General features: G+C 42.8%; 40 protein-coding genes, 1 pseudogene, 1 CRISPR repeat array and 1 riboswitch (2 of these 43 only partly in view). Of the genes and pseudogenes, 16 read left to right on the top strand and 25 right to left on the bottom strand.

Going from position 1 to position 57,671, the window contains the following annotated elements; all coding sequences use genetic code 11:
* A protein-coding gene (gene speA / locus NEE14_RS02180) for a biosynthetic arginine decarboxylase (RefSeq protein WP_251967635.1) crosses the window boundary here: on the top strand, positions 1–1,746 show its 3' portion. 147 nt of this gene lie to the left of the window's left edge; only the last 1,746 of its 1,893 coding nucleotides appear in the window; its start codon lies beyond the left edge, outside the window; it ends in the stop codon at positions 1,744–1,746.
* A 107-nt stretch (positions 1,747–1,853) separates the two neighbouring features.
* On the opposite strand, the gene NEE14_RS02175 is transcribed toward speA, so the two are convergent.
* From NEE14_RS02175 to NEE14_RS02160, 4 genes are read right to left on the bottom strand one after another with little or no spacing between them, the layout of a single operon-like run.
* A complete protein-coding gene (locus NEE14_RS02175) occupies positions 1,854–2,432 on the bottom strand; it encodes a LutC/YkgG family protein (RefSeq protein ID WP_251967636.1) in 579 nt (192 codons plus the stop codon).
* Positions 2,429–3,796, bottom strand: coding sequence for a lactate utilization protein B (locus NEE14_RS02170; protein ID WP_251967637.1), 1,368 nt, complete (start codon positions 3,794–3,796; stop codon positions 2,429–2,431). The genes NEE14_RS02175 and NEE14_RS02170 overlap by 4 nt, the downstream gene beginning before the upstream one ends.
* On the bottom strand, positions 3,793–4,533 hold the full coding sequence (locus NEE14_RS02165) for a (Fe-S)-binding protein (RefSeq protein ID WP_251967638.1): 741 nt from the start codon (positions 4,531–4,533) through the stop codon (positions 3,793–3,795). The genes NEE14_RS02170 and NEE14_RS02165 overlap by 4 nt, the downstream gene beginning before the upstream one ends.
* Positions 4,534–4,556: 23 nt before the next feature.
* A complete protein-coding gene (locus NEE14_RS02160; protein ID WP_251967639.1) occupies positions 4,557–5,135 on the bottom strand; it encodes a Crp/Fnr family transcriptional regulator in 579 nt (192 codons plus the stop codon).
* Positions 5,136–5,340: 205 nt separating this feature from the next.
* Between NEE14_RS02160 and NEE14_RS02155 the strand changes: the two genes are divergently transcribed.
* From NEE14_RS02155 to NEE14_RS02125, 7 genes are all read left to right on the top strand, one after another.
* Positions 5,341–8,556 carry a S41 family peptidase gene (locus tag NEE14_RS02155; protein ID WP_251967640.1) on the top strand — a complete coding sequence of 1,072 codons (3,216 nt, stop codon included), beginning with the start codon at positions 5,341–5,343 and terminating at the stop codon, positions 8,554–8,556.
* Positions 8,557–8,872: 316 nt separating this feature from the next.
* Positions 8,873–9,370, top strand: coding sequence for a hypothetical protein (locus NEE14_RS02150; protein WP_251967641.1), 498 nt, complete (start codon positions 8,873–8,875; stop codon positions 9,368–9,370).
* 104 nt (positions 9,371–9,474) lie between these two features.
* Positions 9,475–11,130: an AMP-binding protein gene (locus tag NEE14_RS02145; RefSeq protein WP_251967642.1), complete on the top strand. Its 1,656-nt coding sequence runs from the start codon at positions 9,475–9,477 to the stop codon at positions 11,128–11,130.
* 93 nt (positions 11,131–11,223) lie between these two features.
* Positions 11,224–14,052: an FAD-binding and (Fe-S)-binding domain-containing protein gene (locus tag NEE14_RS02140; protein ID WP_251967643.1), complete on the top strand. Its 2,829-nt coding sequence runs from the start codon at positions 11,224–11,226 to the stop codon at positions 14,050–14,052.
* Positions 14,053–14,361: 309 nt separating this feature from the next.
* The gene (locus tag NEE14_RS02135) at positions 14,362–15,714 is read left to right on the top strand and encodes an MATE family efflux transporter (protein WP_251967644.1); all 1,353 of its coding nucleotides are present in this window, start codon (positions 14,362–14,364) and stop codon (positions 15,712–15,714) included.
* A gap of 57 nt (positions 15,715–15,771) precedes the next feature.
* The gene (locus NEE14_RS02130; protein ID WP_251967645.1) at positions 15,772–17,958 is read left to right on the top strand and encodes a family 20 glycosylhydrolase; all 2,187 of its coding nucleotides are present in this window, start codon (positions 15,772–15,774) and stop codon (positions 17,956–17,958) included.
* A 40-nt stretch (positions 17,959–17,998) separates the two neighbouring features.
* On the top strand, positions 17,999–20,245 hold the full coding sequence (locus tag NEE14_RS02125) for a GH92 family glycosyl hydrolase (protein ID WP_251967646.1): 2,247 nt from the start codon (positions 17,999–18,001) through the stop codon (positions 20,243–20,245).
* A 142-nt stretch (positions 20,246–20,387) separates the two neighbouring features.
* Here the strand turns inward: NEE14_RS02125 and NEE14_RS02120 are convergent, their stop codons facing one another.
* Entirely contained in the window at positions 20,388–20,786 is a 399-nt protein-coding gene (locus NEE14_RS02120; protein WP_251967647.1) for a DUF6249 domain-containing protein, read from the bottom strand.
* A 412-nt stretch (positions 20,787–21,198) separates the two neighbouring features.
* Between NEE14_RS02120 and NEE14_RS02115 the strand changes: the two genes are divergently transcribed.
* From NEE14_RS02115 to NEE14_RS02105, 3 genes are read left to right on the top strand one after another with little or no spacing between them, the layout of a single operon-like run.
* Positions 21,199–21,777 carry an RNA polymerase sigma factor gene (locus NEE14_RS02115; RefSeq protein ID WP_251967648.1) on the top strand — a complete coding sequence of 193 codons (579 nt, stop codon included), beginning with the start codon at positions 21,199–21,201 and terminating at the stop codon, positions 21,775–21,777.
* Between the two features lie 6 nt (positions 21,778–21,783).
* Positions 21,784–22,152 carry a hypothetical protein gene (locus tag NEE14_RS02110; protein ID WP_251967649.1) on the top strand — a complete coding sequence of 123 codons (369 nt, stop codon included), beginning with the start codon at positions 21,784–21,786 and terminating at the stop codon, positions 22,150–22,152.
* Positions 22,153–22,197: 45 nt separating this feature from the next.
* Positions 22,198–23,547 carry a dihydroorotase gene (locus NEE14_RS02105; protein WP_251967650.1) on the top strand — a complete coding sequence of 450 codons (1,350 nt, stop codon included), beginning with the start codon at positions 22,198–22,200 and terminating at the stop codon, positions 23,545–23,547.
* 183 nt (positions 23,548–23,730) lie between these two features.
* Here the strand turns inward: NEE14_RS02105 and NEE14_RS02100 are convergent, their stop codons facing one another.
* Both NEE14_RS02100 and NEE14_RS02095 read right to left on the bottom strand, forming a co-directional pair.
* The gene (locus NEE14_RS02100) at positions 23,731–24,270 is read right to left on the bottom strand and encodes a hypothetical protein (protein WP_251967651.1); all 540 of its coding nucleotides are present in this window, start codon (positions 24,268–24,270) and stop codon (positions 23,731–23,733) included.
* Positions 24,271–24,327: 57 nt separating this feature from the next.
* The gene (locus tag NEE14_RS02095; RefSeq protein WP_251967652.1) at positions 24,328–25,605 is read right to left on the bottom strand and encodes a hypothetical protein; all 1,278 of its coding nucleotides are present in this window, start codon (positions 25,603–25,605) and stop codon (positions 24,328–24,330) included.
* Positions 25,606–25,792: 187 nt separating this feature from the next.
* Here NEE14_RS02095 and NEE14_RS02090 point away from each other — a divergent pair, with 187 nt between their 5' ends.
* The 4 genes from NEE14_RS02090 to NEE14_RS02075 all read left to right on the top strand — a co-directional run bounded on the left by NEE14_RS02090 (position 25,793) and on the right by NEE14_RS02075 (position 33,068).
* On the top strand, positions 25,793–28,771 hold the full coding sequence (locus tag NEE14_RS02090) for a sensor histidine kinase (protein WP_251967653.1): 2,979 nt from the start codon (positions 25,793–25,795) through the stop codon (positions 28,769–28,771).
* A gap of 10 nt (positions 28,772–28,781) precedes the next feature.
* Complete coding sequence (locus NEE14_RS02085) at positions 28,782–29,513, top strand: LytR/AlgR family response regulator transcription factor (RefSeq protein ID WP_251967654.1); 732 nt, start codon at positions 28,782–28,784, stop codon at positions 29,511–29,513.
* 275 nt (positions 29,514–29,788) lie between these two features.
* Positions 29,789–32,158: a trans-4-hydroxy-L-proline dehydratase gene (gene hypD / locus NEE14_RS02080; protein WP_251967692.1), complete on the top strand. Its 2,370-nt coding sequence runs from the start codon at positions 29,789–29,791 to the stop codon at positions 32,156–32,158.
* Between the two features lies 1 nt (position 32,159).
* Positions 32,160–33,068 carry a glycyl-radical enzyme activating protein gene (locus tag NEE14_RS02075; protein WP_251967655.1) on the top strand — a complete coding sequence of 303 codons (909 nt, stop codon included), beginning with the start codon at positions 32,160–32,162 and terminating at the stop codon, positions 33,066–33,068.
* Positions 33,069–33,147: 79 nt separating this feature from the next.
* Here NEE14_RS02075 and purT read toward each other — a convergent pair whose 3' ends face one another.
* From purT to NEE14_RS02030, 9 genes are all read right to left on the bottom strand, one after another.
* Complete coding sequence (purT, locus tag NEE14_RS02070) at positions 33,148–34,329, bottom strand: formate-dependent phosphoribosylglycinamide formyltransferase (RefSeq protein WP_251967656.1); 1,182 nt, start codon at positions 34,327–34,329, stop codon at positions 33,148–33,150.
* A gap of 11 nt (positions 34,330–34,340) precedes the next feature.
* Complete coding sequence (locus NEE14_RS02065) at positions 34,341–35,654, bottom strand: Na+/H+ antiporter NhaC family protein (RefSeq protein ID WP_251967657.1); 1,314 nt, start codon at positions 35,652–35,654, stop codon at positions 34,341–34,343.
* A 13-nt stretch (positions 35,655–35,667) separates the two neighbouring features.
* Complete coding sequence (locus NEE14_RS02060) at positions 35,668–38,247, bottom strand: DUF5686 and carboxypeptidase-like regulatory domain-containing protein (RefSeq protein ID WP_251967658.1); 2,580 nt, start codon at positions 38,245–38,247, stop codon at positions 35,668–35,670.
* Positions 38,248–38,378: 131 nt separating this feature from the next.
* Positions 38,379–38,858: a GAF domain-containing protein gene (locus NEE14_RS02055; protein ID WP_251967659.1), complete on the bottom strand. Its 480-nt coding sequence runs from the start codon at positions 38,856–38,858 to the stop codon at positions 38,379–38,381.
* Between the two features lie 678 nt (positions 38,859–39,536).
* Positions 39,537–40,208: a lipoyl(octanoyl) transferase LipB gene (gene lipB / locus NEE14_RS02050; RefSeq protein ID WP_251967660.1), complete on the bottom strand. Its 672-nt coding sequence runs from the start codon at positions 40,206–40,208 to the stop codon at positions 39,537–39,539.
* A complete protein-coding gene (gene mtgA, locus NEE14_RS02045) occupies positions 40,172–40,942 on the bottom strand; it encodes a monofunctional biosynthetic peptidoglycan transglycosylase (RefSeq protein ID WP_251967661.1) in 771 nt (256 codons plus the stop codon). The genes lipB and mtgA overlap by 37 nt, the downstream gene beginning before the upstream one ends.
* A 58-nt stretch (positions 40,943–41,000) precedes the next feature.
* Positions 41,001–42,014: an ABC transporter ATP-binding protein gene (locus tag NEE14_RS02040; RefSeq protein WP_251967693.1), complete on the bottom strand. Its 1,014-nt coding sequence runs from the start codon at positions 42,012–42,014 to the stop codon at positions 41,001–41,003.
* A complete protein-coding gene (locus NEE14_RS02035; RefSeq protein WP_251967662.1) occupies positions 42,007–43,044 on the bottom strand; it encodes an iron ABC transporter permease in 1,038 nt (345 codons plus the stop codon). Before NEE14_RS02035 ends, NEE14_RS02040 begins: the two co-directional genes overlap by 8 nt.
* A gap of 4 nt (positions 43,045–43,048) precedes the next feature.
* Complete coding sequence (locus NEE14_RS02030; protein WP_422394691.1) at positions 43,049–44,224, bottom strand: ABC transporter substrate-binding protein; 1,176 nt, start codon at positions 44,222–44,224, stop codon at positions 43,049–43,051.
* 58 nt (positions 44,225–44,282) lie between these two features.
* Positions 44,283–44,488, bottom strand: a riboswitch (cobalamin riboswitch).
* Positions 44,489–44,565: 77 nt separating this feature from the next.
* On the opposite strand from NEE14_RS02030, the gene cobI reads away from it, so the two are divergent.
* The gene (cobI, locus tag NEE14_RS02025; protein ID WP_251967664.1) at positions 44,566–45,267 is read left to right on the top strand and encodes a precorrin-2 C(20)-methyltransferase; all 702 of its coding nucleotides are present in this window, start codon (positions 44,566–44,568) and stop codon (positions 45,265–45,267) included.
* Positions 45,268–45,355: 88 nt separating this feature from the next.
* On the opposite strand, the gene carB is transcribed toward cobI, so the two are convergent.
* From carB to cas5c, 9 genes and pseudogenes are all read right to left on the bottom strand, one after another.
* On the bottom strand, positions 45,356–48,577 hold the full coding sequence (carB, locus tag NEE14_RS02020) for a carbamoyl-phosphate synthase (glutamine-hydrolyzing) large subunit (RefSeq protein ID WP_251967665.1): 3,222 nt from the start codon (positions 48,575–48,577) through the stop codon (positions 45,356–45,358).
* 38 nt (positions 48,578–48,615) lie between these two features.
* A complete protein-coding gene (gene carA / locus NEE14_RS02015) occupies positions 48,616–49,713 on the bottom strand; it encodes a glutamine-hydrolyzing carbamoyl-phosphate synthase small subunit (RefSeq protein WP_251967666.1) in 1,098 nt (365 codons plus the stop codon).
* Between the two features lie 16 nt (positions 49,714–49,729).
* On the bottom strand, positions 49,730–51,613 hold the full coding sequence (locus NEE14_RS02010; protein ID WP_251967667.1) for an amidophosphoribosyltransferase: 1,884 nt from the start codon (positions 51,611–51,613) through the stop codon (positions 49,730–49,732).
* 188 nt (positions 51,614–51,801) lie between these two features.
* Positions 51,802–52,884: direct repeats of the CRISPR family, unit length 32 nt; unit sequence GTTTCAATCCACGCACTCACGAAGAGTGCGAC.
* Between the two features lie 168 nt (positions 52,885–53,052).
* Entirely contained in the window at positions 53,053–53,343 is a 291-nt protein-coding gene (cas2, locus tag NEE14_RS02005; protein WP_251967668.1) for a CRISPR-associated endonuclease Cas2, read from the bottom strand.
* Between the two features lie 9 nt (positions 53,344–53,352).
* Complete coding sequence (gene cas1c, locus NEE14_RS02000) at positions 53,353–54,375, bottom strand: type I-C CRISPR-associated endonuclease Cas1c (RefSeq protein WP_251967669.1); 1,023 nt, start codon at positions 54,373–54,375, stop codon at positions 53,353–53,355.
* A complete protein-coding gene (cas4, locus tag NEE14_RS01995) occupies positions 54,372–55,037 on the bottom strand; it encodes a CRISPR-associated protein Cas4 (protein ID WP_251967670.1) in 666 nt (221 codons plus the stop codon). The genes cas1c and cas4 overlap by 4 nt, the downstream gene beginning before the upstream one ends.
* Positions 55,038–55,045: 8 nt before the next feature.
* Positions 55,046–55,930: pseudogene (cas7c, locus tag NEE14_RS01990) on the bottom strand (type I-C CRISPR-associated protein Cas7/Csd2).
* 26 nt (positions 55,931–55,956) lie between these two features.
* Positions 55,957–57,669 (bottom strand): type I-C CRISPR-associated protein Cas8c/Csd1, encoded by a 1,713-nt coding sequence (gene cas8c / locus NEE14_RS01985; RefSeq protein ID WP_251967671.1) that lies wholly within the window; start codon positions 57,667–57,669, stop codon positions 55,957–55,959.
* Positions 57,666–57,671 carry the 3' portion of a type I-C CRISPR-associated protein Cas5c gene (gene cas5c / locus NEE14_RS01980; protein ID WP_251967672.1) on the bottom strand. The gene runs 675 nt beyond the window's last position, so the window shows 6 of its 681 coding nt (coding positions 676–681); its start codon lies beyond the right edge, outside the window; it ends in the stop codon at positions 57,666–57,668. Before cas5c ends, cas8c begins: the two co-directional genes overlap by 4 nt.

Genomic DNA, 57,671 nt, shown 5'->3' with positions numbered 1-57,671 from the left:
GAGCTGCAAATTCAAGATGTGGCGGCACCTGTTTTACTCCGTTTCCCGGATATTCTCAACAATCGTATTGAGAAAATATCCAGTTGTTTTGACAAAGCTGCAAAAGAGTACGGGTTTACAGCTAAAAATTACATCATTTATCCTATTAAGGTAAATCAAATGCGCCCCGTTGTTGAAGAGATTGTGAGTCATGGCAATAAATTCAATATCGGACTGGAGGCCGGATCTAAACCGGAACTGCATGCTGTTCTGTCTATCGATATAGACAGCGACGCTATGATTATATGCAATGGCTACAAAGATGAAAGCTATATAGAATTAGCTTTACTCGCTCAAAAGATGGGAAGACGTATCTTCCTGGTTGTAGAAAAAATGATGGAGCTGAAAACCATTGCCACATTGGCCAAGCGCATGAATGTGATGCCTAACATAGGTATCCGAATTAAACTGGCCAGCTCAGGCAGCGGAAAATGGGAAGAGTCTGGAGGTGATGTCAGTAAATTTGGATTGAATTCCAGCGAGCTTTTAGAAGCATTAGAATTGTTAGAGCAAAACGGACTGAAAGATTGCCTGAAATTAATCCACTTCCATATAGGTAGTCAGGTAACAAATATACGAAGAATAAAAACAGCTCTCCGTGAAGCTACTCAGTTTTATGTACAGCTGAAACAGATGGGATTCAATATCCAATTTGTTGATATCGGAGGTGGCCTTGGCGTTGACTACGATGGCACCCGTTCTGCCCTGAGTGGGAATAGCATGAATTATTCCATTCAAGAATATGTAAATGATGCAGTGTCTGCTTTGGCTGACGTTTGCAAGAAATTCGGATTGGAACAACCTAATATCATCACTGAATCCGGGCGATCATTAACAGCCCATCACTCCGTATTGATTATTGAAGCATTGGCCAGTACAAGTCTGCCTGCATGTGATGAAAATGAAGAGTTGCAGCCAGATGCCCATGAATTAGTACGCGAACTCTATAATTTATGGGATACACTCAACCAGCCACGACTGATAGAGACATGGCATGATACCCTTCAATGCCGGGAAGAAGCACTCGAGTTGTTCAATTTAGGCTTAATCGACTTAAAAACCCGTGCTCATGTTGAACGGTTATTCTGGTCTATTGCCCGAGATGTCTTTGAAATGGCAGAAAGTGTTAAACATGCTCCCGATGAACTGAAGAAAATATCGAAATTATTACCAGATAAATATTTCTGTAATTTTTCTTTGTTCCAATCTTTACCTGATTCCTGGGCGATCGATCAGATTTTTCCTGTAATGCCAATCAGCCGACTGGAAGAACAACCTACCAAGTCTGCTACATTACAAGATATAACCTGTGACTCGGACGGTAAAATAGACAACTTTATTTCAACCCGGAATTTCTCATATTACTTACCGGTCCATAAGTTAAGAGAAGGAGAACATTATTATTTAGGCGTTTTCCTTGTAGGTGCCTATCAAGAAATCCTGGGTGATTTACATAATTTATTTGGTGATACAAATGCTGTACATATTAAAGTCAAGGGAGATAAATATGTTATAGACCGTGTCATCGAAGGAGAGACAGTAGCTGATGTATTAGAATATGTTCAATTCAACCCGAAGCGTATGGCTCGGGCTATTGAAGTTTGGGTCGCATCTTCCGTCAAGAAAGGAACTATCTCTGCAGAAGAAGGTCGTGAATTCTTATCAAACTACCGTTCCGGTCTATATGGATATACTTATTTAGAATAGTATCTTCCATACATATATAAACAAATAACCCCTCCGATACAGAGGGGTTATTTGTTTTATGAAGCATCTTCTCTTTCTGATACTGATCTGATGCCGTCTATGCTAAATTATAATAGGATAACCGTTACACGAATTGGTCCGTGGGCTCCAAAGACCAAAGCCTGTTCGATATCAGCCGTCTTCGATGGACCGGACATAAACACACCATAAGAATATTCAGCCTTTTCAATTCGACGGTAAGCTTCATTCATATTATTAACCAGTTCTTCCCGATTCAATATGATCACCAAAGCGTTGGAAATAAAATAAACAGCCTTATAGCGATATTGACAAGGCAACCAGACAGCAGCATTCTCAGCGACGCCAAATTCTCCTTTCACAATAGAAACATCTGTTCCATTTAATTCACGAGGATCTTCCAGTTCATCCGGATTAAATGTAGCACAAGTAATATCTTTCAGATTTGAACCTATACGCTGAGCATCTGGATAAAATTTCTGAATGACAGCATTCAGATCATCTTCTGGCTGCATGACATAGGCTTCCCCTCCCGCAGCTTTCAGCACATCAATAAAAGTATTTAGCTTATCTTCGTAAACGATTGCATTCAATGATAGATCCGGCATATCATACTGTTGCCGGGTATTTGCATGAATCCGTTTTAATATATCTTCTTTACTGCTCATTTTACTTTGTTCTTTTTCCACAATTCATTAAACGATTCTTTCGCAAACGCAGGAAGTTCCCGACCTTTTCCCCACGCATTAACGGCATTATACACCATGAAACGTGGTAAATGATTCACAACTGGAGCAAACTTCAGGGCTGTATCGAACAAGGCCGGACGTTCCATCAGATATTGCATACCTTCCGACATCAACTTTTTCTGCTTATTGGCTCGTCCCAACCGTTCCAAATCTTGTCTCCATTTATAAATCTGTTCACCTAAATCCACTTTAGCCGGACATACATTCGAACAAGATAAGCACAAAGAACAAGCAGAAACATTATCGGCATATTTCTCCGGATCACGTAACATACCTAAATTGATTCCAATTGGACCCGGAATGAAATAAGTATAAGAATAGCCTCCACTCCGACGATATACCGGACATGTATTCATACATTCTCCGCAACGGATACAGTTCAACGTCTTCACATGATCAGGCTTGGCCAGAATCTCACTTCGTCCATTATCTACAATGATGATATGGAACTCACAACCCTCAGGCGGCTTTCTGTAATGAGAAGTATAAGAAGTGATGGGTTGTCCCGTACCCGAACGGGCCAACAGACGAGTAAACACGCCTAATGCTTCCCGATTCGGAACAATCTTTTCCATACCAAAAGTAGCGATATGCACCTTAGCAAACGATGTGCCCATATCGGCATTACCTTCATTGGTACAAACCACGATTTCACCCGTTGAAGCCACAGCAAAATTAGCACCCGTCATCGACACATCCGCGTGCAAGAACTTTTCGCGTAAATGCTTCCGGGCAGCATGGGTCAGATAAGTCGGATCAAAATTACCTTTTTCTGTACCCAATTTTTCTTCCATCATTTCACCCACCTGCTGGCGTTTGATATGAATAGCCGGAAGAACAATATGACTCGGCTTTAAATTCATCAGCTGAAGAATTCGTTCTCCCAAATCACTTTCCACAACATCAATGCCTTTAGAAAACAGGAACGGATTCATTTCGCATTCTTCCGTCAACATCGATTTGCTCTTCACCAGATTCTTTGCCTGATGTTCTTTTAATATATCATACACAATCTGGTTATGCTCTTCTGCATCTTTCGCCCAATGAACGATCGCTCCGTTGGCTACAGCATTCTTTTCAAACTCTTGCAACAAAGTTTCCAAGTGACTGTTCGAATACATCTTGATGGCACTGGCCAAATCGCGTAATCGTTCCCATTCGGGTAATGATTTACTTTGTTTATCACGTTTTGCACGAACCATCCATAACGTCTCATCGTGCCACTTTTCTTGCGGGCGATTCTCTATGAACCGGGCCGCAGCTATTGAATGTTTCGTACTCATAATCCGGCTGCTAAAATCTGAACAATATGAATAGTTTGTATAGGAAGATGCTCGCGCTTGATAACACCTTGCATGTGCATCAGGCAAGAACTGTCAGCACCCGTAATATATTCGGCACCCGTGCTCATATGGTCCATTACTTTATCATGTCCCATACAAACAGAGACTTCCGGTTCCTCAACCGAAAACATACCACCAAAACCACAGCATTCGTCTACCCGTTTAGGTTCAAAAACTTCAATGCCTTTTACCAAAGAAAGTAAATTGCGCAGCTTTGAGTAATAAGGAATATTCATTTCACTGGGTGAAGAAAGATGTAATTCCCTTACTCCATGGCAGCTATTATGCAAACTTACTTTATGTGGGAAAACAGCAGGCAGACTCTTCGGCTTGATCACATCATGTAAAAACTCACAAATATCATAGATCTTCTCGCTATTTGTACAAACATGTCCCGCCTTCTTTAATATATGCGGATGATTTTCTTTCACAAAAGCGACGCAACTGGCTGACGGTCCTACCACATAATCATACGACTGGAAAAGATCTTCCATACGAACAGCCAACTTAGTTGCTTCATTCTCAAATCCGGCATTAGCCATTGGCTGGCCACAACAAGTCTGATCAAGTGGATAATCTACATCAACCCCGACTTGCTTCAACAACTTGAAGGCTGCCACTCCAACTTCCGGATATACTGCATTGATATAACACGGAATAAATAATCCAACTTTCATATAAGATGTTTCAAAATATATAATCAAATAATACTTGCCCGTACCCGGCTTAATGTTTCAGGCGTCATCAATAAATAAGAAGCAATATGCGACAAGGGAGCTCGCTTTATAATTTCAGGTTGTTCTCGCAACAGACGATTATAACGCTCATTGGCTGTTTCCATTCGAAACATATCCATTTTTACTTGAGACAAGATCAATGAATTCTCTAACAACCCACGGTATAACACTTCTATTTCATAACATTCAGCGCCCAACGCCAATACTTCATCATGAGGAAGACCATAGATAACCGTATTCTCTAATGCTTCTACTATCAGCCGGCTCGGTACTTGGCGTAAAAAACTTTCAATACAAATAAAAACATCTCCTTCACAAGAGAAATGTTCTGTAAAATCTTTTTTGTTCTTATAATAATATTGTCTGACCAGACCTTTCTGAACATAGCCTATTTGCTTGCAAATATCACCTTCATTCAAAAAATTCTGTCCTTTTTTTATTTCAGTCCGAACCAAAATGGAAGCCAGCTTGTCCAAAGCCTCCTTACTGATAGGAATTGTTTGCCGTGACAATTCCCGAGCTACACTTAACGAATCTTCCATCCTCTATTTTTTAATGAATAACAGTGCAAAGATACATAAATCATCACGACGATCGAACATTTAACAGCCAAGATTCTTTCACCTACCCACAAATTTATTCCCCTTAATCTATTTTTTCTCAGGAAACCAACTCCAGTTTACAAAATATGCTAACTTTGCCATCCTTATAAAACAAATATTTATCAATAGCAAATATCGAATCTCCATGAAAAAAGAACTTTTTGCTACTCTCTGCCTGGCATTCGCCACGCAAAATCCGCTTATCGCCTCAGAGAATACACCTAAATGGCTCCGCTGGAGTTCAATTTCACCCGACGGGACAACAATTGCCTTCTCTGCCTTCGGGGATATTTATACGGTTCCTGTATCGGGAGGAAAAGCACAAGCTATCACAACCAATACAGCATATGACTATGCCCCGGTCTGGAGTCCAGACAGCAAGCATCTCGCCTTTGCCAGTGCCCGCGAAGGCAGTCTGGATGTTTACGTTTCCTCTCTCAGTGGTGGAGCACCCAAACGATTAACAACGCACTCCGGGAAAGAAATACCAGTCGCCTTTTCAGATAATGAGCACATCTTGTTCTCAACGTATCTCACTCCTACAGCCGAAAATATGCAGTTTCCCAGCAGCCTCTTTTCCCAGCTGTATCAAGTCAGCATTACGGGAGGAAGGCCCAAGCGTTTCTCTGACTGGACTTTGTCAAATCCATGTATCGGACAAAAGGGCATTCTTTATGACGATATTAAAGGATATGAAGACAACTGGCGCAAACACCATACATCAAGCATGGCACGCGACATCTGGTGGTTCGATGGAACCTCATACAAGAAGATGACTGATTTTAAAGGCGAAGACCGCAATGCCGTCTGGAGTCCTGATGAAACAGGCTTCTACTACCTGAGTGAACAAGACGGTACATTCAATATTTATTACCGTTCGCTGGATAAACAGGAAAATAAACAGCTGACATTCTATAAAGATAATCCAGTCCGCTTCCTCTCTATTGCTCACAACGGAAAACTTTGCTATAGTTACAGTGGCGAACTATATACGCTGACTCCGGGTGAAGAGCCAGTTAAAGTAAAGGTAGAAATTATCCGTGATGATATGCAACGTGAAATAGTCCGGAATCTGCGGACATCGGGAGCTACAGAAGTCGCTGTTTCTCCTGAGAACGACGAAGTTGCCTTTATATTGGGCGGCGACGTCTATGTAACGTCTATTGACTATAAGACAACCCGTCAGATTACGGATACACCGGAACGTGAACGTACCATCGATTTTGCACCTGATGGCAGATCTATTGTATATGCCTCTGAACGAAATGGCAAATGGCAAATCTACCAGACTTCTTTACCAAACAAAGAAGACAAAAACTTCACCTATGCAAAAGAATTAAAAGAAGAACGTCTTACCGACGGTACGTATACAGCCTTCCAGCCGCAATACAATCCGAAAGGGAAAGAGATTGCTTTTTTGAAGAACCGAACTGAGATCTGTGTGCTCAACCTCAAATCAAAGGAAGTTCATACCGCGATGGATGGGAAATTCCAGTATTCATATACGGATGGAGACCAGGATTATTCCTGGAGTCCCGACGGTAAATGGATTCTGACTGAATACATAGGCGTTGGCGGTTGGAACAACAAAGACATCGCATTGGTAAAGGCCGACGGATCAGGTGAAATCCATAATCTGACCAACAGCGGTTACAGCGAAAGCTCACCCCAGTGGGTACTCGACGGCAAAGCGATGATTTTCCAGAGTGACAGGGCCGGTTATCGGAGTCACGGATCTTGGGGAGCAGAAAGCGATGCCTATATCATGTTCTTCGATCAGGAAGCCTACGACCGCTTCCGCATGAGTAAAGAAGAAATAGCGTTAGCCGACGAAGACGGCAAGAAGAAAAAGAAGGACGATGATGCCGACAAGAAAGACAAGGATAAAGAGAAAGAAAAGAAAATTAAGGATCTGAAATTCGATTTGTCTAATTTGGAATACCGCACCATTCGACTGACGCCCTATTCCACAAATTTAGGCAGCACAGTGCTGAGCAAAGACGGGACCAAACTGTATTACATTGCTCCGCATGCAGGAAAACCGGCATTGTGGATGCAGGATCTGAAGGAATATCGCAATGAACTGAAAATGCCGGGAATCGGATGGGGCAATCTGGATGTCGATCAAGATATCAAATATGCATATCTGTCTTCCGGCGGAGCGATCAAAAAATTAGATATTGAAAACGGACGGCTCAGCGATATCGCCTTTGAAGCTTTTTATACAGAACGGCCTCAACAGCTAAGAGCTTATTTGTTTGACCATATCTGGAATCAGACAAAAGAAAAACTATATGATCCGAATATGAATGGAGCAGACTGGAACAAGCTTTATACAACCTATTCTGCTTATCTGCCATACATCAACAACAACTACGATTTCGCCGAAATGACCAGTGAAATGCTGGGTGAACTGAATGTTTCACATACCGGATGCCGCTATGGAGGAACCGGCGGTGCCTTGGCGACAGCTTCATTAGGTGTTTTCTTCGATGAGACTTATGAAGGAGACGGACTCAAAATCAAGGAAATCATAAAAGGAAGTCCGCTTGAAACCAGCAAGAAGGAAATCGAACCCGGCTACATCATCAAAGCCATCGACGGGCAGGAAATCAAGGCCGGATGTGATTATTATCCATTGCTTGAGGGAAAAACTGACCGTTATACCCGACTAACTATCAGCAAAAAGGGGAAGGACTTCGACATAACGATCAAACCGATCTCGCAAGGCGCAGAAAACGCACTGCTTTATAAACGATGGGTTGAACGAAACCGAAAGATCGTCGACAAGTTATCGGATAATAAAATAGCCTACGTACATATCAAAGCAATGGATGCCGCGTCATTCCAAACTCTATATAAGGAATTGATGAGTGACGAAAACCGTAACAAGGAGGCTGTTGTCGTAGATACCCGTCATAATGGCGGCGGATGGCTTCATGGAGACATTTGTGTCCTGCTGAGTGGAAAACGCGTTATGCAATTCAAGCCCCGCGGACAGTTTATCGGGAACGATCCGTTCGACCGATGGATCAAACCGTCTTGCATGCTCGTTTGCGAAGACAACTATTCCAACGCGCACGGAACACCCTGGTATTATAAAGAATTGGGTTTAGGCCAACTGATCGGTGCACCTGTTCCTGGAACCATGACCGCAGTCTGGTGGGAAAGGCTGGAAGGGGGCATGGTATTCGGTATTCCACAAGTTGGAGCTTATGATAATCAAGGCCATGTATTGGAAAATCAGTTACTCCAACCAGACATCGAAATATACAACAATCCGTCTGATGTCTTAACCGGCAAAGACGAACAGCTTGAACGCGCTGTTCAGGAAATCCTGAAAACAGTTAGCCAACAATAAAGTTCCTGTTTAACAATGACTTAATAAAGGCAAGAAAACACGCCGGCTTTTGATGAAAAGCCGGCGTGTTTTGATCAAAAGCCGGCGCTTTTTAAAACAAAAGTAACGAGAATCAAATTCAATCCTCACGAGAATCATTTTCAACTCCCGTGAGTTTCATTGGGCTATCTCTTTCTATTTATCAAACAGGCCATAGATAAAATTGAATAGGACTGAATTTTTTATTACCGAAAGAAAAACTATCTTTGTCTTAACTTGAAAAACGATTGGTAACCTATTATCGGATTCATCCGATAAACTGTATTTTACTGACATCATGAAAAATCTATTCTTGCTTATATTAATAGTAATACTCGTCTGTTTCTACCTTGGCTTCATCTATCTTTCGATAAGAAATGCGTGGAAAGCCAAGCAAGACAGTTATCGCCTTCTACGAGAAGCCTGGTTAAATCTAGTCAATCTGCAACCCTATCTGGAAGCGACTATCATCCGATACAATTTGTCTAAACAAATTTCCCTTGAAAAAATCGCCCCACATTTCCCAACCCCAATTGAAGAGACCGCGATGGAACAAAAACTAAAGGAGTATTTCATCCTACAAAATGCAGCAAAAAGACTTCAACAAACCATCACTCAAGATCCGGTTCTACAGCAATCTCAACCACTTAAAGATCTGCAAGGCAATTTGGAAAAATCTTTAAATGAATTTGATAAAAACTGGTATAACTATCAAGGTGCTACAGACAGATACGCACAAATAACTTCTTGCCGCTTGGGTAGGATCTTACAACAAATTGTGGAAAAACAGGAATAATTTATGTAAATCTTTTGCAAATACCCATAAAAAACTTATTTTTGTAAAGAATCTGTTAATTGAACAGGCATAAATCTGACAATAAAAGCAGGAAAGGAAACTTCATGGAAAAACGTTTTTTAGGATTGATCGAGAAGAGTGTAAAAGCCCACTGGAATCTGCCAGCTTTTACAGATATGGAAGGTCCTACCCTTTCATATAGCGATGTGGCCCGGCGCATGGAAGAACTTCATATTTTATTCCGCTGCGCTGAAATACAACCGGGTGACAAAATAGCAATTTTAGGTAGAAATTCTTCGAACTGGGCCATCAGTTTCTTTGGAACCCTGACGTATGGAGCCGTAGCAGTTCCCATCCTTCATGAATTCAAATCAGACAACATTCATTTGATTCTAAATCATTCCGAATCCAAAGTACTCTTTGTTTCAGCATCCAACTGGGCGCAACTCGACGAGAAAGAGTTTCCTCAGATTCGTCTGATCATCCAATTAGATGACTTCAGTTTGATCAAATCGGATCAACCGGCAGTAAAAGATGCCATCAACCAGCTACCGCTGTTGTTCGAACAAAAATATCCGTCGTTCACTCCCGAGTCGATTCATTACTATGAAGAGAATCCGGAAGACTTATGCTTGTTGAATTACACTTCGGGAACCACCAGCTCCTCTAAAGGCGTCATGCTCCCCTATCGCAGTCTGTGGAGTAATACCCAATTTGCGGCCGACAACCTTCCGTTTATCCATGCGGGAGATAACATTGTCTGCATCCTTCCGATGGCACATATGTACGGATTGGCCTTCGAGGTACTCAATTCTGTCAATAAAGGTTGCCACATTCATTTCATTACACGAATGCCCAGCCCGCAAGTGATCGGAAAAGCCTTTGCTACCTGTCGCCCACGCTTGATCCTGGCAGTACCGATCATCATCGAAAAGATTGTGCGAACCCGCATCTTCCCGATCATCGAGAAGCCTATGATGAAAGTTTTGCTCAACCTGCCAGTGATTAATACAATCGTACGAAAAAAGATAGCCAATCAGCTTAATCAGGCTTTCGGTGGTAATTTCGAAGAGATCGTAATAGGCGGTGCTCCTCTCAATAAAGAGGTCGAACAGTTTCTTCGTTCCATCCGTTTCCGTTACACGGTAGGTTATGGGATGACTGAATGCGGACCGCTTGTCGCGTATGCTCAATGGGATATCTTCAAGCCAACCTCTGTAGGTAAAATTGTAGACCGCATGGAAGTGCGCATCGACTCTTCTGATCCACAGCATCAGGTTGGAGAAATTCTGGTACGAGGAAGCAATAATATGTTGGGATATTACAAGAATCCTCAACTCACAGCTACAGTGATGATGCCCGACGGCTGGATGCGGACAGGCGACTTGGGTACAATGGATGCAGACGGTTTTCTCTATATCCGCGGACGAAGCAAGACGATGTTGCTTGGACCGAACGGACAGAACATCTATCCAGAAGAGATCGAAGCCAAGTTGAACAACTTGCCTCTCGTTGTAGAGTCATTGATTATTTCAGACAATAAGAAGTTAACGGCTTTGATTTATCCGGACTGGGACCAGATAAAGAAGTTGGGACTAACCACCAAAGCACTGAACGAACAAATGATGCAAAACCTGAAACAATTGAACCGGAGCATTCCAGGCTATTGTAAAGTAGCACTTTATGAGTTGAGGGAACATGAATTTGAGAAAACTCCCAAAAAGAGCATTAAGCGTTTCTTATATCAGCCCGAACTCTAAGTTCTGATTCTTTTCCGGAAAAGAAATCGGCAGGCAAAAGAACAACTGCCCGACAAATACGTTACTTTTGCGGACAAAATCAGACGATTCTTTATGGAACAAGAAAACAAATATGCTTTATTCTTACACGATATCGCCCGATTCATTCCGGGCGATCGTATTTATACAGACGAATTACGCCGTCTGGCGTGGGGAACGGATGCCGGTTTCTATCGGCTTATTCCACAAATTGTCGTTCGCTCCGACTCAGAAGAAGAAGTATCCAAGCTGTTGGAAACTGCAGACAAATACCAATTGCCGGTGACATTCCGGGCAGCTGGTACCAGTCTTTCAGGACAGGCCATCAGCGACTCTATACTGATCGTTGCCGGCAAACATTGGGAACGATATGAAATTTTAGAGGGAGGAAAAGCCATCCGTCTCCAACCGGGAATCATCGGACAGCGAGTGAATGAAATACTCAAGCCTTACGGACAAAAATTTGCTCCAGACCCTGCTTCCGTAAAAAGTGCAATGGTAGGCGGCATCGTCATGAACAATGCCTCAGGAATGAACTGCGGAACGCATGCGAATAGCGACAAAGTCTTACGCTCGGCCCGAATGATCTTTGCAGACGGGACCTGTCTTGACACAGGAAATCCAGAAAGCCGCCGTGCCTTCCAGGAGAAAAGACCGGACTTTATCCGCAGAATTGAAGAACTACGCGACCAGGTCAGAGCCAATAAGAAGCTGGCAGAACGGATCAGTTATAAATATGCCATTAAGAATGTAACAGGATTGAATATCCTGCCATTTATCCGCTTTGATGATCCGTTTGACATCATCGCCCATTTATTGGTAGGTTCTGAAGGAACACTGGCATTCCTTTCAGAAGTAACCATGACAACCGAATATGATTATCCTTGCAAAGCAAGTGCCATGCTTTATTTCAGTGATATCAAGGAAGCATGCCGGGCAGTCGTTGCCATGAAGAAGCTTACGAATGAACAAGGGAACTGGATTGTCAAAGGAGCAGAACTGCTCGACAAAAAATCACTTGCGTCTGTTAATGATACAACGGGTGAAAACCTGACAGCCGTCCTCACCGAAACAAAGGCACATACACCGGAAGAACTTCAGCAATATATCCGGCAAATTGAGGCTTGTCTCCAAGCTTTCAACACATACACACCCGTTCACTTTACAGATAAGCCTGAAGAATACTCCCGTTATTGGGCCATTCGTTCCGGTATTTTCCCGTCGGTTGGAGGAACACGTAAGCTCGGGACAACCTGTCTGATCGAAGATGTAGCCTTCCATATTGAAGACTTACCGGAAGCGACAGCCGAGCTTCAAGCCCTACTGGCACGCCACGGATACGAAGACGCCTGCATCTATGGCCATGCACTTGAAGGTAATTATCACTTTATTCTGAATCAGTCTTTCCATACCGACGAAGAAGTAAAACGATATGAAGACCTGATGAATGATGTCAAAACGCTGGTAGTAGATAAATATGACGGTTCGCTGAAAGCAGAACATGGAACAGGACGTAACATGGCTCCTTTTGTCCGCTATGAATGGGGCGATGACGCCTTTGAATTGATGAAATCGGTCAAACAGTTATTCGATCCCAAGAATCTGCTGAATCCGGGAGTAATCTTTAACGATGACCCCAAATGCCATATCAAGCATTTCAAGCCTCTGCCATTGACAAATCCGAAAGTAGATCGTTGTATTGAATGCGGTTTCTGCGAAGTAAATTGTCTTACCTGCGGATTTGCCTTATCCAGTCGCCAGCGTATCGTTATTCAACGGGAAATATCCCGTTTACGCCAAAGCGGAGACGACCCACAGCGCCTTGCCACGCTGCTCAAAGAATATAAATATTGGGGAAACCAGACCTGTGCCGGAGACGGATTATGCTCGATGTCATGCCCGATGCATATCAATACCGGAGAGTTGACACACGATATCCGTCAGGCTGAATTACCTAAAGGAAGTACAGGTTATCAAATGGGTGATTTTGCCGCCCGTCACTTTGCGGGAATCAAGAATTCACTTCGGCCGGTACTGACTCTTGCCGATACGGCTCATGCTGTTATGGGAACAACTCTCATGACTAGCTTGACTCGTGGCATGCATCAGACATTAGGTATTCCTCTTTGGACACCAGCCATGCCTAAAGCCTATCGCATTCGCAAGCAGCTTCGAAATCATATTACAGCGAAGCCGGATAAAGTGGTTTACTTCCCCAGCTGTATTAACCAGACAATGGGATTGGCCCGTAAATCACCGGAAGAGATGGCTCTTGTCGACAAGATGGTTTCTCTCCTCCAAAAAGGTGGATTCGAAGTCATCTTCCCCGAGAATATGGATAAACTATGCTGCGGCACGATTTGGGAAAGTAAAGGAATGATGGATATAGCCGACCGTAAATCCAAAGAACTGGAAGAAGCACTGTGGAAAGCCAGTGAGGAAGGACGTTACCCGGTTCTCTGTGATCAAAGTCCATGCCTGCATCGTATGCGCGAAACGATTAAGAAGATGAAACTCTATGAACCTGCAGAATTCATTTATACCTTCTTGCGTGACCGGCTGATATTTACACCGACAGATGAACCTGTCGCTATACACATTACCTGTTCCATGAGACGTATGGGATTAGCAGATACCATCATCAACGTGGCTAAATTGTGTTCCAAAAATGTATTCGTTCCCGAAGAAATAGGTTGCTGCGGTTTTGCCGGCGACCGAGGGTTCACACATCCAGAAGTGAACGCCTATGCTCTCCGAAAACTGCGTCCACAGCTCGAAGCCAAAGGCATTCAGCGAGGTTATTCCAACAGTCGCACTTGTGAAATCGGACTGACAACCAATTCGGGTGTTCCTTATGTTTCGATTGCCTATCTGGTAGACCGCTGTACGCGTCCGAAGCAATAAGGAATAAGGCAGGCATAACTTATAATCTTTCAAGTGGCGTCTTGGCTGTAATTTACAAATGATTCAGCCAGGACGCCACTTTTCTTATTTATAATCCATATCGATGGCCCGACTTTTGCATGCATTAAGATTACTACTTAAACCCTTGGTTACAGACCGATCAATTAAAAATACAAGAATAAGAAAGAACTGTTTTTTCAACAAAATCAAGAAGAGTCACCAAAGACTTTCATTTAAAAATACGTATCTTTGTATACCGATTCCGGTATAGGCAGAAGATTTTAGTTATATGATTTAAGATTTGAGTATATGTCTGACAAAAATTCTCCTCTAATTTTAGGAACAGAACCTATTGGAAAATTATTGACCCAATATGCTATTCCTGCGATTATCGCCATGACTGCTTCCTCATTGTATAATATGGCAGATAGCATTTTTATCGGCCATGGTGTAGGTCCGTTAGGTATTGCAGGTCTCGCCTTAACTTTCCCGTTGATGAATTTGGCAGCAGCTTTCGGGTCGTTGGTGGGTGTCGGAGCCTCAACACTTGTATCTGTCAAGTTAGGACAGAAAGATTATGATGGAGCTAATAATGTATTAGGAAACGTATTTATGTTGAATCTGATTATGGGTATTGCCTTTTCAGTCGTATTCCTCGCCTTTTTAGACCCCGTTCTTTACTTCTTCGGTGCCAGCGATCAAACGATTTCCTATGCACGTGATTATATGAGAATTATTTTATATGGAAATGTAATTACCCATATGTACTTAGGATTAAATTCGGTTTTGCGATCATCCGGTTATCCCAAGATGGCCATGTTTGCGACCTTGTTGTCTGTAGTAGTTAACTGTCTGCTTAATCCATTGTTTATTTTCGTTTTAGATTGGGGAATCAAAGGAGCTGCCTGGGCAACAGTTTTTTCACAGCTTCTATCACTAATCGGCCAGCTCATCCATTTTGCCCGACCATCACAACTGCTGCATTTCCATAAAGGAATTTATAAACTTCATAAAGAACTTGTTGAAGGTATTATCTCAATCGGCATGTCTCCTTTTCTAATGAATTTATGTTCATGTCTGATTGTATTATTGATCAACTGGGGATTGAAAGAACACGGAGGCGACATGGCTATTGGAGCCTACGGTATTGTCAATCGTATTGTCTCTCTATTTGCCATGATTATTATGGGTTTCAACCAAGGTATGCAACCCATTGCCGGATACAATTATGGAGCTCGCCAGTATCATCGAGTAATAGACGTCACAAAACTGACCACCTTATGGGGCGTAGGTGTTGCTACAACTGGATTTCTGATCTGCCACCTCTTCCCTGAATTTATTGTCGGCTTCTTTACCACCGATGAAGAATTGACTTCAGCAGCCGTTTACGGATTGCATATAGTATTTGCCGTTTTCCCTATCGTTGGGTTCCAAATGGTATCAACGAACTTTTTCTTATCGGTAGGATTGTCGAGAACGGCTATTTTTCTCTCATTGACACGCCAGATGTTATTTTTAGTACCGTGTTTAATTGTTTTACCAAGAATTTGGGGTACATTTGGAGTGTGGGTTAGTATTCCTATTGCGGACTTGACGGCAACCATCGTAACAGCCATTGTATTGATCAGGCAGTTCCGAAAATTCCGTCAGCAACAAGCTTAAGGAACACATTATAACCTCTATCTGCTGAATTCGTTTAATCATTAATAATTTACTCGTATGCTAATACCAAAACGTGTGGGTAAGATACTAGGCGGAACATTACTGGTTGGTTCTGTCTTTTTTACCTCCTGTAATCAAACAGTAGAAACACAAATTCAACTGATACCAGAGCCATTTGAAATGACACAATCGGATGGCATGTTTAAAATTGGTCATGCAATGCTTGTCGGAGCAGGTTCGGCCAGCAACAAAGTAAACTTTCAAGTAGATCCGAATGCATCAGATATTCCAGATGAAGGCTATCGTCTGGAAGTTGATGGAGCAGGAGTTCGTCTGGTTGCTAAGACAGAAACCGGATTATTCTATGGCAAGCAAACTTTACTGCAACTGCTTACTCCTGACGGATTGCCTTATGTAAAGATCAATGATCATCCTCGTTTCCCCTATCGAGGTCTGCATCTTGATGTTTCCCGTCATTTCTTCGACAAAGAGGAAGTCAAGAAGCTAATGAATGTTATGTCGTACTACAAGCTGAATACCCTGCATCTTCACCTCACAGATGCTGGAGGCTGGCGTCTGCAAATCGACAAATATCCAAAACTGACACAAGAGGGCGCCTTCCGAACCCAATCTGATTGGCGTGAATGGTGGGATAACGGTAAAGATCGTCAGTACGTAAAAGAAGGGACAAAAGGAGCTTATGGTGGTTATTACACCAAAGACGATATCCGCGAATTAGTAGCTTATGCCGCCGAGAAACATATTACTATTATTCCAGAAATTGAATTTCCGTCCCATTCAGATGAAGTATTCGTGGCTTATCCCGAATTATGTTGTGCCGGGAAGTCACATACCGGAGGTGATTTCTGTATCGGCAACCCGAAAACTTTCGAGTTTATGGAAAATGTACTATCAGAAGTTATTGAACTCTTCCCTTCTGAGTACATACATATCGGTGGTGACGAAGCAGCCAAGAATGCGTGGAAAACTTGTCCGAAATGCCAGGCATTGATGAAGAAAGAGAAACTCACCAATGTCGATGAGTTACAAAGCTACATGATCCATAAAGCTGAAGAATTTCTGAATTCCAAAGGCCGCCGTCTGATCGGTTGGGATGAAATTCTGGAAGGCGGACTGGCTCCCGAAGCGACTGTTATGTCATGGCGTGGTGAAGCGGCCGGATTCAAATCAGCACGTATGGGGCATGATGTCATCATGACGCCGGGCAATTATATGTATTTCGACTTCTATCAAGCTGATCCCCGACATCAACCGGTAGCCATTGGCGGATATACGCCGATCCGGAAAGTATATAGTTACAATCCGATCCCTCAGGATTCGCTGACAGCCGAAGAAGCCAAGCATTTTCTGGGTGTACAAGCGAATACGTGGACTGAATATATTCCTACTCCAGAACATTTAGAGTATATGATGTTCCCTCGTGCCCTTGCCGTGGCAGAAATCGGTTGGACTCCGCAGGAAAAACGGGATTGGCAAGATTTCAAACCACGTGTTAATGCACACATCCCAGTCCTACAACGGATGGGATTGAATCCTTTCCCGCTTTCCAACGAACTGGAATTTGACATGGTTGTAGATACAGTCAAGAAGGAAATCCGCGTAACCATGGATGCTGAGAAATATCCGGCTGAAATCCACTATACAACAGATGGATCTACCCCGACAGCGTCTTCACCTATCTATCAGGAACCGATTGTTGTCAAAGACTCGGCTAAAATTGTAGCAGGCATCTTCGTAGACGGTCAGTTACAGGACCGAGTTTCCGAGCAGCGCGTTGATTACCATAAAGGAATTGGGAAAAGCATCCGCTTCAACAGCCGTCTGTACCCGGGTTATATGGCCGGAGGCATGAATGCCATTATTGATGGTTACCGAGGAGGACTGACTTATCTTGACCAGCGTTGGCAGGGTTACACAGACAATTTAGACTGTGTCATTGATCTGGGCGAAGTCATGGATCTGCATCAAGTCTCTTCGAAATGGATGCAACTGAAAGGTCCTTGGGTATATCAGCCTGAACAGGTAGAAATCCTGACATCCGAAGACGGGAAGAATTTCACATCGCAGGGAATTATTCCGACTACCGTTTCCCGCGAAAATCCGGATCTGATTTTCCAGGAATATACCTTTAACGGAAACTGGAAAGCACGCTATTTACAAGTAAAAGCGAAAAATAAGCCTAATGGCGGATTTATTTTCGTAGATGAAATCGTCATCTGGTAATTAACATACATATATTTTAAACACAAATAAACAGACAAACATGAAAAAACAATTATTGACGCTCTTGTTGTGTGGCGGAAGTTTCGCTTTCGCACAGCAGCCTGTCGATTATGTCAATCCATTTATCGGGACCAGCAATTTCGGAACTACGAACCCCGGAGCTGTCTGTCCCCAAGGAATGATGAGTGTGACGCCTTTTAATGTCATGGGGTCAGAAACCAACGAGTTTGATAAAGACAGTCGGTGGTGGTCAACACCCTATACATCCGACAATGACTTCTTCACCGGTTATGCTCACGTTAATCTGAGCGGTGTAGGTTGTCCCGAATTAGGAGGATTATTATTGATGCCGACTTCCGGAGAGCTGAAAGTAGATTACCATGAATATGGCAGCCATTATGAAAAGGAAGTAGCCCATCCGGGATATTACAGTAATATTCTGACTAAATATAATATCAAGACGGAAGTCACAGCTACGCCTCGTACAGGATTAAGCCGCTTCACTTTCCCGAAAGGACAAGGGAATATCCTGCTCAATTTAGGAGAAGGTCTGACCAACGAAACCGGTGCAACTGTCCGCTTTGTCAGTGATACAGAAATCGAAGGAAGCAAACTGATGGGAACATTCTGTTATAACCCACAAGCAGTCTTTCCGATTTATTTCGTTATGCAGGTCAACAAGGCTCCAAAGGAAAAAGGATATTGGAAAAAGCAACGCGAGATGAAAGGTGTAGAGGCTCAGTGGGACGCTGATGCAGGTAAATACAAACTATACACGAAATATACCCGCGAAATCAGTGGAGACGACGTAGGTGTCTGGTTCAAATACGATGTAGCCGAACAGGAACAGATCGAGGTAAAGATCGGTGTTTCATTCGTCAGTATCGAGAACGCCCGCGAGAACTTGAAAGCCGAACAACCGGGTTTCGATTTCGACAAGATTGCTTCTGCTGCCCGCGATAAGTGGAACGACGATTTATCACGCATCACAGTAGAAGGCGGAACGAACGATGAAAAGACAATCTTCTACACAGGTCTGTATCATTTGCTGATTCATCCGAATATTTTACAGGACGTCAACGGTGAATATCCGAAGATGGAGAGCCTGGAAGTAGGTAAGACAAGCGGTAACCGTTATACAGTATTCTCGTTGTGGGATACTTACCGCAATGTCAGTTCACTCATGACTTTACTGTATCCGGACCGTCAGTTGGATATTATCCAGACTATGATTGATATGTATAAGGAAAATGGATGGTTACCGAAATGGGAACTTTACGGTCGGGAGACATTCACCATGGAAGGTGATCCTTCAATCCCTTATATCGTAGATGCCTGGATGAAAGGCTTACGTGATTTCGACACGACAACAGCCTATGAAGCCATGCGTAAAGGAGCTACAACTCCTGGCGAATTTAATCTGCTTCGTCCGGATGCCAATGATTATTTCTCTTTAGGCTATGTTCCGTTACGCGAACAATATGACAACTCTGTTTCCCATGCTTTGGAATATTATCTGGCCGACTGGAACCTCAGCCAGTTTGCGGAAGCGTTGGGAAAGAAAGAAGATGCGAAGTTGTTCTATGACCGCTCAATGGGTTACAAACATTACTATTGCAAGGATTTCGGTACATTACGTCCGATTTTGCCGGATGGTAAATTCTATGAACCTTTTGATCCGAAACAGGGCGAAAACTTTGAGCCAAGTCCGGGATTCCACGAAGGAAATGCTTGGAATTATACCTTCTATGTACCGCATGATATCAAAGGACTGGCTAAACTGATGGGAGGAAACAAGAAGTTCGTCAACAAATTACAGGGCGTTTTCGACGATGGGAATTATGATCCTGCCAACGAACCCGATATCGCTTATCCGTATCTGTTCAGTTATTTCAAAGGGGAAGAATGGCGTACTCAGAAAGAAGTGCACAAGATTCTGAAGAGTGGCTACCACAATGCTCCGAACGGTGTACCTGGAAACGAAGATGCCGGAACCATGTCTACATGGGCTATCTTCTCGATGATGGGATTTTATCCGGCCTGTCCGGGTGATGCTGATTATGTACTGACGTCACCGGTATTCGATAAGATCACGATTCATCTCGACAAGAAATATTATCCGGCAGGAGATTTGGTAATCGAAGCTTCACACGCTACACCTGAATCTATCTACATCCAGTCGATTCAGGCAGGCGGCAAGAAGTTAAAAGGTTATACCATCTCTCATCAGGATCTGGTAAAAGCCGGAACTCTGAAGTTCACATTAGGCGATCAGCCTAAGAAATAAAAAAGAATCATTTCCATTCATGCTCGCATTCTTGAAAGAGAACAAGTATGAATGGAAATGATTCCCGTTTATTTCAAAAACAATTCTCGAGAGTTTTTTATGCGACGGCTAAAAACCGTTTTCCTCTTCTTCCCTGAGAAAATTATTCATCATTCTTCTTTTCCAGCTTGTTCTCGATAATAAATGCCAGGATCAGTCCCAGACCACCGCATAATAAAACCGACGCTCCATACGCCATAGAAAGCATTTGCCAGTCACCCTCGAAATTTACACATATAAACGTATGGAAAATAAAACCGATCAACAAGCCTAATCCTAAGCCGGCCATCAGGCAACCTATCTTCAAAGCACTGAAGGATACCCGTTTTTGCGCAAAGCTTGGCAACTGAAGTTTCCCGTCCAATACAGTCCAATCTACTTTTTCCGATAATTTCTCAATAATCATCAGCCGTTCTTTCTTATGAACGAACAATTCAAACAAACTGTAAATTCCGTAACAAATGATTCCGACAACCAGCGGAATAGAAATAAAATCCATCATAATCGTTTCTGTTATTTTTATGTTATTAATACCTTTGTTTTCCGAAGCTTCTGTAATATGGACGCAAGAGAAACAGAATGGTTACAACTTTCAGGCAATTTTTTTTGGGTAGCCGCCCCTTGTAAATTTGTTTTTGCCTGTCAGAAACTTTCCACTCTGCCGGGGGAAAACTTCTTTCCCTATTATATATTCTTTAGTTCACGTCGTGGATTACTTAGTTCACGCCGTGGTTTAAGTAGTTCACGCCGTGGTTTACTTAGTTCACGCCGTGAACTAAAGAATTACATATAGGATCCGGAAGTTTGGAACCGGGGTTACAGACTTTATCTCCGGGGGAAAATGTGGTATCCCGTTCAAATTATTTGATAAAGCCATGTAACCTTTCCGGCAAGCCTGCGTCAATCATTATGAAATGGAAGGATTATCGGATACATATTATATCAACCGGATTCTGGCAGGCGATACCAGTTGCTTCGCCTGTCTGCTGGATAAATACAGCCAACCGTTGTTTGCTCTGATCTTCCGGATTGTACAAAACCGGGAAGATGCAGAGGAACTGACGGAAGATGTATTCATCAAGGCATTCCGACAATTGGAATCTTTCCGCGGAGAAGGTAATTTTGCCAATTGGTTGTACCGGATTGCTTACAACATGGCGATATCGGCTGTCCGAAAAAAGAAGATAGAATACTTGTCAATAGAAGATTCACAACTGACGAATGTATCCGAAGAGGAAGTGCAGGAAGCATTAGGTTCATACGGAACAGCCCAGCAGTTGGAATGGCTGGACCGGGCTTTGGCCCAGCTTCCGCCAGACGACCGGGCTTTGATCCAATTATTCTATATGGAAGAGAAAAGCCTTGAAGACTTGACGGGTATTACCGGCCTGTCGCTGTCTAATCTGAAAGTGAAGTTACACCGCATACGAAAGAAACTGTATGTGCTGCTGACTGAAGAAGAAAAGAATCAGGATGTTGTTCAGAAGAAGTAAAGAATTATGGAAAAAGAGACAAATAGAGCACAAGAAGATCGTTTGAAATCATTATTCAGACAAATGCCGCCAGTATCACTCCCGGAAGGATTCCGGTCGCAAATGATGCAACGCATCGAAAAAGAAGCGATACGCAAGCGTAAACGACAGACTTGGCTGGAATGGAGTATGCTGATTCTCGCCTCGATGGTTATGATTGTTGCAGCCGTCATTGGGTTGAAAGAACTGGAAATACCCGCTATCCGATGGCCGAAAATAGATACTTCCTTGCTCTTTATCTATACATATATAGGTAGTATTGCTCTTTTCCTGTTGTGGCTCGACTACCGATTTAGACGCTGGTATGATAAAAAGCATGGGGCGAAAGAGAAATAACCGGACAAAAATCCCTATTTTTGGGTCATAAATCCCAATAAGCTTATGAACAAGAAACTGATAAAAAATGTCCGTATCATCAATGAAGGACGGAGTTATCAAGGTGCAGTACTGATCAACGGTGAAATGATTGAGGCCGTGTATGAAGGAGAAGTTCCTTCCGAAATCATAGCTGAAACAAACGATATCGTAGATGGCCAGGGCAAATGGCTACTGCCAGGTTGTATAGATGATCAGGTACATTTCCGCGAACCCGGACTAACGTACAAAGCTGATATTTACTCAGAGAGTCGGGCTGCCGTGGCTGGTGGCGTCACCTCGTTTATGGATATGCCAAACACAAAGCCTCAGACAACAACCATCGAAAACCTGGAATGGAAATTCAACCGGGCTGCTGAAACGTCTGCTGCCAATTATTCTTTCTTCTTCGGAGGAACCAATGATAATATGGAAGAAATCCGCCGTCTCGACCGTTCACGCGTCCCGGGATTAAAGCTGTTCTTAGGCTCTTCGACCGGAAATATGCTGGTAGATAAAAAAGACGCGCTCGAAAGAATCTTTAGTGAAAGTGATCTGTTGATTGCCGTCCATGCCGAAAAAGAAGAAATAATCAAAAGAAACATCGCTTACTACACCCAAAAGTATGGCGAAGATCTGGATATTTCTTTCCATAGTAAAATTCGTAGTGAAGAAGCTTGTTATGCCTCCTCTTCTGAAGCTGTCGAACTGGCTACCCGGTTAGGAACGCGTTTGCATATTCTTCATCTGTCAACAGCCAAAGAAACTACTTTACTGGATAACAAGCTTCCTTTGAAGGACAAGAAAATTACCGGAGAAGTTTGTGTACATCATCTGTGGTTCCATGACGGCGATTATGCCTTGTTCGGCAACCGAATCAAATGGAATCCTTCTATCAAAACACTGGCCGACCGGACAGCCCTGCGTGAAGCCGTTAATAATGACAAAATAGATATCATTGCCACCGACCACGCTCCTCACCTGCTTTCCGAGAAAGAAGGATCTTGTCTGAAAGCAGCCTCAGGCGGACCGTTGGTACAACATTCTTTAATCGTCATGCTGGAATTAGCCATGGAAGGCCGCTTCACATACGAAAAGGTCGTGGATAAAATGGCCCATAAACCCGCCGAACTTTTCCACATCGACCGTAGAGGTTACATACGTCCGGGTTATTATGCAGACTTAGTCTTAATTGATCCGAACAAGACATGGACTGTAAGTAAGGAAAACATCCTGACCAAATGTGGCTGGTCTCCATTTGAAGGATATACTTTCCATCATGCCGTTGATACGACGTGGGTAAATGGCGAAATTGTTTGGCAAGACGGTCAAATACGCGATAATGTACACGGAAAAGAGTTGAAATATTTTTTATAATCCTAAAAGCAGAGTTCCCATTTGTGGAAGCTCTGTTTTTATGCCTTCCACAATTGAAACAGAATATATCTACTTCTCAAGGAAAAATGTTTCATTATAAAAACGACACACCTGTTCCCCAAAAAGAGAACTCTTTTTTAGAGTTTCCTCTGGTAGAACAGGTGATCATCATTCTAAATTATATCAAAATGCGTAATAAAAGCCGATTGCTGTTTGCGTCAATAGCTTGATTGAGAAAGATTCGCTTGACGAATTATAACCAACTCCTGCTAATGTAGCAGTCAGATAAGTTTTATCCGAAAGCGCAATAGAAAGTTTAGGATAATAATTGAATCCAAAGAAGAAAGCTTTCTCTGCCACACCGAAGTCCATCTCCAGCGAGTTAAACAGTCCCAATGTCTTGTTGAATGATACATGGTAACCACCTTCCGGACCAATCGAAAAGATAGTAGCAGTTCCTCCAACGGCAGGAGTCACTCCCAAGTCCAAACCACCTCCAAAATACCAATTATCTGTAAGCATATACATAACTGAAGGAGAAAGAGCGAAAGTAACATCAACATCTGTACTAGAACCGCCCCAAATACCACCATCACCAGAATTACCAATGTCCAATACCAATCCGACACCACCTCCTACTAAGAAGTCGCCTTTGCTCAACTGTGCGTTTACCGCTGTTGCCATAAAAAATAAGCTCAGTAGCATCAAAATAAATCGTTTCATAATCAAATACTATTATAGGTTAAACAATCAGTTTCTCTATCCTCACTATTAACAATTTTACCTCAACAATTGCATTTCTTGGTATTCTATGGTCGAGCCAATATTAGGATTAAAAAAATAACTGTCCGACGAAAGAATCGTACCCGCATCCGACGTACTCCACACCTGTGTTCCACTACCGATTGGAATATCCACCACAGTACCATCACTGCTTACATACGGATTTACCTCCCGAATTGCCTCACTTCGTAGAGCTGTCACCCGATCTTGCATCGCACTAGTGCTTTCGTACATTGACATTTGAATGTCACTGATCTCGGCAGCATTCTCCTGTATCTGACGGGAGAGGGCTGCAGCTTGCCGCTGGTTACGGGCAATCCCGGCAAATATTTCCTGCTTCATCCGGTCATTACGCCCTTGCTGAATCGCTAAGATAGCAGCTTGATATTGCTGATTAAGTTTTACCGATGCGTTCATAGTATTCATTTCAGTCATGGCTACCTGCAAAGATTCTTCGTCAGGAGCCGTAGCTGTCTTCAAATCCACCACCGACCAATAACGTCGATCAACTGTGCTCATCATACCCGAAGGCATACACAAATCATAGATGAAGAACTTTGCAAATGCCGCATGATAAAGGAGCTTCCCGTTCTTCAATTTTATAATATATTCAGCAATGGCTACATCCGGGTAAGCATTCAGGATTTGAGAAAATCCGCTTCCCATAGCCGACCGTGATAAACCAACTTTGACAGCTTCCAAGAGTACCTGTCCAAACTTCTGTATTTCTTTTTGTTGTTCGGACGGCAACTTGTCATACCCCACCACATCTTTTAATTCGACTGATTCAGCATCGGGAAATTGAGTTTGAACGACAAAACGAAGATAATCCTCGGCTGTCGTATAGGGACGCTTCAATTTCTGCAACAAAGGATGACGCTGACCAGTCGGTACTCCATCGGCCTCGTCATAATAAGAACGACTCTGTTCAAAATAAAAGCCAAGTTGACGTACGCCATCGCTTCCTTTAATTTGAATATTAGAACCATCGTTACATTTCTCTAATCCTTCCAGATCAACCCGTCCTATCACTTGCCAGCCTGGCAAACAATCCATAGTCATTACTTCGGCATTTTGCATATAGGGGTCATACAAAGTAACCCGACGAGTCTTGTCAAAGACCGTTGCAGTAGGTTTCCGTTCATTTGGAAGAATATCCGTTACTTCTTCCACATACATATCTTCAGAGTCTCTTCTGGCAGAATTATTATCTCCACTGAGACCGCACCCGGCCAACAACCAAGTCAGCCCTATAACTATATACTGCATATTCATTTCCCTAATATTTTAGATTTTCTCAAATATAAAACAAGAGAAACTGACATACAATACTTTAAAATCCACTTTACACAGACCTAATCAATACATACACAAACTAACCTTTTTCATACATGATTCTAATTCTTTTTCTTTCAACAGAAAATATATAACGCGTGTTTGAAAGAAAAGAATACCTTTGTAAATGAAGATCTATTATCAGCACGCAGGGAATATGCAGGAACAAAGGCAAAGTATCATATTGTTTATTTTAACAGGCAGGAAAGAATCATATAATATTCTTTTCAGAATCTTCTTATTGTTCTTTTTTGTAGGCTTCTTCCCTGCAGATACGATAGGACAAACTCCTATATCTGTCATATCTGAATATGCCTATCGTAGATACACTACGCTTGACGGTTTACCTCAAATGCTGACGGAATGTATTTACCAAGACAGAAAAGGATATATCTGGATTGGTTCACTTTCAGGATTTGTTCGTTACGACGGGTTCGAATTCAAACCCTTTTTGAAAGGGAAGCAGGAAAACATCCTCTCGTTCTACGAAAGTCCAGAAGGAGAAATAACCGCCCTTGGATTTAGAAGGAAACACCTAGTAAATAAAGAAGACACATTATTTTCCGTTCCTTTCCAATACAAAGGACTTTTACTCAACAATTACAATTCCTCCTCTCTTCCTATGGGATTTTTAATTTTAGAAAATGAAGAAGAAACCGGTCGTGAAATCTGTTGTATAACAAATGATAGTATTCAGTCTTTACTAAAAAACTCTTTACTTGATCTCATGGATAATACCCGGAAAGTTTACTTGAGTCAAAACAAGAAGATATATTATATTCCCACCGAAGAACGAGTATATTGCTTAAAGGAAGATGGAACATCTTTGCCTGAAATCAATCTGCCAGAAGTATATTCATTACTCGAATCAAATGACCATCTATACTTGTTTGCTGCAGATGGTATATACGAATATGCAAATAATAAAATAAAAACAAAAGTAGCCTATCATTTCTTAGCACCTGATTATGGCGTTTCTGCATGTGCTGATACAAAAGGAAATATTTTTATTCATGATGCACACAATATTTATCGCCTATCGCAAAACGGAAAGATAGAACATTTGGTGGACGGTATCAACCTCATTAAACAAATGTATATTGACCGCGAAAGTAATTTATGGCTAGCCACTTATCAAGGTGTTTACAATTTTTTCCAGATGAATTTCAAGAACCATATACTGACAGACAAAAATGATATCCTACGCGCCATTGAAGAAGATGAACATGAAAATCTATTTGCAGGTACACTAAATGGACAGTTACTCCAAGACAAGAAGGGAGAGAATATGACCCCGTTGCCGTATTCTCGAAATAAAGACAATTATTTCCTGCCACGAGCTGCCCGTATTGGAGACACAATATTTTTTTTAGGGAAAGGTGATGTATTAGCTTGTACTTCTCAGACACAATGTTGGCTAAATCTACCTACCCTTAATTACCAATATCTAACGGCTTATAAAGATAGTCTGCTGATAGCTACCCGACAAGAATTATTCATTACAGATGCAAAAGGACATATCCGTCGGAAATACGATGGATTAAAGGGTATCTTTTGTGCACAGTCTGACAATCAAGGGAATATTTATGTTGGTACTATCTACGGTTTGGTTTGTCTCCAAGGAAACTTCCAGAAAGGAATTGTATTACCTGAAGAAAATCGAGTCTGTACATCCATAATTGCAAAACCTGATGGAGATATTCTGTTTAGTGCAGGAGAAGACCTGTACACTTTACGAAATGATTCGGCTGTCTTACTACATAAGTACGGTAGTTTAATACGCTCTATCCGACAAACACAAAACAATTATTTGGTTGTTGCTACTATTAATGGATTACACATTACAGATACTCATTCAATGCAAACGATGTTCTTCAATCAATATAACGGTTTTACCGGTATTGAGCCACTGGCCGCCCACATAGCAGAGACAGAAGACGGTACCATTTGGATTCCTTGTGTCAACCAAACTGTCTCTTTCAATCCACAAGAACTCATTTACAAATATAACATTCCTCCCCTAGAATTAATTTCGGCCAAGTCTTCAGCTGATAATGTCAACTGGAATGAAATTTACACTGAAAACAATCAAAATATCGAATTAGATCATAGTCAACGGAATTTATACTTTTCATACATAGCCGTCTCCCATTCTGCCACCGGAAATATACGTTATTGCTATCGGCTAAAAGGTTTTCAAGAGAATTGGTCACAACCTCAAACAAGGCGTGAAGTGCAGTTTAACAATCTACCTTCCGGACACTACGAACTGGAAGTTATCGCTAAGATTGGAAATCTGTCTTCCCAACCTATCCATATAGCAATTCATTTGAAACCTGCATTTTGGGAACACTGGTGGTTTTGGGTTACCATATTTCTAATATTGGCAGCTAGTATTTGGGGATTAGCATATAATTATTACAAACGTCGGAATCAAAAAAACATCGAAGAACTCAAGCGTGAAATCAAACTGAATCACCTATTGATAAAATCCATCCGTTTGAAATCTATTCCACATTTCAATGCCAATGTACTGGCAGGGATTGAATATTTCATGATGAATAACTCAGTAGAAGAGGCCAACAAATACTTGACACTTTATTCTCGTTTTACCAACTCAACGTTATTGGATGTAGATAAACCTTCAAGATCGCTTGAAGAAGAAATTCAATATGTACGATTCTACCTTTCTTTAGAGAAACTACGGTATGAAGAAAATTTATCTTACTCCATCCAAATTGAAAAGGATGTTGATATGCATATACAAGTACCCAATATGATCCTTCATACTTATTGCGAAAATGCTGTAAAACATGGATTACGCAATAAACCAGGCAAAGGTCATATTTACATTGAGATCTCTCAGATAAAAAGAGGTATTAACCTAATCGTTACAGATGATGGCATAGGGCGCCAAGCTGCATTAGCGTTTTCTTCTACATCTACCAAACAAGGATTAAGTATCATGGCACAACAAATAGAACTATACAATCAACGAAACAACGAGCACATCATACAAACAATCACCGATCTGGTAACATCCGATGGAAAACCATGTGGTACTCGATTTGAACTATATATTCCCTATCATTATAATTATTTTTAAATTGAAACTTATGAAAAACTATCGTACCATTATAGTTGAAGACGAACGATTACCCCGCTTGTCACTAATAAAAAAGCTGGAAATGTATCATCCTAATATTGAGATTGTGGATTGTTATGACTCTTATGAAACAGCTTTATATGGAATTTTACGGTATCGACCTGATATCATTTTCCTTGATATACAGTTACAAGGACATACGTCTATGGAATTACTACGTGAACTAAAAGAATCCATACCCTTACCTCATATCATTTTTACTACCGCATACAGTAATTCTGAATACCTTCTACAGGCAATCCGTTTCGCTGCGGCAGACTACTTGTTAAAGCCTATTGATGTAACCGAATTAGCACAAGCTCTTCATCGTATCCAACTTAAAGATCAGGCAAATGAAATGCCAGTCTGTTTCCCTGAAAACGAGAAACAATCATTCCGTACGTTAAATGGAATCTTATATGCAGGTAAAGACGAAATCGCGTATGTAAAAGCTAACGGAAATTATTCACATATCCAGCTAATGGACGGAGAAGAAATTATTTTAGAACGGTTAGGTAACATCGAAACTAAATTAGGAGAGAAAAACTTCGTGCGAGCTGGAAGAAGTATCCTTATCAATCGAAATTTAATCTATAAAATTGAGCGCAAGCACAAAGTATGCATCCTTCGGACACCTACGGGAAAAGAAATGCATATAGATTTATCGGCTGGAGGAATAGATATTTTAGAAAAATCATTATAATCCGCTGAAATAGCTCCTTATATTTTCCCGGATGAAAGGAGATCTCACCCGACAAGCTTGTCCTATTTAAACACAAAGGAATTCATTAATATTTTTTATAGTGTTAAACTTCCATTCTTCTATGAAATATTTAGAAAAAGTAGTAACTTTACACTTTAGAAGATAGAAATAAATACTAAACCGATTCTAATATTAAAGTCAGTATGTCAACACAAAAAGTAGCACAACGCGCGCCTAAAAGCGCCAGCAACTTCGCTCCATCTAATGAAGCGAATATGTTGGGTATGAACGACCGCATCAAACGGTTACGTAAGGAATCGTTCGACGCTCAGCCATCCTTGTCAATTGAAAGGGCTTTGATCGAGACGAAGTTTTATAAAGAAAATGAAGGGAAATATCCTATTCCTATTCTGCGTGCTCTTAATTTCTATGAGATATGCAAACAGAAGACAATTTATATCGGAAAGGATGAATTGATCGTCGGAGAACGTGGACCACGTCCAAAGGCTGTTTCTACATTCCCGGAATTAACTTGTCATAGTGTAGAAGATTTGCACGTTCTGAATACGCGTGAATTACAACGCTACACCATCAGTCAGGAAGACATTGATACCTACGCACGCGAGGTGATCCCATATTGGAAAGGTCGTACACAACGTGAACGTATCTTCAATCATGTCCCGAAAGAATGGAAAGAAGCCTATGAAGTAGGTATGTTTACTGAATTCATGGAACAAAGAGCTCCCGGACATACAGCACTTGATGCAAAAGTATATCGTTATGGTCTGCTTGACTTGAAAGAGAGAATCCAAAAGAACATTGAATCACTCGATTTCATGAATGATCCGGAAGCAACCGACAAACAAGAAGAACTGCAAGGTATGGCAATTTCATGTGATGCAGCTATCTTATTTGCCAATCGTCATGCTGATTTAGCAGATGAAATGAGTATGACAGAAAAAGATCCGAAACGTGCAGCAGAACTTCGCCGTATTGCAGAAGTTTGCCGTTGGGTTCCGGCTCATGCTCCTCGTGATTTCTGGGAAGCTATTCAAATGTATTGGTTTGTTCACCTGGGTACTATCACTGAATTAAATGGTTGGGATGCGATGAATCCTGGACATTTCGATCAGCACTTAGCTCCTTTCTATGAAAAAGGCATTGCTGATGGTACTTTGACTCGTGATCAGGCCAAGGAATTGATGTCATGCTTCTTCATTAAAGTCAATAACCAGACTGCTCCTCCAAAAGTAGGTATCACAGCAAAAGAAAGTGGTACATACAACGACTTCACGAACCTGAATATCGGAGGTGTTAAAACGGATGGTAGCGATGGCGTGAGTGAAGTTTCTTATATCATGCTTGAAACCATTGAAGAATTACACCTGTTGCAGCCAGGTAGTGCAATTCATATCAGCTCTTGTACACCTGAACGATTCCTGCGTGCCGGCTGTAAAGTGATTCGTCAAGGACATGGCTATCCTTCTGTATTCAATCCTGACGTATATATTCAGGAATTGATGCGCCAAGGAAAGAGCTTGCCTGATGCCCGCGAAGGTGGTTGTAGTGGTTGTATCGAAGTTGGAGCTTTCGGTAAAGAAGCTTATATCCTGACAGGATATCTGAATGTACCAAAGGTTTTGGAAGTAACTCTCCATAATGGTGTAGATCCGGTTTCTGGAAGAAAAGTCGGATTGGAAACAGGAGAAGCTAATTCATTTGAGACTTTCGAAGATTTATATGCTGCATTCTTGAAGCAGATCCACTACTTCGTAGATATGAAAGTACGCGTCAGCAACTATATTGACCGTATGTTTGCTAAATATGCTCCGGCAACATTCCTTTCTCTTTTCATTGATGACTGTATTGCCAAAGGAAGAGACTATTACAACGCAGGAGCACGCTATAATACAAATTACATCCAATGTACTGGTTTGGGTACAATTACAGATAGCTTATGCTCATTACGTAAGCATGTATTTGAAGACAAACGCTACACAATGGATGAAATGCTGCAGGCTCTGAAAGATAATTTCGTGGGTCATGAAGTGATGCGTCAATACATCCTTAACCATACTCCATTCTTCGGTAACGATGATGACAAGGCTGATTCTGTAGCTGTACGTGTATTCAACGATTTGTATGATGCCATCGAAGGCAAACCGAATACAAGAGGCGAATGTTTCCACCTGAACATGCTTTCAACCACTTGTCACGTTTACTTCGGTAAAATAATGGGTGCAACACCTAACGGACGTCTGGCTGGAAGAGCTATCTCTGATGGAACATCTCCTTCTCACGGCGCCGACACTCACGGGCCATCTGCCGTTATTAAGTCATTAGGCAAACTGGATCAGGTTAAGAGTGGTGGTACGTTGTTGAACCAGCGCTTCATGCCGAGCTTGCTGAAACGTGAAGAAGATGTAGCTAAGCTAGCTTCACTGATTCGTGCTTACTTTGCTTTAGGCGGACACCATATCCAGTTCAATATTGTAGATACTGAAACATTGTATGCAGCCCAGAAATGTCCGGAAGATTACCGTGACTTGTTAGTTCGTGTTGCGGGTTACAGTGACTATTTCAACGACATGAATGCCGACCTGCAGGCCGACGTAATTGCGCGTACTGAGCAGGAATCATTCTAATATGGGACTTCTGTTTGATATCAAGCGATATGCGATTAATGATGGTCCGGGTATCCGGATCACCTTATTCTTGAAAGGTTGCCCGATGTCTTGTGTCTGGTGTCATAACCCAGAAGGCATCGGGAAAAAACCGGTCAAGCTTTATACCAGGAAGAAATGTATTGGTTGCCAGACATGCGTAAAGGCTTGTCCGGAAGGTGCCTTGCAACTGACACGTTCGGGTATTGTCACAGACTTGGATAAATGCAAGATGTGCGGAACGTGTGTGGAGGTTTGTCCGGCTTGTGCCTTGGAAATTTCAGGACGGGAATGGACCGTTGATGAGGCTATGCATGAAATCGAAAAGGAAACAGCCGTAATGGACCGCTCGGAAGGTGGTGTTACTTTCTGCGGAGGCGAACCATTGATGCAGCCAGACTTTCTGTTAGAGCTTCTGACCCGCTGTGGAAAAGAAGATATTCATCGGGCAGTTGATACAACCTTGTATGCCTCGGAAGAAGTCGTTGAACGCGTTATTCCGCAATGTGACTTATTCCTGGTAGACCTGAAGATGATGGATTCAGAAAAACACCGGCATTATTGCGGCGTTCCTAACGAACGGGTGTTGGCGAATCTAAAACGGGTAGCAGCTTCGGATGTTCCTTATTGGATCCGAATTCCGCTCATTGTAGGTGTCAATGCTGACGAAGAGAATATCCGGAAATCGGCCGAATTCTTGGCAAGTTTGCCTAAACCTCCAGAAATTGTCAATTTGCTGGTATATCATGACATTGGGAAAAACAAGCATGATAAATTAGGTACGACTTACAATCCGAACCAATTCACAATGCAAGCGCCGGATGAAGCGACACAAAAACGATGTTTGGACATCTTTGCTGAATATCAGCTAAAAGCTAAAATCGGCGGATAAAATAAATCGGGCTTCCTGAAAGTTCTTCTTTTTAAGAAGGTGCGTTTCAGGAAGCCCGACTTTTTCACATATAGAGCAATTAAAGCTTTATTTCCAGTTGATCCATCATCACTCCTGTTTTACGGCGAGCTTCTTCAACATTCTCTGCACGAGCCAGCAAAACTGCCATACGCCGATGACCATTCACGGATGGTTTGCCAAACAAACGCAATTGCGTATCAGGCTGCTCTAATACGTGTTCCAGATTGCCAAAACTCAACTGTGAACTTTCTCCATCAACTACAACGGCACGTGAAGCACCAGCACCCAGGAAACGGATATTCGGTATCGGCAAACCCAATACGGCACGAGCATGAAGGGCAAACTGAGACAAGTCTTGTGTAATCATCGTCACCATACCAGTATCATGCGGACGCGGAGAAACTTCACTAAAGATGACATCATCGCCCTTTACGAACAATTCAACGCCAAAGATTCCTCGTCCACCCAAAGCATCCGTAATCTGCATGGCTATATGACGAGCTTTCTCCTTAGCAGACGGACTCATCACCTGAGGTTGCCAGGATTCACGGTAATCACCGTCTTTCTGTACATGACCCACTGGCTCCAGGAATGACGTTCCATTAATATGGCGAACTGTCAACTGCGTGATTTCATAGTCGAAATCTACAAATCCTTCTACAATCACCTTACCGGCTCCAGCACGACCGCCTTCTTGCGCATAATGCCAAGCCGGATCAATATCTTCCTCTTTACGGACAACACTCTGGCCATGCCCGCTTGAACTCATGATAGGCTTTACTACGCACGGCATGCCTATCTCCTTTACGGCAGCCTTAAACTCTTCTTCAGTTGCCGCAAAACGATACGGAGAAGTAGGCAAGCCTAATTCTTCAGCAGCCAAACGACGGATACCTTCACGATTCATCGTCAACCAAGTAGCCTTAGCCGTAGGAATAACATGGAAACCTTCCTGTTCCAATTCCATCAACGTAGTTGTTGCGATGGCTTCTACTTCCGGTACAATATAATCCGGCTTTTCCTTTTCGATGATTTCCCGCAATGCTTTTCCGTCCAGCATCGACAAGACATACGAACGATCGGCTACCTGCATAGCCGGCGCATTCGCATATTTATCCAGCGCAATCACTTCAACGCCATAGCGCTGTAATTCGATTACAAACTCTTTTCCTAATTCGCCACTACCGCAAAGAACGACTTTCGTAGCGGTAGGTGACATCGGTGTTCCTATTGTTGCCATAGTATATTATTTTAAGTAAATTTTCGAGGATATCTGAAGATAATTGCCAATAAAGCGCCTGCACCCAACAAATAGGGATAATACAGATACTGCATGATTTCCAACGGAGAGACATTTCCTAAACCGGAAGCCATGAGCATTTGCGCTCCATAGGGAATAATACCTTGCACGAAACAAGAGAATATATCCAGCAAACTGGCACTTCGACGCGGATCAATATGGAAACGCGTGGCAATATCTTTTGCTATCGGACCTGCCATAATCAGGGCGATTGTATTATTGGCCGTACAGAGATTGGCAAAACTAACCAGTCCGGCAATACTGACTTCCGCACCTCGGGCCGAATCGATACGGGCTGTCAGCTTCCGGATAATCCATTCGATTCCTCCGTTATACCGGATCATCTCCAGCATACCGCCGGCCAAAAGCGTCACGATAATCAATTCGCCCATACCGGTGATACCACTTCCCATCGCAGCATTCCAAGCCCAGATATCAAATGCTCCCGTCAGCAAACCGGTGATACCCGACAACAAGATACCCAAGAACAAGACCAGCATCACATTCATGCCGGCAATGGCCGCAACCAAGACGACCAGATAAGGCAAGACCTTCACCCATTCAATATGTTCCGGCTGATAACTCTCGTGAACTCCCAAGCCCAACCACACATACAAAACAGCCGTAAGAATAGCTACCGGCAAAGCGATCCGGAAATTCACCTTAAACTTATCCGACATCTCACATCCTTGTGTCCGGGTAGCCACGATGGTTGTATCAGAGATAAAAGAAAGGTTATCACCAAACATGGCACCACTCACCACGACACCCAGCATCAGGGCGTCCGGCATTCCGGCTTTTTCAGCGATTCCTACAGCAACCGGCGCCAAAGCGACAATGGTTCCGACTGACGTTCCCACCGAAATCGAGATAAAACAAGCGGCAATGAAGATGCCTGCCGCCAGCAGATTTCCCGGAAGAAGCGACATCGTCAGGTTAACCGTGGCATCTACAGCGCCCATTTCCTTGGCTGTCTGGGCAAAGGCGCCGGCCAAGATAAAAATGACTACCATCAACATGATGTTGCTGTTGGCCGCTCCTTTACAGAATTGCTCAATCCGGCTATTCAGCTTTCCTCCTTTTGAAATGGCTATCGCCACAACCGACGACAGGACAAACGAAACCGTAATCGGCATCTTGTAGAAATCTCCGGCTATACAAGAAACCACCAGGTAAGAAAGCAGAAATACTCCTAACGGGAGCAAGGCCCACACGTTAGGAGTATGTTGGAATGTTTTATTTGTATTCTTTGTTTCTTGAGTCATCCTTATTGTATTTTTAGAACGAGAAGCGCAGCGCTATACGAATACCACCTTTCTTAATTCCCGGATTATCCAGATACGTTAATCGGCGATAATAATCGATTCGCAAGATCTTCAGGATATTTTCCAGACCGATGCTGGCTTCCATATAAGGCTGATTACCCATCGGCATGGTTCCATCCGGCAGCTGGAACAAACCCGGTGTCAGTGCCGGATTGTTCTTATCCGTCAAGTTTCCGTAAATACCACTGAAGGAAACGACTTCACGAAGCTTCAACCATTTTATACCCGGTATGCGGTTCAAGATCCAACCTTTCAGGTAATATGTCACATACCAGGAAACATACTGGTCGGTAACAAACTCCATCGCATTCATCATATTGAAGGCTTCCGGCTGAATCGTCAGTGACTGGTTGGTATTGGGCAGAATCAACAAGGGGAAAGGAACTTTATCCCATACCTTGCCGGCTTTTACTTTCGCATCGATATGACCGAAAGATGACAGCCAGATACGCTTTTCGGCACTTACTTCTGTATGATTGTACTGGTAATCGCCACCCAATCCCTTAAAGCCAAACTGATGAGAGACTTTGAATACCGGTGCATCTTTCGACAGGTTGAAGACTGATTCCCGACCGGCACGTCCGTTGTAGGCGCGCTCGCCCGGAGCAAAACGAAGTTGCAAGCCCAATTCCGTCTTGTTGAAATCCCGAATATGCGTCAGCGAACCATCCGTATTCATCAGGTCGTAACTTAAAGTTCCAGCAGCTTCGTTATTTTCATGCCGCACCCAACCTAACATACTCAGATTATTCAACCATTCTTTTTCGTACTGCAACATTGTCTTCCGGATATACTGCATATGCGTAACCGGTGTTCCGACCTTGATAGCGACGAACATATTATCCTTACTCGTAAACAGGAAGTCCTGACCCGGCGTATAGACATCATATTCATGAATCAACGACAAATTATTCCGCGGAAATTCACCCGGATGATATTCTTTACGGTTAAAACTGTGCGTCAAGGTCGCATTGTATTTCAGCTTTCGGTCATTTATACCATAGGCCAAATATCCATCAGCAAACCAACGGTCACTCAGGTTGGCTGTTGTCATACCACCAACACGGAAACGCATGCCTTCCAATTCATTGGCACTGATAGTCGTATTCATCGGACCAAAATCAAATTTGCTGGTATTCCGGTCCTTTCCGGTCTGTATATAACCGGAAATAAGAATCTCGGCCGTCTTGATAATCACATTAAACACAGGCACCTTTCGCATTTGAGCCAGCAGCTCATCCAAGGCACTCTCCTTCTCCTTCAAAGGAATATGACGGTGATTTACCCAGAACGAATCAGGTTGCGTATTGGCCTGTGGAGCGAAATGGTTCTCTCCTAACAGTCCAAAGATAGAATCCCGGTTGGCTACTTCAAACGAATACTTGTCATAACTCCTCAACTGATGCGCATAGAACTGCTGCGTTCCCTCGACAATATAGAAGTTAATAAAGGTATTTTCCGTATCCAATACCCAGGTACTGTCAGGCATCTGTTTGAATTCCTGATCAATCCGAAGCTTGTCCACAAAGTTCAGGTTGATATGTGAGGGGACGTTCAGCGTAAACTTCTTCAAAGCATAGTTTCCGTCGAGCGTTACATACAAACGCCCCGTAAATCCATAACTTTCACTATTCACCGGAACAAAAGCCAAATCCACACATTTAACGCCGCTCACATCGACTGTATCCATGATATAATACTTATAATAAGATACAGCCAGCGTAGAAGACAACGGACTGACAAAACGGTTCAACAGGATATTGATATTATTATCGAAGATATTGATGCCCTGGAAAATTTCTTCCAAGTTGGCACTGATACCTCCTTCATCCAAAGTCTTATCCACACCTTGCATGTGTTTTCCTTTGATGATTATCTTTTCCGTCTTCGGCTTCTTCCGATAATACCGGTCGGCCAGTGTTTCACGGACCGAAAGCGTCAGAATAGGCTTCCCGTTAAACTCCGATGTATCCAGATAATTCTTGATAAAACTGAACTTCTTTCCCAGTTTACTGTCCAGGTTCGGACTGAAATTATCCAGGGCAAGACTCAATTTCTCATAGCTTTCTACCTGATATTCTTCTTTGGATTCAATCCGGTTATCATCCTTATGCTCTATCACGTTCTTGATCAGCTCGACTGCCGGATTGTTTTTCCGCGAATACTTCTCCCGCTTCGGCTTTACAACCACTTCCGTCAACTCGTATGAAGTAGGACGCAACATGATTGCCAGGCCGGCATTGTTCTTTCCGCTCTTCAACTTGATTTCCTTTTCTGTATATCCCATCGATGAGATCACCAATGTGGTATAACCTTTATCGTTCTGCAACGAAAAAGCCCCGTTATCATCCGTCATGGCTCCTATTGTCGAATTCTTAAACAATACCGACACATACGACAACGGTTCTCCGGTAATTGAATCTTTCACAATACCCGAGACAGAAGTTACCGTCTGACTTGATAACGTATTACTCAAGCCACCCATCACCAAAAGGAATAGCAGCAAGTAAGTTAATCGTACTATTTTAACCATCGTATTTATCTTCCTACGCGAATTATAATTGTGCGCAAAAGTAGATCATTTCATAAAGAGAACAGAAACTTATCTTATTAATAAAACATAACTACCCCCTATGAATCTGACTTTTGTACTATAAATTCCGTCTAATTGAACAAAAACAAAACCACTCTCTCTAAAAATACAACATCGGTTTCATCAAAACAATTCAACCGATCACTATCAATGTCTAATACAGCTACAACCTCACCCTTTTTATCCCGAACAGGCACCACGATTTCCGAACGAGAGGCCGAATTACAAGCAATATGTCCCGGAAACTGATCCACATCCGGCACGACAAGTGTCTTGCCTTCTTTCCAGGCAGTACCACAAACACCCCGGCCCAACCGGATACGCGTACAAGCGATTGGACCTTGAAATGGACCTAAAACCAGCTCCCCTTCCACTACACGATAAAAACCAACCCAAAAGAAATGAAAAGTCTGCCATAATGCTGCTGAGATATTGGCCATATTGGCTATTACATCACCTTCGTTTTTTACCAGAGCTTCCAATTGAGGCATCAACTCCTGGTATTTTTCAGCTTTCCCAGCCTGCTTATCAATAATAAGTTCTTCAGCCATAGTTGATCGTTATAGTTTGTAAGTTGCAAATGTACAAAAATCTACCGAAAAAATAAATGATAAAAGCCAACTACCGATAAAATAACACGCCTTTATCATCTTATAACATCTGTTCATTTTGCCAGTGAAAAGGCTTTATTCATGACAGAAAAGCCATTTACCGCCATTTCTGATAACAACCATTTTGAGAAGCATCCACTTTTTCAGCGATAAAAACAGGGAATTTTGTAAAATAAACGGCTTTTTCGGACGTTTCTCGTTACTTTTTCAGACAAAACCAGGCAGAAATGGAGAAAAAGGTAGGCAGGAATTGAGAAAAATACAGGACAAAATTGAACTTTTGTAGGCAGAAAAAGGAAGAAAACCCGGCATAAAACCGACTTTGCATCCATTTTTCAGGGAAAGAGGAAGAAAAAAACCACCCAAAAGCCCAAATAATGACAAGAAAAGCCATCGGTTTTCAACTGACAAATTACTCCAAATTCTCCCATTTGGCTGACACCGCACAAGAATTGAAGCCTAGCTTCAGCATCTTTCCCAAAAGAATTCAGTCAATAAAGCGATTAGCTTTCCTTTTGTCAAACCTCAACTTCGTATAAATCGCATATTTCCGATCACTGCCGTACTTGCATCCAAATAACGCAAACAGAAGAGGGATGATTTGACATTCTGACAAATTCACACGTCACCGAAAACTTCGCTGAAAAGAGCGGCCAATTGTCTTTTTGCCTTTTCAAAATCTTGATTTTCGCCTAACTCGCGGGCAAGAGACGTCACCCCTTTATCCGTAAATCCACACGGATTAATCAACGTGAAATAATTCAGGTCAGTATTGATGTTCAGGGCAAAGCCGTGCATCGTAACGAAGCGGCTGCTCTTTACGCCAATGGCACAAATCTTCCGGGCCTTTCCTGCAACCAGCGGATCCAGCCATACACCGGTTGCGCCCTCCAACCTTTCGCCTTTCAAGCCATATAAAGCCAGAAAGCGGATGATGGTTTCTTCCAGCCGGTAAATATATTGCTTCAATCCGATATGCCAGGTTTCCAGATCGAAAATCGGATATCCGGTGATTTGTCCCGGACCATGGTAAGTAATATCGCCACCCCGATTAATATGATAATACGAAATGCCCAAGGCCTTCAGGCGGGCCTCCGGGATCAGCAGATTCGAGTCTTTCCCGCTTTTGCCGATGGTAAGAACCGGCTCGTGTTCACAAAAGAGAAGTTCGTTCCGCCCCTTTTCCCCTTTTGCCTTGGCAGCCAGCAGCGCGTTGAACTTCTCGGTCTGGATATCCAGCGCCTTTTCATATACTATTCTTCCGAGATCCTGATAACTGAAGCTCTCCATTTCTTTCTATTTTTTGTTTTACCTGTACTCTTTGTCTTTTGCGGAGCCTTATACCCCATATCAATCGGCAGAATCTTATCCATCAGCGACATGATCTTGGCCTGCCGCTGACGCATATACGGAGAAGGTTTCCCCGAATTAAACCGGCGCGGATTCGGTAAAGAGGCCGCGATCAAAGCCGATTCTCCTTTCGTCAACTGATAAGCTTCTTTGTTGAAATGCGCCTTTGCCACAGCTTGGGCGCCATAAATGCCATCGCCCATCTCAATCGAATTGAGGTAAACTTCCATAATCCGTTCTTTTCCCCATATCCATTCGATCAATAAAGTAAAATAGGCTTCCAGTCCTTTCCGGAAATAGGTTTTTCCCTGCCATAGAAAAACATTCTTGGCTGTCTGCTGGCTGATGGTGCTGGCTCCGCGCACCCGTTTTCCCTGTTCGGCTTCTTCACGAGCCTTCTGGATCTGCTTGAAATCAAATCCGGGATGTTCCATAAACAAATTATCTTCAGAAGCCACAACAGCCTGCGGCAACGTCTGCGCAATCTTTTCAATCGGGACCCATTCATGTTCCAGCTTCAGGTTTTTACCGGCCTTGGCCTGTTCAACCAGACGAATGACCATCAGTGGTGTCAGATAAACCGGCACAAAACGATAGAGTACGACAGCCAGTATAGACGAGATGAAAAAGAAAAGTATCAGATTCCGTAAGTATATCAGCACACGTTTCATCATTCGTATTATCCTATTTTGTTTTTCATGCAAACTTATGCATTTTTCCTGAAAAAAGGAATCAGATTTCAGGCAAACTTAACTCTCGTACAGCCTGCAACAGGGTTTCGATCGTTTCATAACACACGGCTTCTTCTGCATGAAGGATAAATGACTCTGAGCCAACCTCAATAAACGGAGCAACAGCCGATGCCGGATTATCCACCCGAATACCACAACGCTGCAAGGCTTTCCTCAGCATCAAATAACGAACGCCTTCGCCCCGGATGCCGATCCGGTACTTATATTGCATCTGTATCCGGTAAAGGCCGCTGTCATCATCAAACACAACGCCCCGACCGGAAAAGAAAGATTTCAACCGGCCCGACAAAGCCAGATCTTCGGGTGTACCGACTGTAATTCCCTGTTTCCGCTCCATCAGCCAGATTTTGTCTGCTATCTCCAAAGCCAAGTCGAGGTCGTGTGTAGAAAGGAAAATGGTCTTTTCAGTCGTTTGTATCAGGCGATACAAGAGCTGCATGATTTCCACTTTACTCGGATAATCCAGGAAAGCGGTCGGTTCATCCAGAAAAATAATAGGAGTTTCCTGGGCAAGTGCCTTCGCTATCATGACTTTCTGCCGCTCACCGTCAGACAATGTATGTACCATACGCGAGGCAAGCACTTCAATACCGACGAGGCGAATGGAACGATCTACCACTTCCCAGTCATTCTGACTTAACCGTCCCCAAAAACCCGTATAAGGACTCCGTCCCATTCCTACCAGATCCCGGACCGTCATATTCCGGATTTCACACCGTTCGGTCAGCACGACACTGATAATCCGGCTCAATTGCCGGTCTGTATACGATTCGACTTCACGCCCGAGCAGCCATATATGTCCGCCCAACTTCGGCTGAAAGGCAGAAAGCGTACGGAGCAATGTCGATTTTCCTACACCATTCTCGCCCAACAGACACGTCAGTTCGCCGCTTCGGATAGTAGCCTGAATATGCGAAGCTACTTCTTTCGTATGATGTTTCTTGATGGAATAGCCAATTGACAAATCATCCAGTCGGATCGTTTCTTTATTCATTCCAGTCATTTTTACGTTTATTAAACAAGACGGAAGCCACGACAGGCGCGCCCACCAATGCCGTTACCGAATTAACCGGTAAAGCCCCTTCAAAACCAGGCATGCGGGCCAGCAGATTACAGATTAAAGCCAAAGCTGCACCTAATAATAAGGTTGCAGGCATCAAAGTCCGATGATCGGACGTTTGAAACATGGCTCTTGCCAAATGAGGAACCGCCAATCCTAAGAAGATAATCGGACCACAATAAGCTGTTACAATAGCAGTCAACACACCGGCCGAAACAATTACCAACAGGCGGGCCCGCTTGATATTCAGTCCTAAGTTACGGGCATAGCCGTCGCCCAGCAGCATCAGGTTTAATGTCTTGATAAGCAAGAAAGACAAAGGAAGCAGAATGGCCATCAAGGTAACAAACAACATCATCTGATTACCAGACACACGCGAGAAACTACCTAATCCCCAGATTACATACGCCCGGATATCTTCTTCCACACTGAAGAATTTCAAGACACCTATCACCGCATTCGATACATAACCGATCATGACACCAATAATCAGCAGGGTGACGTTTCCCTTTACTTTCTGCGAGACATAAACAATCAGCGCCATGACCGACAAGGAACCAATAATAGCGGCAACCGACAAAGCAATCTCTCCCATTACGCCCAATCGGCTCAACGCCACGCCGCCCAAGCTTCCGCTCAACAGAATGACAAAAGCAACGCCCATGCTGGCACCGGAACTGATTCCCAACACCGAAGGTCCTGCCAACGGATTACGGAACACGGTTTGCATCTGCAATCCACTGACAGCCAAACCCGCGCCCGCAGCCAGCGCAGTCAAAGCCTGTGGTAAACGGGATTTCCAGACAATGTTCTGCCAAGAGACAGGTTCGTTTCCTGTACCTGTCAGAATATTCCAGATAGATTGTGCAGGAATAGCAACCGAGCCCAACAATAAATTCAGCAGCAGCAGCACAAGGATCAGCAACAGGATCAACAACATCCGGTAAGTATGAGTATAGCGCATGCCCTTATTCCTTTAATAGTTTATAAAAGACAGGCTTGTGATCCGGCAATAACTCCGGATGAAAGATATGCAGCAGATCCGCCAAGATGACTTCCGGAGCCGTCGGCATTTCCTCATAAAAAGGAGTTGTCTTCATGTTACAGTAAATGATTCCATGTTCACGGAATGCCTTGAAATCGGCATAACGTGCATCCTGTTCCTTTAATGCCTCATACGAAAATTCTCCCGGATAACTATTGACAATACGCCAGTAATCAGCATTGTCTGCCTGATTATAGACCGTCTCGAAATCGAGGGTCACACCGCCCGAACGCTCATCATCTTTCAGGAAATAATCAGCGCCGGCATCTTTAAACAGCTGGGCCAGGAAACTCTTTCCACCAACCGCATACCAGTTTCCACCTCTCAATTCACCACTGAAAACAACCGGACGGCGTTTCACCTTGCCATCTGCAGTCAAAGCTTTCAACTCATTATAGCGCTGTTCGATAGTCTGGAAACAGGCATTGGCTTCCTTTTCCATTCCGCACAACAAACCGACGAACTTAATCCATTCGGCCTGTCCCAGCGGAGTCATTTCCTTATATCCCAAATGAGGAACCAGCGGAATTCCTACATCCTTCAGGGCTTCATAGCCGCCACGTTTAAACGGAGATATCAGAATCAGGTCCGGATTCATGCTCATAACGGCTTCGTTATTGAAATTCCCTTCAATGCCGATCTTTACCGTTTTTCCACTTTTCAGCTGCTGATTCATCGTTTCATTAAACAAGTGGCGCGTACTGGTAATTCCTGTCACCCGTTCGGTTTCTCCCAACTTGATAAAATTAGAAAGCTGTAAGGAAGTCATGCAAATCACACTTCTCACCGGTATTTCCAACTTTTCATATCCTTCCGGAATTGATGTTGACTGATCGCCCCGACGCACCAAAGCATAATGATATTCACCCGCACTTTCTGATTGCGGATCATGAATATCCACTAAGGCAGCCTTTCCTTCATAACGGATTTCAAACCCTTCAGCATATTCCGGTACAATTTTCTCAGTAAAAACCGCTTCCGTTGCTACATCTGCATCCGATCCGTTAGCCTGTTCGTTCGTCGGACGAGAAGTACAACCCGCCATTACGGCAAGAAGCAACACAGCTTCTGCTATTCGCTTTAGATTCATAACTGTCATTTTATCTACCAATTCTGCTCTCTCTTTCCATAACCACGCAGAAAGTAAAGCCATCTAAGTTATATCTTGTAACCAGGCAGGTCTTCTGACTTTGTCTTGTTCGAAGTTCCTTCCCGAATAGTTATCTATCCAGTGGAACAGAGGTTACTCCGAATCCTGTAAAGACTTACAGCAGCGTGGACTGTCCGGGACTTTCACCCGGTTCCCTTTTCATCCGTTCCTTGCTTCACGAAGGAAACAGACACCTGTTACTTGGCACAAAAGTAATAAAAAACTCGACCGATACTTGCGAATAAAGCGTAAAATAAAGATTTTTGCATTTCTATTCAACATTAGTAAATATGAACAGAACAATTACATTTGTTTCTTTGGGTCCGGGTGAACCCGAATTAATCACCGTAAAAGGATTGAAAACCTTACAACAGGCAGATCAAATCTTCTGTCCGGCAACTCTGACACCTTCGGGAAAGCAAGTGTCAAGAGCGGCCAATATCCTGAAAGCTTTAGAAATAGAAGAACACAAGATTCGCCCGTTTGTATTGCCCATGAGCAAAGACAGGCAAAAAGCTATCGAAGCCTATGACCAGCTTCTGGTTGACGCTGCCGGCTCACTTCGTGAAGGGAAAAAGGTGGTTATCGTAGCGGAAGGCGACGCCGGATTCTATACTTCTATCCAATACATATATCATCAACTGGAGAAAGAACATATTGAAGTAAGACGTGTACCGGGAATTCCGGCTTTTATTGCCGCCGGAGCAACTGGAGGATTACACATTGTCAAGCAGGAAGAACGCCTGATGGTAATTCCGGGAACCGCAACAGCCGACGAACTGGCTCAATTCATCCGACAAGGATACAACTTAGTAATCATGAAACTGTCGGCTTGCATCGAGGCTGTCCATGAATGTATCCGCCGGCATCCGGAAACACATTTCCACTACTTCGAAAACGTAGGAACCGAGAAAGAGAAATATATTTCCGATCCTGAAATAATAGCACAGACAAACTTCCCCTATTTCTCGTTATTGATCATTCAGGCATGACAATAAACAAATAGAGCCGCTGAAAGCCAGGCGAACCTGATGCTTTCAGCGGCTTATCTTTCAAATCCAGTCTATACAACTTGATTTATCAATATTCTTGCCAGCTCTTGATCTGAATATCATCCAGACTCAATGTACAGAATGCATTAATAAATGCACTCGCCAAACGAGCATTCGTAATCAACGGAATATTCAAATCGATGGCCGCACGACGAATCTTATATCCATTGTCCAACTCACCGGCAGAAAGATCTCTTGGTATATTCACTACCATATCAATCTTCTTCTCATGCAACAATCTCAAAGCCTGAGGTTCTTTTCCGGTTTCACTTGGCCAATATACCAATGTACTTGGAATGCCATTTTCAGTAAAGAAGCGGTGTGTACCACCCGTTGCATACAAATTATAACCTTTCTGAGCCAACAGACGTGCAGCATCCAGCATAGCTACTTTCTGTTTAGCAGTACCGGTTGATAACAGAATGTTCTTTTCCGGAATACGTTGTCCGACAGAAAGCATACTCTTCAGAATTGCTTCCGAAACATCATCACCGATACAACCAACTTCACCCGTAGAAGCCATATCTACACCCAAGACAGGATCTGCCTTCTGCAAACGGTTGAATGAGAACTGAGAGGCCTTAATACCTACATAGTCCAAATCAAACTCGTTCTTGTTCGGCTTTTCCACCGGCAGACCTAACATAACCCGAGTAGCCAGTTCGATGAAGTTAATCTTCAATACCTTGCTGACAAACGGGAAACTACGAGAAGCACGCAGGTTACATTCAATTACCTTGATTTCATTTCCTTTCGCCAGGTATTGAATATTGAACGGTCCTGAGATATTTAATTCTTTAGCAATCTGCTTACTGATCTTCTTAATACGACGAACTGTTTCCACATACAGTTTCTGCGCCGGGAACTGAATGGTAGCATCACCGGAATGGACACCAGCAAATTCGATATGCTCACTGATGGCATACATGATGATTTCTCCGTTTTGTGCAACAGCATCCATTTCCACTTCCTTGCACTGCTCAATGAACTGGCTGACTACAACCGGATGCTTCTTCGAAACATTAGCGGCCAGTTCCAGGAAGCGAACCAATTCATCCTGGTTGGAACATACATTCATGGCAGCACCACTCAGCACATAACTCGGACGAACCAGAACCGGGAAACCTACTTCTTCTACGAACTGGTTAATATCATCCATGGATGAAAGTTCTTTCCAGCGAGGCTGATCAACACCGATGCGGTCAAGCATAGCTGAGAACTTCTCACGGTCTTCTGCATTATCAATGCTTTGAGCTGAAGTTCCTAAAATATGAACATGCTGTGCATCCAGACGCATTGCCAGGTTATTCGGAATCTGTCCACCCGTTGATACAATCACACCGTGCGGATTCTCCAGTTCCAGGATATCCATTACACGTTCGAATGTCAGTTCATCAAAATACAGGCGGTCGCACATATCATAATCCGTAGAAACCGTTTCCGGATTATAATTGATCATTACCGAACGCCAGCCTTCTTTACGAATCGTATTCAAAGCCTGAACGCCGCACCAGTCAAATTCAACCGAACTACCGATTCGATAAGCACCCGAACCCAATACAACAATCGAACGACCGTCGCCTAAATAATGAACATCATTCTCTGTACCATTATAAGTCAGATACAGATAATTGGTCTGAGCAGGATATTCAGCTGCCAATGTATCAATCTGTTTAACAACCGGAACAATACCACGATATTTACGATCCTGACGGACTTGTAAAGTTGCTTTGTCGGTATCTTCCATTTTCTCCTTCAACAAAGCACGGGCGATCTGGAAATCAGAAAAGCCCTGCATCTTGGCCTTGCGCAGTAAATCGTCTGAAACTTCCTGTATCTTACTGAATGCTTCCAGTTCATTGGCAGTCTGGATGATTCGATATAATTTCTGCAAGAACCATTTATCAATCTTAGTCAGATCATGGATCTGATCGATCGTATAACCGGCACGGAAAGCCTTACTGATAACGAAGATACGACGATCGGTCGGCTCTCTCAAGGCCTTATCAATATCTGGAATAACCAGTTCCTTATTTTCTACAAAGCCGTGCATGCCCTGACCAATCATACGGAGACCTTTCTGGATAGCTTCCTCAAAGGTTCGTCCGATAGCCATGACTTCACCAACCGACTTCATGCTTGAGCCTAATTCTCGTGCTACACCATGGAATTTACCCAAGTCCCAACGCGGAATCTTACATACTACATAGTCAAGTGCCGGTTCAAAGAAAGCGCTGGTTGTCTTCGTTACTGAGTTTTTCAAGTCGAACAAACCGTATCCCAAGCCTAACTTAGCAGCCACGAAAGCCAACGGATAACCGGTTGCCTTTGAAGCCAGAGCAGATGAACGGCTCAATCGGGCATTTACTTCAATAACCCGGTAATCTTCACTATCCGGATCGTAAGCATATTGTACATTACATTCACCTACAATACCTATATGACGAATAATGCGGATGGCCAGTTCACGCAGTTTATGATAATCCGTATTGGATAATGTCTGAGAAGGAGCAATCACGATACTTTCTCCGGTATGGATTCCCAGCGGGTCGAAGTTCTCCATGTTACAAACCGTGATACAGTTATCATAACGGTCACGTACTACTTCATATTCTACTTCTTTCCAACCTTTCAGACTCTTTTCCACCAACACCTGAGGTGAGAATGAAAAGGCTTTTTCAGCCAGCACATTCAGTTCTTCTTCATTATCACAGAAACCCGAACCAAGTCCTCCTAAAGCATATGCAGCACGGATAATAACCGGATATCCTAATTCGGCTGCTGCCCGACGTGCGTCTTCAATATTTTCAACGGCTTCACTCTTGATGGTCTTAACACCAATCTCATCCAAACGATGTACAAACAGTTCGCGGTCTTCTGTATCCATAATAGCCTGTACCGGCGTACCCAAAACACGCACTGCATATTTCTCCAATACACCACTCTGATACAAAGCGACACCACAGTTCAAAGCTGTCTGACCACCAAAAGCCAGTAAAATACCGTCCGGGCGTTCTTTCTCAATTACCTTCTCTACAAAATAAGGAGTAACAGGCAAGAAATAAACCGTATCAGCAACTCCCTCAGAAGTCTGTACTGTAGCAATATTCGGATTGATCAAAACCGTTTTAATACCTTCTTCTTTAATAGCTTTTAATGCCTGGCTTCCGGAATAATCAAATTCTCCTGCTTCACCAATCTTCAGAGCTCCTGAACCTAAAATAAGGACTTTATTTATATTATCTTTCATAAACGACTCTTCATGCAAAAATTAGTACTGATTATTCTTTATAACATACCGACAAATTTATCAAAGATCAACGCTTCTGTATCAGTCGGTCCACTACAAGCTTCCGGGTGAAACTGAGAAGAGAAGAATGGCTTCGTCTTATGTCGGATTCCTTCATTTGTTCCATCGTTCATATTGATGAACAAAGGTTCCCAATCTTCACCCAACGTATTGTTATCAACGGCATATCCATGATTCTGAGAAGTAATAAAACACTGGTTGGTTCCAACCATCCGTACAGGCTGGTTGTGACTCCGGTGACCATACTTCAGCTTATAAATTGAAGCTCCGCCGGCTTTTGCCAATAACTGGTTACCCATACAGATACCACAGATTGGTTTATCACCAGCTATAGCCTTACGAATATTCTGCACAGCAGCATCGCACGTATCTGGATCACCCGGGCCATTGCTGATAAATACACCATCATATTCCAATTGGGTAAAATCATAGTCCCAGGGAACACGTACGACCGTTACTCCACGCTTCAACAAACAACGGATAATGTTATGCTTTACACCACAATCGACCAGAATTACACGTTTTTTCCCTTCTCCGGCACCGTATGTAATGACTTCTTTGCAGGAAACTTCATCTACATAATTAACCGCTCCATAAATTCCAAAATCATGCAAATACTTAGCCACATCCTTCACGTCTTCCATCACGATGCGTCCCATCATCACACCATGCTCACGCAATTTCTTCGTCAACGCCCGTGTATCTATTCCATAGATTCCCGGAATATTTTCCTCCTTCAACCAGTCGCCCAAACTACATACTGCATTCCAGTGGCTGTATTCATGACTGTAATCACTAACGATAATAGCATCTGCATGAATACGTTCACTTTCCATAAATTCAGACAAACCGTCGGGACGGAAAGTCCGAGGTGGAACACCATAGTTACCAACCAACGGATATGTCAAGACCATCAATTGTCCTGCATACGAAGGATCAGTCAAACTTTCAGGATAGCCTGTCATGGCTGTATTAAACACGACCTCACCACTCACCGGCTTTTCAGCACCAAACGAAAAGCCATGAAATACAGTTCCGTCATCCAGGATTAAAGTTGCAGTTCTATCTTTTTGCATATAACATTAAGTATGTTTATTTTACTAAATATTCTTCTTCCATATAATGAATAAAGGCCAGGTTTACCATCCGCGTACCGCCCGGTGTCGGATAATCGCCCGAGAAGTACCAGTCGCCCGGATGATTCGGACAAGATGCATGCAATCCGTCGATTGACTGATAAACGATCTGCACCTGAGCTTTTGTTCCGGCCGGAGTCAGCAGATCGACAATCTTAGAAGAAATCTCATCATCCGTAAACGGTGCATAGATTTCTTTCACGTAGTTGACAGCCGACTGTGATTCCCTCTCCTGTTTCTTCGCTTTCTGGTAAGCTTCCATCAGAATGTTTTCCATGCCTCGTTCTTCCAACAAAGCCACAGCTGCCTTAAAGGCAATGAACTCGTTCATACGAGACATATCAATTCCATAATAATCCGGATAACGGACCTGAGGTGAAGAAGAAACAATCACAATCTTCTTCGGATGCAGACGATCCAGAATACTGATGATACTTTGTTTCAACGTGGTTCCACGCACAATACTATCATCAATGACAACCAGATTATCTTCGAACGGAACGATACTTCCGTATGTGATATCATACACATGGGCTGCCAGATCGTTTCGGCTATTTCCTTCGGCAATAAAGGTACGTAACTTAATATCCTTAATAGCGACCTTCTCTGTACGAACCCGCTTGGAAAGGATCTGTTCCAACTCTTCTTCCTGGAATAAATGGCGTTTGTCAGCAATCCATTTCTTCTTGATTCTGTTCAGATAATTATTCAGTTCTTCCAGCATGCCATAGTAAGCAACCTCTGCCGTATTTGGAATGAATGAAAATACAGTGTGATCCAAATCATTATCTACTGCTTTCAAGACATCGGGAACCAACGTTTCACCTAACTTCTTTCTTTCTTTATATATATCAATGTCACTTCCGCGTGAGAAATAAATCCGCTCGAACGAACATGCACTGTTTTTCTTCGGCTCAACAATTTGTTCCACGCGAAGCTTACCTGCCTTGCTGACAAAAATGGCTTCTCCCCGATTCACTTCCTTGATATCCCAAGCATGCACATTCATCACGGTCTGAATAACCGGACGTTCAGATGCTACGACAACAATTTCATCGTCTGCATAATAAAATGCCGGACGAATGCCCCAAGGATCGCGTACAGTAAACATTTCACCGCTACCGGTAATGCCACAAATTACAAAACCTCCATCCCAAGTAGGAACACAACGCTTCAAGACATCTCCCAGATCGATGCGGGCCTCTATGGCATGAGTAATATCCATTCCTCTTAACCCTTCGGCTTCACATTGCTGATACAGATGTTCCACTACCCGGTCAAGCCGGTGGCCTACCTGTTCAAGCATGATATATGTATCCGCAAACTTACGAGGATGCTGTCCGATTGCTGTAATATCTTCAAATATCTTATCAACATTCGTCAGATTGAAGTTTCCACAAAGAGCCAAATTCTTAGCACGCCAGTTATTGCGGCGTAAAAAAGGATGGACATAAGAGAGTCCGGATTTCCCGGTTGTACTGTAACGGAGGTGACCCATATAAAGTTCTCCGGCAAAAGGTAGATTGTTTTTGGCAAAAATAGGGTCGTTCAACTGGGTTGGTGTTAAGTCCCGAAAATGTTCGTGGACGGCAGAAAAAATCTCGGTAATGGCCCCTGTTCCCAAGGCCCGTTCGCGAAACATATATTCTTCTCCTGCCTTTGCTTCTAGCTTGACACAAGCTAACCCGGCGCCTTCCTGACCACGGTTATGCTGCTTTTCCATCAACAAGTATAACTTGTTAAGACCATACATCCAGGTCCCGTATTTCTGATGATAATACTCTAATGGTTTGAGCAGTCGCACCATGGCTACGCCACATTCGTGCTTTAGTATTTCCATCTTATCTTATTAGGTTTCGTTTTCCCTGTGCAAAGATAATGATAATTTTATCACAAAGATAGTTTTTTCGATATAGCCCAAACATTTTTCTTTGAAAAAGAGCAAAAGCTCACTTATTGCCAATATAAAGTTGTAGGCAAACCGGTTGCGACATTAATTTTTTAATTATTTCATATGTGCTTTTTATTATTTCAATCCACGCACTCACGAAGAGTGCGACGAATCTTATACGATTAATCCATTTAACTTTGGACAGTTTCAATCCACGCACTCACGAAGAGTGCGACGATAGCAGGCGCAGCCCCGCTGCAAGCGGAATGTTTCAATCCACGCACTCACGAAGAGTGCGACGAAGCCATTGTTGTTAGACTTTGATAATGGTGTGTTTCAATCCACGCACTCACGAAGAGTGCGACTGGGAATTATTGTCTGTATGCTGGCATGGGTATTGTTTCAATCCACGCACTCACGAAGAGTGCGACGGCGAACTGATAGACGGTGCAGAACCGTATTGGTTTCAATCCACGCACTCACGAAGAGTGCGACTAGCGTCGAGGCGCTACTTAAATGCCCGGCTTGCATGTTTCAATCCACGCACTCACGAAGAGTGCGACATGATTGTTTGATTGGTATAATACATTTTCAAGCCGGTTTCAATCCACGCACTCACGAAGAGTGCGACCGCCTAAATTCGATATTAATGCGATTGCAGGGGATGTTTCAATCCACGCACTCACGAAGAGTGCGACAAAATCCTCTGCTATTTCTTTCGCAACTTCAAATGTTTCAATCCACGCACTCACGAAGAGTGCGACGGCGAACTGATAGACGGTGCAGAACCGTATTGGTTTCAATCCACGCACTCACGAAGAGTGCGACGGCGAACTGATAGACGGTGCAGAACCGTATTGGTTTCAATCCACGCACTCACGAAGAGTGCGACGGCGAACTGATAGACGGTGCAGAACCGTATTGGTTTCAATCCACGCACTCACGAAGAGTGCGACTCTGGTATTGCCACAGACCAGCCAGACGGCACGATGTTTCAATCCACGCACTCACGAAGAGTGCGACGTGCCCCGTCCATTTCATAACAATGTCTGGGGGTTTCAATCCACGCACTCACGAAGAGTGCGACTAAGCTGTTTTCGTATTCGTCCAACAATCGTTTGTTTCAATCCACGCACTCACGAAGAGTGCGACGGACCTTCGCGTCTGGCTTGTCTTTCTCTTTATCGAGTTTCAATCCACGCACTCACGAAGAGTGCGACTGTATATATTTTTTATCTTTAATATCCAGATACTTAGAACAATGTTTTCGCGAATCATCCTAAACATCATTTAAATAAAGAGAGATACAAATTCAAGACATGTAATACACTATAAACCAACAAGTGCGAAAACTCGGTAATTTATGTAATACATATGCTTCGCAGACACTATATAATTATAGCATCATTTACATTATAAGATGTTTCTACTCCTAGTACTTCTGCTCGTCGGGCAATATTCTTATTGAGATAGTAGAACCTAACGCTATCTGTCTGAACGTCAATTATATCACAAATCATATTCTTTAAAGTGCATAATTGTGCTTCAGTAACTTCACATTCAAACACGGAATTTTGTACTCTTTGGCCATAATCCAAACATGCTTTAGCCACACGTCTTAATCTACGGGCACCTTCATTACACGTTGTATCTACATCATACGTTACTAGAATATACATACACAAAAACTATTTTATTAAAAAAACTGGATAATCGTCAATATCTTGCCGTATATACCGAGCCAATAACATTGCCTGCACATAAGGCAATAAACCGATCTCAATCTTTTCATTAAGATAAGGGTGAATTATAGTTTCTCTTTTTCTCGCTTGCCATGCAGTAATAAAAGTCTTTTTCCCTTTTTCTGTCATAACAATCCCATTGTCACCTTGTGAAAGAAAATCCTTCCCAGTTATTTGGCGCTTGTTTATTAACGATAAAACAAAACGATCCCCCAAATAAGCTCTCAGTTCCTCCATCAAATCCAACGCTAAAGAAGTGCGTCCGGGACGAAGGGTATGAAGAAATCCAACATAAGGATCCAAGCCAACTGTTTCTAATGCAGCAGCTACATCATTGGCTATTAATGTATAAGCAAAAGATAACATGGCATTAACGGCATCTTTTGGAGGACGACGGTTTCGGCCCAGAAAAGGGAAATCAGTCTTTTGATTTAATATCAATACCGAGAATACCTCGAAATATGCATTTGAAGCCAAACCTTCATAGCCCATCAATGAAGATTTGTCGGGAGTATTCAAAGCATCTCGCTTTGCTTGTTCCAGAACCCGCACAACCCGACTTATGTCCTCATTTTCTCCATAATCACGCATATACCTTTTCAGAATATTTCGATAATTCTGGATTTTACCGCCGATCATGATTTGAGCAACATGCAATGACCATGAGTCATCATCCGAAAGAAAATATTGCTTTTTACGTAACAACACATTTCCTTTCGTTGCTCCTTGTACTCTGCTGATAAATCTGCCATGAGATGAAAGGAAAGTAAGAGAGATACCATTATCACTGCATAATTTCATTACTCCAGGACTTGCTCCCATATAACCAAACGTAACGATTCCTTCTATGTTGATAGCCGGAATACGAAACACCTCTTCCTGTTTGACGGACACAACTACGTTCTGCCCATCTTTACTGAGGTATGCTTCAGGTGTTGTTACATACAATATATTCAACAGTTTTCTCATTGATACAGATTATTTTTCAGATAAGTACTCGCAGTCATACAACACTGTTCCATTTTGGGCATACAGATTTCTTTCAGAGAACACTTCTCACAATGCTTGCCATATTCGGCTTTGGGAAGAAGTGTTTTTTCAAAAATCCAATGCATCTCCCAAGCACAATCATGAACAATTTGTCGCAGTTCGTCCGTTATGTCCACATGTACCCGATGTCGTAGTTCACCATAAAAGAAAGCACCATATGGGATATGAATCCGGTACATCTCTTCCAGACACATTACCTGAGCTGCAAGCTGTACCTCATCTATCTCATTCTTTTTAGGTTTTCCATGTTTATATTCTACAATTACCGGTTGCCATCTTCCTGGATATTTAGGATGCTGAATCGTATCTTCTTCCGAAGATGAAGGATGCAGCTCTATGGCATCCGAGATGCCATAGAGCCCCAATTCATGCGAAGCAATATTTACTGCACGCAAAGTAATCAGGTCACCGCACTTCTGCCGATAAAAAGGGTCATCCACATGATGATGCAGAATCTGACCTTCTATCGTAAGCCGATTTTCTTCCCATTGCTGGTCAATATGTATCAAAGCCCATTGGCGGGGACAGAATCTGAAATGCTGTATTCCCGAAAGCATGAGCATATCATCTTCGCTATACATATGCTGAATTAGATTAATTCTTCTATAGTAACATTCACAGGTACATGATCACGGTCTATTGTGATAGAATAATCTTTGAAAGAACGTGGAGCTCCCGAACAAACTTTTTCTACTTTAACCAAGTCAAACAATTTGTTAGCCGGCGCATTGCCCAACACGGAATTATGTTTAAACACAATCAGTTTTTGCGCACTCATCAATCCTCGGGCTGCAGAACGGTCCACATCAAACATATTTCTCAGTGCATCCCATAACAAATTCAGATCATCTTCTGAGAAGCCAGTCTGCTGTGCCAGATTTGCAGAAATAAACCCATGACACACATACAATCCATAAGGAACAGTAGCCTTGCGTCCCTGAATTCCGACCTGTGCATCATAAGGTTTATCCTCATCACGGGCAGCACATACCGTCAATGCATGCTCTTCGGAAACGATCATATCCAATGAGCGGGCAAAAGTCATCTGAACAGCTCCACGTACCTGTCCGGCATTGGCACCTGTTGAAAGAACTGCCCCGAAAGTTCTCACATCGAAGAATCGTTTGCACATAGCAGCTCTGCCTGCGGGAACTTTATCTGCCGGTGCTTTGTCCTTAACTTTCAGATCCAATCCTAAATCTTCTTTATACATCTTTCGAATTTCTCCGTTTATGAAGACCTCCTCGCCTGAAAATTCTTTAGATTTTACAAGAATGTCATTCCCTTCTTCGCCAGCCTTGGCTGCTTGCACATAATTGCGGATTTTGCGTTTCAGGCAAACATCAGTAACCAATCCCATACCAGTTTCAGCATCTACTCAAGGAAGATTTCCAGCATCGGGATCACCATTAGGATTACCATCCTGTACATCAAAGATATAAATAAAATCTATTCTGTTTTTAATTTCTGCCATAGCTATATTAAAAAAAATGTTTGTTATTACTCTTCTGTTTCTTTGTTCTCTCTATAACATTTTTGATGATAGTATCCCAAAAAGAATCTACCCTGATTTCCCAAATCCAAAGTTGTCGGGAAATCCTGAATCATAGCCATTATTTCTTTCTTTTGATTATCAAAGAAGACAGCCAGTCCTTTATTCTCCTTTGACAACTTTCCATAGTGACTGTTTGACAGCTTCAGAATGGTTGAAAATACAGCAGCCGGTGTAGATGAGGCTGCATTCATGTAACTGGAACGGATAGAATCCTGCTTGTTGGCCGCATACTGCAGATTCTCTAAAACTGCGAACAGTCGGCCACAAAGATAGCCTTGATTATTATTCTCTTTGTCTAACATATTCTCAATATTTTTATGGTTATTATCATTCAATCTGTTCAGATAGGCTTTCATAATAGCTGCACGAACAACGTTTATTGACTGCTCTGCACGTACACGGCGGATGCAAGCCTGAAAAAGTGATATCGGATAAGGCAAGCCCTGAAAAATGCTTTTCACTACCGCATCCGGCATATTGGGAATTGCATCACTTGATTTTCCTCCCAAAGTAACACTTCCTAAGATGGAATGCAATCCTACATACGGTTTCTTTTCCTTACGTATGTCTACCATCTCCATGTCTTCAAAATGCCTGCTAATCACACCGGCAAAGTCTCGAAGCGGCATTTCATTCCAATATACCACGGCTATTCTGGCAGAATTGGGTGCCAATCCTAATATATAAAATGTATCATCTTTGTCAGCATTTAACTTTCCATTATAGATGGCCATAAAAGTGCTGCGCACCAACTCTATGCGTCTGTTCGGATCATCATCGTCTGTTTCCGGACGCCCCAATAAAGCAAACAAACTATCCTCAGACTCTTTGGAAGCCTCACTTTCAGAAGAAGCCCAGAAAAGAAACGTACGATTCCCCACCATGAATTTGTTATGTGAATCAGGACGAAGCATATGATTCAATGCTGTGGTATATGCAAACTCCGCATCCTCAGAAATCGGAGCATTGTTTCCTTTCGTCTTCCCGTACGAGTCATATCCGGAGTTTACCTGAAAAGCCACCAACTTTGCGGTAGCCTGACTTCCGGGTATCATGGTTGCCGTAGTAACCTCTACTGTTTTCGAACGTTTTCCGGTAACCAGACAAAGCTTTCCCACTACAGTGTCTTCCGGGGTTGCCACATTCATCAAATCTCTTTTAGAAGCAACAATCTCGGTATCACCATCAATCAAAAAAGAAAATGTAGAATATTTCTTGTTCAGATTTTTAGCAATATCATCCCACAGTGCATCTTGCTGCATAGCCTTAACCATAGCAGACGGCTCCTGCTGATAAAATGCGAAAACAGCTTGAATTGCCTTATTCTCGGGATACATTCCATAAATTTCGGCCAGTTTAGACTTGAATGTATCAAAGTATTTACGCATACTACCCAAATCTCCCTTATCTGAATAGCCAAAGACGTATTGACTGTTGTCATACAGATAATTGGCCACGGGGGCACTGGATCGTCCTACGCTCTTCATCACCAAAAACTGCTGTGCAGATTTCTTGTCCAAACGTCTGTCTTCGAATCGCAAGAAATGCCCATCCTTATCCAGAACAATGATAAAGCCAATCTGCTTATATTCCAACCCTAAAGGAGCTACATCTTCTCCACTCCGCTGATAATAATCATACAACGCTTTCAGTATCATCT

The organism is Parabacteroides sp. AD58, from assembly GCF_023744375.2.
Lineage (GTDB): Bacteria > Bacteroidota > Bacteroidia > Bacteroidales > Tannerellaceae > Parabacteroides > Parabacteroides absconsus.
This window is presented reverse-complemented; position numbering and strand designations above follow the sequence as displayed.

Coding starts and splice junctions, on each gene's coding strand:
- NEE14_RS02175 (WP_251967636.1), bottom strand. CDS start 2,432: ATGAGCAGTAAAGAAGATATATTAAAACGGATTCATGCAAATACCCGG.
- NEE14_RS02170 (WP_251967637.1), bottom strand. CDS start 3,796: ATGAGTACGAAACATTCAATAGCTGCGGCCCGGTTCATAGAGAATCGC.
- NEE14_RS02165 (WP_251967638.1), bottom strand. CDS start 4,533: ATGAAAGTTGGATTATTTATTCCGTGTTATATCAATGCAGTATATCCG.
- NEE14_RS02160 (WP_251967639.1), bottom strand. CDS start 5,135: ATGGAAGATTCGTTAAGTGTAGCTCGGGAATTGTCACGGCAAACAATT.
- NEE14_RS02155 (WP_251967640.1), top strand. CDS start 5,341: ATGAAAAAAGAACTTTTTGCTACTCTCTGCCTGGCATTCGCCACGCAA.
- NEE14_RS02150 (WP_251967641.1), top strand. CDS start 8,873: ATGAAAAATCTATTCTTGCTTATATTAATAGTAATACTCGTCTGTTTC.
- NEE14_RS02145 (WP_251967642.1), top strand. CDS start 9,475: ATGGAAAAACGTTTTTTAGGATTGATCGAGAAGAGTGTAAAAGCCCAC.
- NEE14_RS02140 (WP_251967643.1), top strand. CDS start 11,224: ATGGAACAAGAAAACAAATATGCTTTATTCTTACACGATATCGCCCGA.
- NEE14_RS02135 (WP_251967644.1), top strand. CDS start 14,362: ATGTCTGACAAAAATTCTCCTCTAATTTTAGGAACAGAACCTATTGGA.
- NEE14_RS02130 (WP_251967645.1), top strand. CDS start 15,772: ATGCTAATACCAAAACGTGTGGGTAAGATACTAGGCGGAACATTACTG.
- NEE14_RS02125 (WP_251967646.1), top strand. CDS start 17,999: ATGAAAAAACAATTATTGACGCTCTTGTTGTGTGGCGGAAGTTTCGCT.
- NEE14_RS02120 (WP_251967647.1), bottom strand. CDS start 20,786: ATGATGGATTTTATTTCTATTCCGCTGGTTGTCGGAATCATTTGTTAC.
- NEE14_RS02115 (WP_251967648.1), top strand. CDS start 21,199: ATGGAAGGATTATCGGATACATATTATATCAACCGGATTCTGGCAGGC.
- NEE14_RS02110 (WP_251967649.1), top strand. CDS start 21,784: ATGGAAAAAGAGACAAATAGAGCACAAGAAGATCGTTTGAAATCATTA.
- NEE14_RS02105 (WP_251967650.1), top strand. CDS start 22,198: ATGAACAAGAAACTGATAAAAAATGTCCGTATCATCAATGAAGGACGG.
- NEE14_RS02100 (WP_251967651.1), bottom strand. CDS start 24,270: ATGAAACGATTTATTTTGATGCTACTGAGCTTATTTTTTATGGCAACA.
- NEE14_RS02095 (WP_251967652.1), bottom strand. CDS start 25,605: ATGAATATGCAGTATATAGTTATAGGGCTGACTTGGTTGTTGGCCGGG.
- NEE14_RS02090 (WP_251967653.1), top strand. CDS start 25,793: ATGAAGATCTATTATCAGCACGCAGGGAATATGCAGGAACAAAGGCAA.
- NEE14_RS02085 (WP_251967654.1), top strand. CDS start 28,782: ATGAAAAACTATCGTACCATTATAGTTGAAGACGAACGATTACCCCGC.
- hypD (WP_251967692.1), top strand. CDS start 29,789: ATGTTGGGTATGAACGACCGCATCAAACGGTTACGTAAGGAATCGTTC.
- NEE14_RS02075 (WP_251967655.1), top strand. CDS start 32,160: ATGGGACTTCTGTTTGATATCAAGCGATATGCGATTAATGATGGTCCG.
- purT (WP_251967656.1), bottom strand. CDS start 34,329: ATGGCAACAATAGGAACACCGATGTCACCTACCGCTACGAAAGTCGTT.
- NEE14_RS02065 (WP_251967657.1), bottom strand. CDS start 35,654: ATGACTCAAGAAACAAAGAATACAAATAAAACATTCCAACATACTCCT.
- NEE14_RS02060 (WP_251967658.1), bottom strand. CDS start 38,247: ATGGTTAAAATAGTACGATTAACTTACTTGCTGCTATTCCTTTTGGTG.
- NEE14_RS02055 (WP_251967659.1), bottom strand. CDS start 38,858: ATGGCTGAAGAACTTATTATTGATAAGCAGGCTGGGAAAGCTGAAAAA.
- lipB (WP_251967660.1), bottom strand. CDS start 40,208: ATGGAGAGCTTCAGTTATCAGGATCTCGGAAGAATAGTATATGAAAAG.
- mtgA (WP_251967661.1), bottom strand. CDS start 40,942: ATGATGAAACGTGTGCTGATATACTTACGGAATCTGATACTTTTCTTT.
- NEE14_RS02040 (WP_251967693.1), bottom strand. CDS start 42,014: ATGAATAAAGAAACGATCCGACTGGATGATTTGTCAATTGGCTATTCC.
- NEE14_RS02035 (WP_251967662.1), bottom strand. CDS start 43,044: ATGCGCTATACTCATACTTACCGGATGTTGTTGATCCTGTTGCTGATC.
- NEE14_RS02030 (WP_422394691.1), bottom strand. CDS start 44,224: ATGACAGTTATGAATCTAAAGCGAATAGCAGAAGCTGTGTTGCTTCTT.
- cobI (WP_251967664.1), top strand. CDS start 44,566: ATGAACAGAACAATTACATTTGTTTCTTTGGGTCCGGGTGAACCCGAA.
- carB (WP_251967665.1), bottom strand. CDS start 48,577: ATGAAAGATAATATAAATAAAGTCCTTATTTTAGGTTCAGGAGCTCTG.
- carA (WP_251967666.1), bottom strand. CDS start 49,713: ATGCAAAAAGATAGAACTGCAACTTTAATCCTGGATGACGGAACTGTA.
- NEE14_RS02010 (WP_251967667.1), bottom strand. CDS start 51,613: ATGGAAATACTAAAGCACGAATGTGGCGTAGCCATGGTGCGACTGCTC.
- cas2 (WP_251967668.1), bottom strand. CDS start 53,343: ATGTATATTCTAGTAACGTATGATGTAGATACAACGTGTAATGAAGGT.
- cas1c (WP_251967669.1), bottom strand. CDS start 54,375: ATGAGAAAACTGTTGAATATATTGTATGTAACAACACCTGAAGCATAC.
- cas4 (WP_251967670.1), bottom strand. CDS start 55,037: ATGTATAGCGAAGATGATATGCTCATGCTTTCGGGAATACAGCATTTC.
- cas8c (WP_251967671.1), bottom strand. CDS start 57,669: ATGATACTGAAAGCGTTGTATGATTATTATCAGCGGAGTGGAGAAGAT.